At 27.6% G+C, this 57,671-nt stretch carries 56 protein-coding genes and 1 pseudogene (2 of these 57 cut by a window edge); 23 read left to right on the top strand and 34 right to left on the bottom strand.

Annotated elements, in window-relative coordinates; translation table 11 throughout:
- Positions 1–447 carry the 5' portion of a coproporphyrinogen III oxidase family protein gene (locus tag AVANS_RS04620; RefSeq protein ID WP_239818489.1) on the bottom strand. 804 nt of this gene lie to the left of the window's left edge, so the window shows 447 of its 1,251 coding nt (coding positions 1–447); the start codon lies at positions 445–447; its stop codon lies off the left edge, out of view.
- A gap of 163 nt (positions 448–610) precedes the next feature.
- Between AVANS_RS04620 and AVANS_RS04615 the strand changes: the two genes are divergently transcribed.
- The 11 genes from AVANS_RS04615 (at position 611) to AVANS_RS04560 (ending at position 12,554) form a co-directional block, all read left to right on the top strand.
- Positions 611–1,693 (top strand): ABC transporter substrate-binding protein, encoded by a 1,083-nt coding sequence (locus AVANS_RS04615; RefSeq protein ID WP_239818488.1) that lies wholly within the window; start codon positions 611–613, stop codon positions 1,691–1,693.
- Entirely contained in the window at positions 1,690–2,703 is a 1,014-nt protein-coding gene (locus AVANS_RS04610; protein ID WP_239818487.1) for an iron ABC transporter permease, read from the top strand. Before AVANS_RS04615 ends, AVANS_RS04610 begins: the two co-directional genes overlap by 4 nt.
- Positions 2,700–3,425 carry an ABC transporter ATP-binding protein gene (locus AVANS_RS04605; RefSeq protein ID WP_239818486.1) on the top strand — a complete coding sequence of 242 codons (726 nt, stop codon included), beginning with the start codon at positions 2,700–2,702 and terminating at the stop codon, positions 3,423–3,425. The genes AVANS_RS04610 and AVANS_RS04605 overlap by 4 nt, the downstream gene beginning before the upstream one ends.
- 146 nt (positions 3,426–3,571) lie before the next feature.
- Positions 3,572–4,831 (top strand): M20/M25/M40 family metallo-hydrolase, encoded by a 1,260-nt coding sequence (locus AVANS_RS04600; protein ID WP_239818485.1) that lies wholly within the window; start codon positions 3,572–3,574, stop codon positions 4,829–4,831.
- Between the two features lie 12 nt (positions 4,832–4,843).
- Positions 4,844–6,232 (top strand): class II fumarate hydratase, encoded by a 1,389-nt coding sequence (fumC, locus tag AVANS_RS04595; protein WP_239818484.1) that lies wholly within the window; start codon positions 4,844–4,846, stop codon positions 6,230–6,232.
- Positions 6,229–7,239: a tRNA (adenosine(37)-N6)-threonylcarbamoyltransferase complex transferase subunit TsaD gene (gene tsaD, locus AVANS_RS04590; RefSeq protein ID WP_239818483.1), complete on the top strand. Its 1,011-nt coding sequence runs from the start codon at positions 6,229–6,231 to the stop codon at positions 7,237–7,239. The genes fumC and tsaD overlap by 4 nt, the downstream gene beginning before the upstream one ends.
- A 6-nt stretch (positions 7,240–7,245) precedes the next feature.
- Positions 7,246–7,680 (top strand): DUF2147 domain-containing protein, encoded by a 435-nt coding sequence (locus AVANS_RS04585; protein WP_239818482.1) that lies wholly within the window; start codon positions 7,246–7,248, stop codon positions 7,678–7,680.
- A complete protein-coding gene (locus AVANS_RS04580; protein WP_239818481.1) occupies positions 7,680–8,411 on the top strand; it encodes a 3'(2'),5'-bisphosphate nucleotidase CysQ in 732 nt (243 codons plus the stop codon). The genes AVANS_RS04585 and AVANS_RS04580 overlap by 1 nt, the downstream gene beginning before the upstream one ends.
- Positions 8,412–8,414: 3 nt before the next feature.
- Positions 8,415–10,355, top strand: coding sequence for an HD domain-containing phosphohydrolase (locus tag AVANS_RS04575; RefSeq protein WP_239818480.1), 1,941 nt, complete (start codon positions 8,415–8,417; stop codon positions 10,353–10,355).
- 177 nt (positions 10,356–10,532) lie between these two features.
- Positions 10,533–11,819 carry a PAS domain-containing methyl-accepting chemotaxis protein gene (locus AVANS_RS09575; RefSeq protein WP_275583457.1) on the top strand — a complete coding sequence of 429 codons (1,287 nt, stop codon included), beginning with the start codon at positions 10,533–10,535 and terminating at the stop codon, positions 11,817–11,819.
- A gap of 126 nt (positions 11,820–11,945) precedes the next feature.
- Positions 11,946–12,554 carry a hypothetical protein gene (locus tag AVANS_RS04560; protein ID WP_239818479.1) on the top strand — a complete coding sequence of 203 codons (609 nt, stop codon included), beginning with the start codon at positions 11,946–11,948 and terminating at the stop codon, positions 12,552–12,554.
- A 361-nt stretch (positions 12,555–12,915) separates the two neighbouring features.
- Here AVANS_RS04560 and AVANS_RS04555 read toward each other — a convergent pair whose 3' ends face one another.
- From AVANS_RS04555 to AVANS_RS04520, 8 genes are all read right to left on the bottom strand, one after another.
- Entirely contained in the window at positions 12,916–14,865 is a 1,950-nt protein-coding gene (locus AVANS_RS04555) for a methyl-accepting chemotaxis protein (RefSeq protein WP_239818478.1), read from the bottom strand.
- A gap of 304 nt (positions 14,866–15,169) precedes the next feature.
- Positions 15,170–15,751: a response regulator transcription factor gene (locus AVANS_RS04550; protein WP_239818477.1), complete on the bottom strand. Its 582-nt coding sequence runs from the start codon at positions 15,749–15,751 to the stop codon at positions 15,170–15,172.
- A complete protein-coding gene (locus AVANS_RS04545; protein WP_239818476.1) occupies positions 15,751–17,043 on the bottom strand; it encodes an HlyD family type I secretion periplasmic adaptor subunit in 1,293 nt (430 codons plus the stop codon). Before AVANS_RS04545 ends, AVANS_RS04550 begins: the two co-directional genes overlap by 1 nt.
- Positions 17,040–19,175, bottom strand: coding sequence for a type I secretion system permease/ATPase (locus AVANS_RS04540; protein ID WP_239818475.1), 2,136 nt, complete (start codon positions 19,173–19,175; stop codon positions 17,040–17,042). Before AVANS_RS04540 ends, AVANS_RS04545 begins: the two co-directional genes overlap by 4 nt.
- Positions 19,172–21,064, bottom strand: coding sequence for a LapD/MoxY N-terminal periplasmic domain-containing protein (locus AVANS_RS04535; protein WP_239818474.1), 1,893 nt, complete (start codon positions 21,062–21,064; stop codon positions 19,172–19,174). Before AVANS_RS04535 ends, AVANS_RS04540 begins: the two co-directional genes overlap by 4 nt.
- Positions 21,061–21,726 (bottom strand): transglutaminase-like cysteine peptidase, encoded by a 666-nt coding sequence (locus AVANS_RS04530; protein WP_239818473.1) that lies wholly within the window; start codon positions 21,724–21,726, stop codon positions 21,061–21,063. Before AVANS_RS04530 ends, AVANS_RS04535 begins: the two co-directional genes overlap by 4 nt.
- Positions 21,727–21,731: 5 nt before the next feature.
- The gene (locus tag AVANS_RS04525) at positions 21,732–23,522 is read right to left on the bottom strand and encodes a TolC family protein (RefSeq protein WP_239818472.1); all 1,791 of its coding nucleotides are present in this window, start codon (positions 23,520–23,522) and stop codon (positions 21,732–21,734) included.
- Positions 23,523–23,644: 122 nt separating this feature from the next.
- Positions 23,645–24,940, bottom strand: a complete 1,296-nt coding sequence (locus AVANS_RS04520) for a triphosphoribosyl-dephospho-CoA synthase (RefSeq protein WP_239818471.1) — start codon at positions 24,938–24,940, stop codon at positions 23,645–23,647.
- 50 nt (positions 24,941–24,990) lie between these two features.
- Between AVANS_RS04520 and AVANS_RS04515 the strand changes: the two genes are divergently transcribed.
- The 6 genes from AVANS_RS04515 (at position 24,991) to citF (ending at position 31,108) form a co-directional block, all read left to right on the top strand.
- Positions 24,991–26,529 (top strand): sensor histidine kinase, encoded by a 1,539-nt coding sequence (locus AVANS_RS04515; protein WP_239818470.1) that lies wholly within the window; start codon positions 24,991–24,993, stop codon positions 26,527–26,529.
- A complete protein-coding gene (locus AVANS_RS04510) occupies positions 26,522–27,172 on the top strand; it encodes a response regulator (protein ID WP_239818469.1) in 651 nt (216 codons plus the stop codon). Before AVANS_RS04515 ends, AVANS_RS04510 begins: the two co-directional genes overlap by 8 nt.
- 100 nt (positions 27,173–27,272) lie before the next feature.
- On the top strand, positions 27,273–28,544 hold the full coding sequence (locus AVANS_RS04505) for a 2-hydroxycarboxylate transporter family protein (RefSeq protein ID WP_239818468.1): 1,272 nt from the start codon (positions 27,273–27,275) through the stop codon (positions 28,542–28,544).
- A 1-nt stretch (position 28,545) separates the two neighbouring features.
- On the top strand, positions 28,546–28,791 hold the full coding sequence (locus AVANS_RS04500) for a citrate lyase acyl carrier protein (protein ID WP_239818467.1): 246 nt from the start codon (positions 28,546–28,548) through the stop codon (positions 28,789–28,791).
- Positions 28,788–29,603: an aldolase/citrate lyase family protein gene (locus AVANS_RS04495; protein ID WP_239818466.1), complete on the top strand. Its 816-nt coding sequence runs from the start codon at positions 28,788–28,790 to the stop codon at positions 29,601–29,603. Before AVANS_RS04500 ends, AVANS_RS04495 begins: the two co-directional genes overlap by 4 nt.
- Positions 29,600–31,108 carry a citrate lyase subunit alpha gene (gene citF / locus AVANS_RS04490; RefSeq protein ID WP_239818465.1) on the top strand — a complete coding sequence of 503 codons (1,509 nt, stop codon included), beginning with the start codon at positions 29,600–29,602 and terminating at the stop codon, positions 31,106–31,108. The genes AVANS_RS04495 and citF overlap by 4 nt, the downstream gene beginning before the upstream one ends.
- An 81-nt stretch (positions 31,109–31,189) precedes the next feature.
- Here the strand turns inward: citF and AVANS_RS04485 are convergent, their stop codons facing one another.
- The 16 genes from AVANS_RS04485 to AVANS_RS04410 form a co-directional block, all read right to left on the bottom strand.
- Entirely contained in the window at positions 31,190–32,329 is a 1,140-nt protein-coding gene (locus tag AVANS_RS04485) for a hypothetical protein (protein WP_239818464.1), read from the bottom strand.
- 9 nt (positions 32,330–32,338) lie between these two features.
- On the bottom strand, positions 32,339–33,352 hold the full coding sequence (gene queA / locus AVANS_RS04480) for a tRNA preQ1(34) S-adenosylmethionine ribosyltransferase-isomerase QueA (protein ID WP_239818463.1): 1,014 nt from the start codon (positions 33,350–33,352) through the stop codon (positions 32,339–32,341).
- A complete protein-coding gene (gene tatC, locus AVANS_RS04475; RefSeq protein WP_239818462.1) occupies positions 33,345–34,109 on the bottom strand; it encodes a twin-arginine translocase subunit TatC in 765 nt (254 codons plus the stop codon). The genes queA and tatC overlap by 8 nt, the downstream gene beginning before the upstream one ends.
- Entirely contained in the window at positions 34,102–34,527 is a 426-nt protein-coding gene (gene tatB / locus AVANS_RS04470) for a Sec-independent protein translocase protein TatB (RefSeq protein ID WP_239818461.1), read from the bottom strand. Before tatB ends, tatC begins: the two co-directional genes overlap by 8 nt.
- 69 nt (positions 34,528–34,596) lie before the next feature.
- A complete protein-coding gene (locus AVANS_RS04465; protein ID WP_239818460.1) occupies positions 34,597–34,944 on the bottom strand; it encodes a hydrogenase/urease maturation nickel metallochaperone HypA in 348 nt (115 codons plus the stop codon).
- Positions 34,944–35,942 (bottom strand): hydrogenase expression/formation protein HypE, encoded by a 999-nt coding sequence (gene hypE, locus AVANS_RS04460; RefSeq protein WP_239818459.1) that lies wholly within the window; start codon positions 35,940–35,942, stop codon positions 34,944–34,946. The genes AVANS_RS04465 and hypE overlap by 1 nt, the downstream gene beginning before the upstream one ends.
- Complete coding sequence (locus AVANS_RS04455) at positions 35,935–37,125, bottom strand: cation:dicarboxylase symporter family transporter (protein ID WP_239818458.1); 1,191 nt, start codon at positions 37,123–37,125, stop codon at positions 35,935–35,937. The genes hypE and AVANS_RS04455 overlap by 8 nt, the downstream gene beginning before the upstream one ends.
- Complete coding sequence (locus AVANS_RS04450; RefSeq protein ID WP_239818457.1) at positions 37,122–38,315, bottom strand: PatB family C-S lyase; 1,194 nt, start codon at positions 38,313–38,315, stop codon at positions 37,122–37,124. The genes AVANS_RS04455 and AVANS_RS04450 overlap by 4 nt, the downstream gene beginning before the upstream one ends.
- A gap of 38 nt (positions 38,316–38,353) precedes the next feature.
- The gene (locus AVANS_RS04445) at positions 38,354–38,782 is read right to left on the bottom strand and encodes a hypothetical protein (RefSeq protein ID WP_239818456.1); all 429 of its coding nucleotides are present in this window, start codon (positions 38,780–38,782) and stop codon (positions 38,354–38,356) included.
- Complete coding sequence (locus AVANS_RS04440; protein ID WP_239818455.1) at positions 38,779–39,732, bottom strand: prepilin-type N-terminal cleavage/methylation domain-containing protein; 954 nt, start codon at positions 39,730–39,732, stop codon at positions 38,779–38,781. The genes AVANS_RS04445 and AVANS_RS04440 overlap by 4 nt, the downstream gene beginning before the upstream one ends.
- Positions 39,733–39,740: 8 nt before the next feature.
- On the bottom strand, positions 39,741–40,499 hold the full coding sequence (locus AVANS_RS04435) for a prepilin-type N-terminal cleavage/methylation domain-containing protein (protein ID WP_239818454.1): 759 nt from the start codon (positions 40,497–40,499) through the stop codon (positions 39,741–39,743).
- Positions 40,496–41,572, bottom strand: a complete 1,077-nt coding sequence (gene serC / locus AVANS_RS04430) for a 3-phosphoserine/phosphohydroxythreonine transaminase (RefSeq protein ID WP_239818453.1) — start codon at positions 41,570–41,572, stop codon at positions 40,496–40,498. The genes AVANS_RS04435 and serC overlap by 4 nt, the downstream gene beginning before the upstream one ends.
- 4 nt (positions 41,573–41,576) lie before the next feature.
- Positions 41,577–43,106 carry an exodeoxyribonuclease VII large subunit gene (gene xseA, locus AVANS_RS04425; protein ID WP_239818452.1) on the bottom strand — a complete coding sequence of 510 codons (1,530 nt, stop codon included), beginning with the start codon at positions 43,104–43,106 and terminating at the stop codon, positions 41,577–41,579.
- Entirely contained in the window at positions 43,093–43,794 is a 702-nt protein-coding gene (ubiE, locus tag AVANS_RS04420) for a bifunctional demethylmenaquinone methyltransferase/2-methoxy-6-polyprenyl-1,4-benzoquinol methylase UbiE (RefSeq protein ID WP_239818451.1), read from the bottom strand. The genes xseA and ubiE overlap by 14 nt, the downstream gene beginning before the upstream one ends.
- A gap of 2 nt (positions 43,795–43,796) precedes the next feature.
- Entirely contained in the window at positions 43,797–44,600 is an 804-nt protein-coding gene (locus AVANS_RS04415) for a hypothetical protein (protein WP_239818450.1), read from the bottom strand.
- 33 nt (positions 44,601–44,633) lie between these two features.
- Positions 44,634–45,044 (bottom strand): Fur family transcriptional regulator, encoded by a 411-nt coding sequence (locus tag AVANS_RS04410; protein ID WP_239818449.1) that lies wholly within the window; start codon positions 45,042–45,044, stop codon positions 44,634–44,636.
- Positions 45,045–45,207: 163 nt separating this feature from the next.
- Here AVANS_RS04410 and AVANS_RS04405 point away from each other — a divergent pair.
- The 4 genes and pseudogenes from AVANS_RS04405 to AVANS_RS04390 all read left to right on the top strand — a co-directional run.
- Positions 45,208–45,411: pseudogene (locus tag AVANS_RS04405) on the top strand (Rdx family protein); the annotation flags it as partial.
- Between the two features lie 9 nt (positions 45,412–45,420).
- Positions 45,421–45,801 (top strand): hypothetical protein, encoded by a 381-nt coding sequence (locus AVANS_RS04400; protein ID WP_239818447.1) that lies wholly within the window; start codon positions 45,421–45,423, stop codon positions 45,799–45,801.
- On the top strand, positions 45,798–46,025 hold the full coding sequence (locus AVANS_RS04395; RefSeq protein ID WP_239818446.1) for a hypothetical protein: 228 nt from the start codon (positions 45,798–45,800) through the stop codon (positions 46,023–46,025). The genes AVANS_RS04400 and AVANS_RS04395 overlap by 4 nt, the downstream gene beginning before the upstream one ends.
- 385 nt (positions 46,026–46,410) lie before the next feature.
- Positions 46,411–46,761 carry a hypothetical protein gene (locus AVANS_RS04390; RefSeq protein WP_239818445.1) on the top strand — a complete coding sequence of 117 codons (351 nt, stop codon included), beginning with the start codon at positions 46,411–46,413 and terminating at the stop codon, positions 46,759–46,761.
- 7 nt (positions 46,762–46,768) lie between these two features.
- Here the strand turns inward: AVANS_RS04390 and AVANS_RS04385 are convergent, their stop codons facing one another.
- Genes AVANS_RS04385 through AVANS_RS04345 form a run of 9 tightly spaced genes read right to left on the bottom strand, consistent with a single transcriptional unit; the run spans position 46,769 to position 55,091 of the window.
- Positions 46,769–48,457: a proline--tRNA ligase gene (locus tag AVANS_RS04385; protein ID WP_239818444.1), complete on the bottom strand. Its 1,689-nt coding sequence runs from the start codon at positions 48,455–48,457 to the stop codon at positions 46,769–46,771.
- Complete coding sequence (hemA, locus tag AVANS_RS04380; protein ID WP_239818443.1) at positions 48,457–49,680, bottom strand: glutamyl-tRNA reductase; 1,224 nt, start codon at positions 49,678–49,680, stop codon at positions 48,457–48,459. The genes AVANS_RS04385 and hemA overlap by 1 nt, the downstream gene beginning before the upstream one ends.
- Entirely contained in the window at positions 49,680–50,567 is an 888-nt protein-coding gene (locus tag AVANS_RS04375; RefSeq protein WP_239818442.1) for a polyprenyl synthetase family protein, read from the bottom strand. Before AVANS_RS04375 ends, hemA begins: the two co-directional genes overlap by 1 nt.
- A gap of 1 nt (position 50,568) precedes the next feature.
- Positions 50,569–51,012 carry a hypothetical protein gene (locus AVANS_RS04370; protein WP_239818441.1) on the bottom strand — a complete coding sequence of 148 codons (444 nt, stop codon included), beginning with the start codon at positions 51,010–51,012 and terminating at the stop codon, positions 50,569–50,571.
- Entirely contained in the window at positions 50,985–51,137 is a 153-nt protein-coding gene (locus tag AVANS_RS04365) for a hypothetical protein (protein ID WP_239818440.1), read from the bottom strand. Before AVANS_RS04365 ends, AVANS_RS04370 begins: the two co-directional genes overlap by 28 nt.
- Entirely contained in the window at positions 51,134–51,628 is a 495-nt protein-coding gene (locus AVANS_RS04360) for a thermonuclease family protein (protein ID WP_239818439.1), read from the bottom strand. Before AVANS_RS04360 ends, AVANS_RS04365 begins: the two co-directional genes overlap by 4 nt.
- Positions 51,628–52,644 carry a D-alanine--D-alanine ligase gene (locus AVANS_RS04355; RefSeq protein WP_239818438.1) on the bottom strand — a complete coding sequence of 339 codons (1,017 nt, stop codon included), beginning with the start codon at positions 52,642–52,644 and terminating at the stop codon, positions 51,628–51,630. The genes AVANS_RS04360 and AVANS_RS04355 overlap by 1 nt, the downstream gene beginning before the upstream one ends.
- 9 nt (positions 52,645–52,653) lie before the next feature.
- On the bottom strand, positions 52,654–53,208 hold the full coding sequence (gene ruvA / locus AVANS_RS04350) for a Holliday junction branch migration protein RuvA (RefSeq protein WP_239818437.1): 555 nt from the start codon (positions 53,206–53,208) through the stop codon (positions 52,654–52,656).
- Positions 53,205–55,091, bottom strand: coding sequence for a flagellar assembly protein A (locus AVANS_RS04345; RefSeq protein ID WP_239818436.1), 1,887 nt, complete (start codon positions 55,089–55,091; stop codon positions 53,205–53,207). Before AVANS_RS04345 ends, ruvA begins: the two co-directional genes overlap by 4 nt.
- Positions 55,092–55,153: 62 nt before the next feature.
- Between AVANS_RS04345 and murJ the strand changes: the two genes are divergently transcribed.
- Positions 55,154–56,569: a murein biosynthesis integral membrane protein MurJ gene (gene murJ / locus AVANS_RS04340; protein WP_239818435.1), complete on the top strand. Its 1,416-nt coding sequence runs from the start codon at positions 55,154–55,156 to the stop codon at positions 56,567–56,569.
- Positions 56,556–57,671, top strand: the 5' portion of a protein-coding gene (gene cysS / locus AVANS_RS04335; RefSeq protein ID WP_239818434.1) for a cysteine--tRNA ligase. 231 nt of this gene lie beyond the right edge of the window; the window shows 1,116 of its 1,347 coding nt (coding positions 1–1,116); it begins with the start codon at positions 56,556–56,558; its stop codon lies beyond the right edge, outside the window. Before murJ ends, cysS begins: the two co-directional genes overlap by 14 nt.

Genomic DNA, 57,671 nt, shown 5'->3' with positions numbered 1-57,671 from the left:
ACAACTAAGCCTATCAATAAGCCCTTTAAAATCTTTTAAAACTTCTGGTTTTATATGATTTGGATCGCTCTCACAAGAAATCTCTTCAATGCTAAATAAATCCTTGCATAAACTAAGAGTTTTTATAAGTTCATCTTCATTTATAAGTGTAGTTCCACCGCCTACATAAAGCGTATTGAAGTCATATCCTAAGTCTTTAAATTGTTGCAATTCAACTCTTAAAATTTTAAAATATTCCTTGCATAATTCTTCATCATAAGCAAACTTATGAAAACTACAATATGGACAAAATGTATGACAAAATGGCACATGAATATAAAGCATTACCTTTTTATTATCTTTTGCCTTATTTAACACAATTTCTTCTTTGAATTTGAATTTTGATTTTAGTTCTTTATTTAAAAAATTACAGGTATATTTTAAAGCTTGTTTTTGCAAAAAATTCATTAATAACCTTTATTAAATATTAAAAAATGTTTTTAGTTTATACAAATAAAATTAATTTCTAGAATTTGAAATAGGAATTACAATTTCTCTTAATTAAGTTTAAGAATTACTTAAAATTTTTAAGTTAATATAAATTATCAATTAAATTATTAAGGAGTTATTTATGCTTAAAAAAGTTTTATTTGTAATGTTTATTTTACTTAATGCTTATTCAATAGAAGTTACAGATATTTTAGGTCGCAAAGTCAATATTAAAGATAATGTTTCTAAAGTAGCTTTAACTTTTTATTTTGAAGAATATTTCAGCGCAACAGGTAAACAAGGTGTATCAAAAATAGCTGCTTGGTCTAAAAAATATTGGCATGGTAGAAGACAAGCTAGCTGGGATGCTTTTACTAAAGAATTCCCTACTCTTTTAGATATTCCTGACATTGGTTATGGTCCTAAAAAAACTATATCTTTTGAAAAAATAATATCTTTACAACCTGATTTGGTAATATTTGCAAAAATAGATTATGAATATGTAAAAAATAATTTAGAAAAATTAGAAAAAGCAAATATTCCTGCAGTTTTTATAGATTTTCATGATGAAAACTTAGATAATCACTTAAAAAGTATGCAAATTTTAGGTGCGATTTTTAACGAAAATGAAAGAGTAGAAAAAATAAATAATTTTTATAAATCTAAGTTTGATTTAGTAACAACTAGAATTAATAATGCAAAAGATTTAAAAAGACCTAAAGTATATGCAGAATTTAGTGAAAAAGCAGGTGCTATGCAAATAGGCGTAACTTGGGATAATAAAATGTGGGGAGCTTTTATTGAATTAGCTGGTGGAGAAAATATCGCAAAAGGCAAAATAAAAGGAACAAGCGCTCCATTAAACCCAGAACTAATAATATCAGCTAATCCTGATGTAATAATATTTGCAGGTAATTATTTTGAAAATAGTTTTAAAAATATCCCATTAGGTTATAACATAACAGAAGAACAAGCTAAGCTTAATCTAAAAGCTTATGAAGATAGACTTGGCTGGAGTAAAATAAATGCTGTTAAAAACAAAAATATGTATGCTTTATATCATGATTTAAGTAGGCATATATTTGATTTTGCAGGAATTTTATTCTTTGCTAAAGCAATTCATCCTGAATTATTTAGCGATATAGACCCTAAAAAAGAATTAGAGTTATTTTTCAATGAATTTTATCCTATACCACTAAGCGGAACTTGGATGGTTAAATTTTGAAAGTAGGTAGTTTTTATAAAGAATTAGTATTAAAAAGACTAATTTATTTAGCAATTGCTTTAGGGCTTTTATTAATTTGTTTAGTAGTAGATATAGGCTTAGGACCTGCTAAATATTCACCTAGTACTATAATAAATGCTATATTTTTTAATGAAAGCAATGAGAGTATAAAAGTTATTTTATTTGATATTAGAATTCCTCAAGCTCTAATGGCAATAATTGCTGGAGCAGTTTTAGGGCTTAGTGGAGCTATTATGCAAACAATACTAGCAAACCCCCTAGCCTCTCCTTATACTTTAGGTATAGGTTCGGCTGCTAGTTTTGGTGCTGCTTTAGGAATATTGCTTTTTGATGGGGCTTTTTTTGGGATTTCATCTCTTGCTTTTATTTTCTCAACCATTAGCATTCTAGCTATATATTTTTTAAGTAAAAGGATATTTTTAGGTGGTTCAACCATAGTTTTAATAGGTATTGTTATGGTTTTTATATACCAAAGTTTGCAAGCTTTTGTAATTTATCTTGCAAATGAAATTGAAGTATCTAGCATAGTGTTTTGGACCTTTGGCTCATTATCAAGAGCTACTTATTTAAATTGCTTAATTTTATTTATTGCTTTTAGTATTGTTTTAGTAGTAGTTTTAATGAAATCTTGGGAATTAAATGCCTTGTTATTAGGAGATGAAAAGGCTCAAAGCTTAGGAGTAAAAACTTTTAAAATAAAAATCTCAATGCTTGTATTAATATCTTTTCTTACTACCATTTGCGTATGTTTTGTAGGAACTATAGGTTTTGTTGGCTTAGTGGGCGCACATATTGCAAGATTAATAATAGGCTCAGAACAAAGATTTTTCCTAGTATTTTCTAGCCTTGTTGGAAGTTTGTTATTACTCATTTCTTCTTCTATTAGCAAAAGTGTAATTGATGGGGTAGTATTTCCGATAGGAATTATTACTTCTTTAATAGGAGCTATATTTTTCTTAAGTATTTTGCTAAAAAAGGGTATTAAATGATAGTTAGCAATTTAAGTTTTTCTTATAAAAACCAAAATATTTTAAATGATATTAATTTTAGCGTAAAAGATGGCGAAATTATAATGGTTTTAGGGGTTAATGGAGTTGGAAAAAGCACTTTAATGAAATGCTTAGCTGGTGTTTTAAGTCATAATGGCTTAATAGATTTAGAAGGAATAAAACCAACAAAAATCGGCTATATGACTCAAAATATTGTTTCAAATGATTGTTTGAGTGTTTTTGAATTTATTTTGCTAGGAAGAATAGGAGAATTAAGGTTTAAAGTAAGCGATAAGGACTTATTAAGAGTTGAGCATGTAATAAGTCATTTAAAAATTGAACATTTAGCAAAAAGAAATTTTAACGAACTCTCAGGCGGTCAGCAAAGATTAGTAATAGTTGCTCAAATGCTAGCAAAAGAGCCAAAATTAATGTTCCTTGATGAACCAACTGCTAATTTAGATATAGCAAGAGAAAAGGAAATTATGGAACTAATAAAGCAATATTGCAAATTCTATAATGTCGCAGCAATTATTAATATTCACAATATAAACCACGCTTTAAAATATGCCGATAAGATTTTATTGCTTAAAGAAGGTAAGAGTGCTTTTTTTGGAGAAGTTAATGAACTTAAATTAGATATTTTAGAAGAATGCTTTAAAGTGAAATTTGATACTTATTTTAATGCTAATAATGACAAAATAATTTTTGAAAAATACTAAGATTAAGAATTTGAAATTCCTATTTCAAATTCTTTAAAAATATTACTATTTTACACACTTTAAAATAAATTACTAATTTACACACTAAACTTACTCTTTATTAAACTTTAAAATCTAATGTTTTCGTAAAAAATTAAGGAGAAATAATGAGCGTTTTAGAACATTTCAAGCAAATTGCAGCAATTCCGCATTGTAGTTTTGATGCGGTGAAATTAAAAGATTTTTTAATTAATTACGCTAAATCAAAAGGCTTTGAAGTGCTAGTTGATAAAGCAGAAAATATTTTATGCAAAAAAGGAAATCCTAATATATGCTTACAAAGTCATTATGATATGGTTTGTGTAGGCGATGCACCTAATATAAATATCATAGAAAGCGATGGTTTTATAAAAGCAAATAATTCAACCTTAGGCGCTGATAATGGAATAGGAATTGCCATTATGATGGAAGCTATGAATGAGTTTAGCGACCTTGAATGCTTATTTACTGCCAATGAAGAAGTGGGGTTAATAGGAGCTAATAATTTAGAGCTAAAAATTAGCTCAAAGCATTTATTAAATCTTGATAGCGAGTGCGTAGATAGAGTTATCATAGGCTGTGCGGCAAGTTTAATGATGAATGTAAATATCAAATTAAGCTACAAAAATCCTAGCAAAAAATACCTATATGAAGCTCACACTAAAGGCTATAAAGGCGGACATAGCGGAATTGATATTATTAAAAACATTCCTAGTGCAATAAGTGATTTGGCTTTATTTTTATACAAAAATGATGCTGAATTAGTAAGCTTTAATGGAGGCGAAAGAACTAATAGTATAAGCGTAAATGCAAAGGCTATTTTTTATAGCGACGCTGAATTAAAATCAAGCGAAAATATAGAAATTACGAAGCTTGAAAGCAAAGGCGAAAAAGTAATAGAACAAGATATTTTAAGCCGTCTTGCAAGTTATAAGCACGGAGTTTGGTCTTATTCAAAAGATTTAAATATAGTAAAAACTAGCGTAAATCTAGCAATTATCAAGCAAAATAACGATGAATTAGAACTGCAAATGTTTGCAAGAAGTGATAATTCAGCAGATTTAGATGAAGTGTTTTATAAAACTAAAGCGCATTTTAACAATGACAATGTAAAACTTATTGCAAAAGATGAGCCTTGGGAACCTGTGCCAAATGATTTTACTTATGCAGTGCTTAATTCTTTACAAAAATATAATCCAAAAGCTAGTATGAGTAGTATTCATGCAGGACTTGAATGCGGAGTTTTAAAGACTAAACAAAGTGAATTATTATGCGCTTCAATTGGGCCAAATATATTAAATCCACATAGTATTTATGAAAGATGTGAAATAAGCACAATTGATGTTATCAAAAACGCAACATTTGATTTAATTAAAAATTACAAATAAAAGGAGAATAAAATGAGTTATCGTATTGAACACGACACAATGGGTGAGGTAAAGGTTCCTGCAGATAAATTGTGGGCAGCACAAACACAAAGAAGTTTGGAAAATTTTAAAATAGGCACAGAAAAAATGCCAGTAGAATTAATACAATCTTTTGCGTATCTTAAAAAATCTTTAGCTTTAGTAAATAACGACTTAGGTAAATTAGATAATGCTAAAAAAGATGCTATCGTTAAAGCTTGTGATGAAATAATTGCTGGTAAGCATAATGATGAGTTTCCATTAGCTATTTGGCAAACAGGCTCAGGTACTCAAACAAATATGAACCTAAACGAAGTTATAGCAAACCTTGCAACTAAACTAAATGGAATGGATTTTACAAAAGAAAAAATCGTTCATCCAAACGATCATGTAAATATGAGCCAAAGCTCAAACGATACATTCCCAACAGCAATGCATATTGTTGCAGTCTTAGAAACTGAAAAAACACTAATTCCTGCGCTAGAAATTCTAGAAAAAACACTAGATAAAAAAGCAAAAGAATTTGAAAATATAATTAAAATCGGAAGAACACATTTACAAGATGCAACCCCACTTACTTTAGGACAAGAATTTAGCGGATATGTATATATGTTGCAAAGCTCAAAAAGACATATCTTAAAAGCACTTGAAGATGTAAGAGAGCTAACAATTGGTGGAACAGCAGTTGGAACTGGAATTAACGCTCATCCAGAGCTTAGTGAAAAAGTATCAGCGAAATTAACCGAGCTTTTAGACACTAAGTTTATAAGCAGTCCAAATAAATTCCACGGACTTACAAGCCATGATGCTTTAGTATTTTTACATGGTGCATTTAAAGGTCTTGCAGCAAACCTTATGAAAATAGCAAACGATATTAGATGGCTTGCTAGTGGTCCTAGATGTGGTTTAGGTGAGCTTAACATTCCAGAAAATGAGCCAGGTAGTTCAATTATGCCAGGTAAAGTAAATCCTACTCAAAGCGAAGCTTTAACAATGGTTAGCGTTCAAGTTATGGGAAATGATGCAGCAATTGGCTTTGCAGCTTCTCAAGGTAATTTTGAGCTAAATGTATTTAAGCCTGTAATTATTTATAATTTCTTACAAAGCTTAAGATTATTAGCAGATGCGATGATTAGCTTTAATGATAATTGTGCGATTGGGATTACTCCAAATATTGATAAGATTACTTATAATCTAAACAATTCTTTAATGCTAGTAACTGCACTAAACCCACATATAGGCTATGAAAATGCTGCAAAAGTTGCAAAAAATGCTCACAAAAAAGGAATAAGCTTAAAAGAATCTTGCTTAGAATTAGGATTATTAAGTGCAGATGATTTTGATAAATTCGTTGTTCCTGCAAATATGATTAAGCCAAAATGAAAGAACTAATATTAGCAATTGAAAGTAGCTGCGATGATTCAAGCATCGCAGTTATTGATGTAAATACTTATGAATGTGTTTTTTATGAAAAAATCTCTCAAGATGAGCATTCAGATTTTGGTGGAGTTGTGCCTGAGCTTGCATCAAGACTACATACTGAAGCTTTGCCTAAAATACTAGCTAAAACTAAGCCATTTTTTAATGATTTAAAAGCAATTGCAGTTACAAATGAACCAGGTTTATCAGTATCGCTTCAAAGTGGTGTTGCTATGGCTAAGGCTTTAAGCGTAGCATTAAATCTACCTTTAATAGCTGTAAATCATTTAAAAGGACATATTTGTTCTTTATTTTTAGATAGCGAATTAGAAAATGATTTTTTGGTTTTATTAGTAAGTGGTGGCCATACTATGATAATTGAAATTTCAAAAGAATTTGAAATAGGAATTTTAGCAAGCACAAGTGATGATAGTTTTGGTGAAAGCTTTGATAAAGTTGCTAAAATGATGAATTTAGGTTATCCAGGTGGGGTTTTTATTGAAGAATTAGCTAAGCTTGAAAGTAATAATACTTATGAGTTTTCTTTACCAATTCCTAATAAAAATAGACTTGAATATTCGTTTTCTGGTATTAAAAACCAAGTAAGATTAGCTATACAAAATAGCATAGATAATAATACTTTAGAGCAAGATAAGGCAAATATAGCAGCAGCATTTCAAAGAATTGCGTGTAAGCATATAATTAATAAATTAAATATAGTTTTATCAAAAAGACATTATAAAGCTTTAGGAGTTGTTGGGGGTGCGAGTGCAAACTTACTACTAAGAAGTGAATTAGAAAAAATTGCTAAAAAACATAATTCAAAACTACTTTTAGCACCATTAAAGTATTGTTCTGATAATGCTTTAATGATAGCAAGAGCAGCCATTAATGCATATAAACATAAAGATTTCGTAAATATAAGTGATGATATAATAAATCCAAAATCAAAAAATTTTCAAAGGTTATAAGAAATAATGAAAAAATTATTATTAATTTTAAGTTTCATAGGAATATTATTCGCAAAAGATTATGGCTATTACATTAGCGTTGATGAAAAAGGAAAACAAACTGCAAGATGGCATATTTATGAAGAAAATAATGAATTATTTGGTAAAGTAGTAAAGCTATTTGAATATCCTGATAGTGAGATTTGCGATGCTTGTGAGAAAACTTATCCATTTTTTACCTATGCAAAAGATGCAAGTAAAATGAAAATTGTTGGAGCTCCACTTTTATATAAACTAAAAAAAGAAGGTGCTAATACATATAAAAGTGGTTATATAATTGACCCTGAGAGCGGGAAATTATATAGAGCTAATGCTACTTTTAAAGATGATAAATTAATTTTAAGGGGATATATAGGCTTTTCTTTAATAGGAAGAAGTCAAACTTGGATTAAGGAAAAATAATGCAAGATTTACTTACTCTTGCAAAAAAAGCTGCAAAATTAGCAGGAGAAGAACTGCTTAGCATAAAACATCCTTTAATAAAAACCAAACCAGATGGTAGTTTAGTAAGCTCAGCTGACTTAAAAGCAAATGAAATAATATGTGATATTTTAAAAGAAAGTAAAATTAGTATTTGTTCAGAAGAACAAATACTTGATTATGAAAAAAGAAAAAAAGCTCCATTTTGGCTAATAGACCCACTAGATGGAACCACTAATTATTTAAAAACTAGAAAGAATTTTTGCATTTGCATAAGTTTGATTGATGGTGCTAGACCAATTCTTGGCTTAATTTATGATGTTTGTAATAAAGATATTTATTATTCAGCTAAAGGTATGCCAGTGTATAAAAATCAAGAAATCTTAAATAAAATTAAAAAAGAATCTAATAAAGCTTTAGTATCTTTAAGAAAAGATCAAAACGAAAATAATGCAAAAATACCTTTTAGCTATGGCTACACAGCATTAAATATAGGTTCGGCTTTAAAATTTTGTGCTTTGCTTGAAGGCTTTGCTGATGTATATTTAAGATATGAAATGCTTAATTCTTGGGATTTAGCTGCTGGGGACTTTTTGATAAATCAAAGCGGTGGCCTTATGTTAGGTCTTGATAAACAAAAATTAAACTATAATAAACCAAATTTTACTTGCAAACCTTTCATAGCGTTTTCAAGTGTATATAATAAGGATTAAATAATGAATATTTTTAACACACATAGAATAGTTTTTGAAGGCTCATCTGTTAGTAAATATTTAAGCGATAATCTAACTTGTATTCAATTTAGTTTAAGTGGCGTTATTGATGCAGGTTTTTTACCTAAACCAACAAATGACAATTTTATAAAACATGTATTCATATCTCATACTCATTTAGACCACATTTGTGCTATTGCTTTATATGTTGATAATTATTTCCTAAAACTTCAAGATAGTATTTGTCTATACGCAAGTAAAGAAAGCATACAAAGCTTAAAAGATCACTTTTTTAATAATAAAATTTGGCCTGATTTTTCTAAAATCAAACTTGCTAATGGAAAATATGCAATCACTTATAAAGAAATAAATATAGGTGATAAAATATTAATAGATGATGTTTATATTGAACCTGTTATGAGCTATCATTCAGAGGGTAGCTATGGCTTTATTATGAGCTATGGAAATGATAGTATATATTTTACTTCAGATACTTATTATCATGAAGGAATAGTTGAATTAATTAACTCAAGAAAAGATATTAAGCAAGTTATTGCAGATGTTAGTTTTGATTCAAGTTATGAAAAACTAGCAAGAGATTCAAAACATTTAACACCTAAACTACTTAAAAAAATCCAAGATGAAACAAGAAAAGATGTAATTTTCCATGTTTATCACATTAAATATTGTTTTAAAGAAAGAATTGAAGAAGAATTAAAAGAACTAGATATTTTAAAAGAATATGGAATGATTATTAAAAACGGCTCGTTTATGCAGTTTAATACAAACTATAATAGCGATAAAGCCGTAATCAATGTATTAAAAAGACATAATCTAGACCAAGAACAAAAACTCGAAACCATTCTTGAATGCTTTTCACAAATTTCTAAGAATTCAGACTCAAGAGCGAACCTAAATACTTTAGGAACAATGGTTAAGCAAAACATTCAAGCAGATAGATGTAGTGTATGGTTTATAGATAATGAAAGAAAAGAATACTACACATTACATGCCGATGGCGTAAATGAAATAAGAGTTCCTTTTGGAAAAGGTATTGTTGGTCGTGTAATCGAAACAAAAGAAGCTATATTAGAAAATAATCCTAAGAGTAATCCATATTTTGATAGCACAAACGACGAAAGAACAAAATATAGCACTAAATCAATTCTAGCAATGCCTATTTTAAATAGCGAGCATGAAGTAATAGGAGTATTTCAAGCTTTAAATAAACTAACAAATATTAATAATAACTTTGATAGAGATGACTTAGATTATTTAAGAATTGCAGCTGATTATTCTGGCAAAATCTATGAAGGTATGAAGTTTCAAGAAGATATCCTAAACGCTCAAAAAGACTTAATCTACTCAATAGCTGAAATGGTAGAGAGTAAAAGCGAAGAAACAGGAAATCATGTAAAAAGGGTTGGAAAAATTAGTGAAGCAATAGCAAGACAAATGGGCTTAAGTGAAGAAGAAGTAACACTTATAAGCTATGGAGCACCTACTCATGATATAGGTAAGATAGGAATTCCTGATGCAATACTTAATAAGCCAGGAAGACTTGATGAACAAGAGTTTAGAACAATGCAAAAACATGCTCAAATTGGTTATGAAATGCTACATAGATTTAAGGGTAAAATCATGGAAGCAGCAGCAATCATAGCTCACGAACACCATGAAAAATTTGCGGGTGGTGGCTACCCTATGGGTAAAAAAGGTGAAGATATTCATATTTATGCAAGAATTGTTTCATTAGCTGATGTGTTTGATGCTCTAGCAAGTGATAGATGCTATAAAAAAGCTTGGCCTTTAGATGAAGTTTGCAAATACATTAGTGATAATTCAGGTTTTCAGTTTGACCCTAAGGTTGTTGAAGCATTTTTTGCTTGTAAAGAAGAAATATTCGCAATCAAAGAAAAATACAAAGATGTTTATAAAGGATAATTTAGGAATTTGTTTTATCAAATTCCTAAAAGATTATCATTAAATACTAATAATAAATTAAAAAATATTCAACAAAAACAAAATTTAAAAAACAATAAAAATTATTATTATTTTTTTATACAACTTTAAGTAAAAATACATATAATCGCCCATTTTTCTTAAAATAGGAGTAAAAATATGTTTTTTAAAAATAACAAGGATAATACCGAAAAATTATCGCTTGAGTTAAAAGATAAACAAGCTATATTAAAAGCTATTTATGGCGAAATGGCTATTATAGAATTTGATGTTAAAGGCAATATTGTTGATGCAAATGAGCATTTTTTAAAGGCTACAAAATATACTTTAGCAGAGATTAAAGGAAAGCATCATAGAATGTTTTGCGATAGCTCTTATGTTAATTCAAGTGCTTATCCTATGTTTTGGCAAGAATTATCAAGAAATATTCCACAAAGTGGATTATTCAAAAGATTTACAAAAGACAAAAACGCAATTTATTTAGAAGCAAACTATCTTCCAATAGCAGATGAAAATAATCAAGTTTATAAGGTTATAAAATTTGCAGCCGATGTTACAGAGCACGAAAACGAGCTTTTAGATTTAAAAAATACAATTAATGCCGCAAGCAAATCAATGGCTTTAATTGAGTTTGATCCAAATGGAGAAATCCTAGATGCAAACGAAAACTTTTTAAATACTATGCATTATAGAAAAAATGAAATTGTAGGCAAACACCATTCAATGTTTTGCGATGAAGAATATGTAAAAAGCAGTGCATATAGAAAATTCTGGGATGACTTAAAAAGTGGAATTTTTCAATCAGGACAATTCATTAGATATAGCAAGGATAAAACCCCTGTATATTTAGAAGCTAGTTATAATCCTGTTTATAATCAAGAAGGCAAGGTTTATAAAGTAATCAAGTTTGCAAGTGATGTTAGCAGACAAGTTATAAGAGATATGAATAAGAACAAAATCGTAAGCGAACTAGCACAAAAGAACGATGAAAGCACCGATGAAGGTAGCAAAGTAATAGCAAAAAGTGTTAAAAACGTTCAAGAAATAGCTGAGATTATGAATGAAAGTAGCGAGTTAGTTCATTCTTTAAATATTCAATCAGATGAGATTGTATCAGTTATTCAAACTATTAAAGATATTGCAGAGCAAACAAATCTATTAGCACTAAATGCTGCTATTGAGGCAGCTCGTGCGGGTGAGCATGGACGCGGCTTTGCAGTGGTTGCTGATGAGGTTAGAAAACTAGCTGAACGCACAGCAACATCAATTAATGAAATCACAATGACAATTAATTCTATTAGAAATGTAAGTGCAAGCGTGGTTGAGAGCATTAGCAAAAGCATAGCTCAAGTAAATGAAAGCGTAAATCTAGCAAATACAGCTAATGATTGCATGAATAAAATCAAAGAAAGCTCAAGAGAAGTTGCTAAAGCAATGGAACAATAATAATTTCAAAGAATTTGAAATAGGAATTAAAAACCTAATTCAAATTCTTTCTTCTAAATTATCTATAAATTTTATAACCCTTATCAAATATAATAAATAAAATATAAAAATACTAAAAGGCTTTAAATGCTTTCTTTTATTAAAGAATTAATAAAAAAATCTTTATTTGTTGGTTTGTGTGTGGCGTTTTCGGTTTTAGCCCTTGTTGGTATTCCAATACTCATTATGATTTTAAATGATTTTTATAGTAAATATTTTAATTCAACTTATGATAAATTTCTTAAAACTAAAGAAGAGCTTTACTCTCTTGAAAGGCAATTAGAAGTAGAAGGTTATACATCATTTTGGGATTTTAAAAATGAGTATACAAATTATAAATATGATTATTCTAAAAGCGGATATAAATGTAATTTAGAAAAAAAAGAAAAATATAAAAGAGCAATTGCAAATTATTTTAAATTAAGTAATGCAAAAATATATGAAGTGCAAAATCATAACAGCATTGATGAAGTTAAATCTCTTAAAACTCTAGATATTTTAGAATTAAAAGAAGTTAATGAATTTAACAATAATCTAGTATTTTTTTACGATGAATTTTTTGATAAAAATTCATTTCAATTTATAGATGGATATAAAATGCATGTAATTTCATATAACTCATATACTAAAGAAAAAGAAGAAAGAGAATATTATATAGATGGGTGTGGTTATGTAGTCCCAACATATAAATTATAAAATACAATTAAGGAGAGAAAATGGCTGAAATAAAATCAATACTTCCTATCTTGCTATTTAAACCACTCCGAGCAAAATTTAAAGTTTAAAAATAAAAGAATTTAAATTAGAAATTTAAAAACAATATTTAGACTTTATAAAGTTAAAAAGCTAATTCCTATTTCGTAATTCTTTTTTCAATTTAATAAAAACATTAAAGAATTAGGAATAGGAATTTAAATTAAGAATTACGAACTAAGAATTAAGATTAAGAATTTGCTTTGATAGTTTAAAAAGTAATTGTGATTTAAATCTAAGTAGTTTATATAGTAAAAGAAACTTCACTTAAGAAGTTTCTTTTAGCTTTTTAATGTAGTGTTTATTAAAACTTATTCTTCATTACAGATTCAACTGCACTGCTTGCCATAGAATCTACTTCATCTGATATCTTATTAGTATTATCAGCTACAACAACATTAGCACGTGTTAATTCATCTATACTGCTTATTGCTTCATTTATTTGAGTAATAGCTTGAGTTTGTTCTTTAATGCTTTCGCTCATATCATTTATTCCTTGAGTTAATACATTAACACTTGCTTCTATTTCTGTTAAAGATTTTTGAGTGCTTTCAGCTAGTTTTCTTACTTCATCAGCAACTACTGCAAAGCCACGTCCGTGCTCTCCTGCTCTTGCAGCTTCTATTGCAGCATTTAGTGCAAGAAGATTAATTTGCTCTGCAATGTCTCTTATCATAGTGATTACATTTTTAATGTCTTCTCCATTTTTAATCACTTCGTTTGATTTTTGATTTACTGCATGCATAGATGCACTCATTTCTTCTACTGCTGCTGCACTTTCTTGTAAGCTTGCTGCTTGCTTTCTTGCACCTTCGTTTATATCAATAACACTTGTTTTTAGTATTTTTGATTTTTCTTGTAGGTTTCTTGCAGTTTCTAGGTTTGTTTTTAACATATCTCTTATTTGCTTACCTAGCATGTTAGTAGCAAGTTCAACCTTACCTCTAGCATTCTTTATTTCGTTTCTAAAGTCATTCTGACTATATTCATCAAAGATTTTTTCAATTGAGTTAGTATTAGCTCCTACTTTATCTTCTAAAGTATCAAGCATTTTATTTAATACATTTTTTAGTTCAATTAATTGTGGGTTTGCAGGATTTAGAGTAATTCTTGCTTTTAAATCACCGCTTTCAATTGCAGCTGCTGTTTGAACGCTTTGTTCTACTGCTTGAGTATCTTTATCTAAAGAAGAGATTGTTCTTTCTATATTATCATTAATAGCTCTTGCCATTGCTCCGAATTCGTCTTTAGAGTTTAGGTTTATTTTACTTGCGTGTTTGGTTTCGTGATTAATAAATGCAAAAACTTCAATTAAAGATTTTTGAATAATTTCAATAGGCTTTAATGAGCTTTTTATTAAGAAATATAAAACACCTATAACAACTAAAATAAATAAACTAAATTCAAAAATAGAATTAAGAACACTCTTGTGAATTGTCTCATCTATATTTGCCTTTGGCATAACCGCACAAATATCATAACCTGTTAAATTATCAACAACACAATAAGCTAAGAAATCTTCATTGTTTTTACTGAAAACAAAATTACCACTTTTGTTGCTTTTGTAAAAATCATGTAGTTTTGTAACGAATTCTTTTTTCCACTCAGGGTTACCTAAATCATCTTTATTAGAACTTGAAATAATTTCATCGTTTTTATCAAGAATAATTGTGCTAGAATTTTTCAAAGAATTTGTTCTAGTGATTTCATCGCTAAAATCATCAACTAAAATATTTCCACCAACAACAGCTGCTATTTCATTGTTTATAAATACTGGAGCAAAAATAGTTGTAGCTTGCTTACCACTTGAAACATCTTTATAAATTGATGATAAGCTTGCCTTTCTTATTTCGTTAGCTTCTTTAAACCATGCTCTAGTTCTTCCGTCAAAATTAGGAATTAATCTAAAGCTTAAATCTGTTTCAGCTTTATACACATTACCATTTGCAAGACCTATGAAAAGTCCTTGAAAATCTAATATTTTATTATCATCTTCTATTATTTCTTTTATAAATTCAGGGCTTAAGTTTTTTGCTTTTTCAAATTTATTTGCTATCTTTTTTATGTTATTTAATTTTGTTTCTATATAAGTGTTTATGTATAAACTTTTCACACTTATGTCATTACCATTTAATTCATCGTAGTTTTTATTAATAATACCTTTAACACGATTAATTTCATAAGTAGTTAAGATAACTGATGCTATTACAAGCACAACTGCTAAATAAATAGAAATTTTTTGCGATAATTTCATTTCTTGTCCTTACAAATTGAATTTTATTATTGATTATACCCCCCCCCAATTTAACAAAAGTTAAAGTTTAGTAAAAATTATTATTAAATATAAAATATTTTAAAATCAAAATACTTTACAAATAAAACAATATAATAAAAACTATTACATTATTTTTAATAATAAAACTAAAATTCTTTCATTATTTCCTAAATGTTATTTAAAACCGAAAAGTGTAGATAAAATTATTTAATAAATAATAATAATTATTAATAAAATCAGAAAAAATAAGTATTTTGTGAATAATTCCCACAAAAAGTGAGAATTATTCAATATTTTTAACAGCCATAATAAATTGAATTCTATTTTTTACGCCTAGTTTTTGATATATACTTGAAGTTATTGTTTTTATTGTTCTTTCGCTAAGTTGTAAAATCTCTGCTATTTGAAGATTTGATAAGCCATCTTTTATGTAATTGGCAACAATCTTTTCTCTATCATTTAATATATCAAATAAATTACTATCATCATTTTTATAGCTTTGATTGATAAGTTTCACCATATTATCAATAATATCAGGCAAAATCCAAACCCCGCCATTATTAATACAATTAATAGCATCGCTAAAGTGGATTTTTTGCATTCTTGCGTTTGCATATCCTTTTGCATTAGCATTTAAGAAATATTGTGCTTCCATAAAATTAGGGTTCTTTGAAATTGCAAGACATTTAATACCTTGCTCTGATAAAGCCTTAATATTATCTACATTATCACTTATTACAACTGCTTCTTTATATTTTACAGCTATTACTTCTAAGTAACTTGTAGAATAAATCCTAAAGTCACTTAAAATATCTTCTAAATATGTTCTTATTTCTTTATCTTCTAAGTTAATTATTACTTGCATTATCTTTCCCTTAAAGCATTTTGTTTTGTTTTAAAAATCGGTTTTAATAAATAATCTAATATTGTCTTTTTACCCGTAACAATATCAGCATTTACTATCATACCCACTTTAATATTTAAAGGTTTTTCATCTGTTCCTAAGTGGTTTTTATCAGTTACTACCCTAACTAAATAAAAGCTCTCGCCCTTATCGTTTGTCTCTGTATCTGCACTAATTTGCATAACCTTACCTTCAAGTCCGCCATAAATACTAAAATCATAAGCACTAACTTTTATAATCGCTCTTAAACCTTCTCTTAAGAATGCCACATCAGCAGGTTTTACCTTAACTTCTGCGATTAATTTATCATCAAGTGGAACAATTTCTGCGATATTTTCACCTGGTTTAATTACCCCTGAAACCGTGTGAATATTTAGCTTTGATACAATTCCATTTACTGGGCTTTTTACTAAGGTTCTATCCACTCTATCATCAAGACCTATTTGACTTTTATTAATTCTTGCGATTTCTGCGTTTGTTTCGTTTAATTCTTTTTTAGAATCATTTGTAAAATTAAGCTTTATTTCATTTAATGCAGCTTCAAGCTTAGGTAATGATAATCTAGCTTGAGAAAGCTCTCCTCTAATATCGTTTAATTGTCTGCTTATTTGAAGATATTCAACCTCACTTACGCTACCTTTTTTATAAAGATTATAAGTAAGGTTATTTTGCTTTGAAACTAGATTATAGCTTGTATTTAAATGATTTATTTTTGATTTTAATTCCTTAATCTCGCTTTGCTTTTGTGAGATTTTTTCTTTTAGTTGCTCCATATTTGTATCATACAAACTATGCTCGTTTTTTAAAGTAAGTGGAAAGATTTTTTTAAGCTCATCTTCATCTAAAATTCCTGAATCAAATTCTTTATCATTTGCTTGAGCGTAAAGCCTAATTTTTTTAGCTAATAATTCGCTAATTTTTACTTCACTCTCACCTAAAGAACTCTCAAAGCTTTTATTGTCAATCTTAAGTAAAATTTGTCCTTTTTTAACAACATCACCTTCTCTTACTAGTAGCTCTTGAACTATACCACCTTCTAGGTTTTGCACTATTTGATTTTGTCCGCTAGGAACAACCTTTCCTTGTCCTCTAGTAATCTCATCAACTTCTGCAACACTCATCCAAGCAATAAGACCTATTACACAAGCAATAATTATATAAAGCATTGTTTTTGTTTTTTGAGAACTTTTTGATAATACTGCTTGAGATAAGCTATTCATATAATCTAAATCATCTTTAGTATAGTTTTTCATCTACTAGCTCCTAATTTTGCTAACACTTCTTCTTTACTACCATCTAAAATCACTTTAGAATTATCAATTACAATAATTCTATCAACAAGGCTTAATAATGATTGCTTATGGGTAATTACTATTAAAGTCTTATCTTTGCAAGCTTCTTTTAAATTACTTATAACTTTTGCTTCTGTTTGAGTATCTATTTGATTTGTAGGCTCGTCTAGTAACATAATAGGAGTATTTGTAATAAATGCTCTTGCTATCGCAATTGCTTGTCTTTGCCCTCCACTAATACCTTCTCCACGCTCATAAACAGGCATATCAAATCCAAGCGGATGAGAATTTACAAATTCGCTAACACAAGAAATATTAGCAGCCTTGATGATTTCTTCATCACTTGCATAAGGTGCTTTATAAACAATATTATCTCTTAAAGTGCCTTTAAATAGCATAATATCTTGAGAAACATAGCCTATATGCTCTCTTAAATCCACAGGGTCAATTTGCTCTATATCAATACCATCTACATGAATACTTCCCTTACTAGGCTCATAAAGTCCCATGATTAGCTTTTCAATGGTTGTTTTTCCACTACCATTTTTTCCTATAATTGCTACTTTTTCTCCTGCATTAATCTTAAAGCTAATATCGTTTAGAGATTGCTTTTTAGCTTCTGGATAAGAAAATGAAACATTTTTAAACTCAATTGCTCCTAAGAAATTATTTCTTCTTACAAATTTCTTGCCATTTTCACGCTCTACTGGCATATGCATAATATCATCAAGACTTTTATAAGCTGTTTTTGTTTGTTCATAATTTGATATAAGCGAAGCAACCTGTCCCATAGGAGAAATTGCACGAGAGCTTAAAATTACACTTGCAATTAGCCCACCCATACTAAGCTCCATATCTTTAATCATATAAACACCCATTACAACTATTGCTATTGTGTTAAATTGAACCAAAAAGCCTGTAACCATAGGAATAGAACTTGATAAAATTTTATGTTTTATACTTTTATTTGCTATTTCGCCTGTTGCTTCTTCGTAAATCCATTGACTTGATGATGCTGCACCTAAGGTTTTTATAGTTTCTAGTGTATTTAAACTCTCTATTAAAACTCCGTTTTTAAATGCACTTGCTTGATATGTGCTTTCAATTGAGTTTTGAAGTGGCTTTCTAATACTAAAAGTATAAATTAAAATTAAAATCATAACAACAATAGGAACAATAACTAAATGCCCTGCTAGAAAATAAATAGTCGCTAAAAAGATTATACAAAATGGTAAATCCACAATAGCAGCTATGCTAGCATTTGCAAAAAAGCTTTTTAAGGTATCAAATTCTTTTAAGTTTTGCGCAAAAGAACCAACGCTCGCAGGTCTTGCACTAAGCTTAATATCTAGCACTCTTTCATAAATTAAAGAGCTCATAATAATATCGCTTTTTTTAGATGCTGTTTCTAAAAAATAAGCACGCACAAGCTTAATAATCATATCTATAACATATACTACAAATACACCTAATGCTAGAACCCAAAGTGTCTCGATAGCATTATTTGGAACAACTCTATCATAAACATTCATTGTAAAAAGCGGACCTGCTAAAACAAAAATATTTATAATTAGTGATGCTAATAAAACATCAATATAAATTGATTTTGACTTTTTAAGAGTATCCCAAAACCAATGCTCGTTAGGATTGTTTTTAAGATTATTTATTTCGTTTTTTATTACAAATTCTTTCTTTAAATAAAAAGCATATCCTAAATATTCTTCTTCAATTTCTTTTCTACTTACTAAAGTAGCAGCCCCTTCAAATTCTGGGAAAATTATGCTTAATTTATCATCATCTTGAAAGCTTTGTAAAATACAAGCTCTTTGATTTTTAAGCACTAGAATGCAAGGCAAAACTAATTGTGGTATGTCTTTTAGCTCTTTTTTTACTAAAGTACTTGCAAAGCCTGCTCTTTTTGCTGCTCTACTAAATAAAGATTTTTTACTATTTTTTGAAAATAATTCTATACCGCCTAAATTAGTATCATATGGCAAACCTGCTGTAAGTGCTTCAGCACTATAAGGGTTATTGTATAGTTTTGTAAGAATTACTAGACAATCTAATAATTCATCTGTTTTTGCGTTAATCATTTTTCTTCCTTAACCTTACTTGTGTAATTTCCTTGAACTAAGTTAATATTTAACTCCTTAATTTTTTTATAAGTTTCTTCATTTTCTATACCTATTGCAATAATTTTTACTCCTTTTGAATTAAGAATAATTTCTAAAGCATTCTTCGCTCCACTAGCATTCACATCTTCTAATAAATCTAGTAATGTTCTAGCCTGAACTTTAATATAAGCAATATTTAGCTCATTTAAAATACTTAAGTTTTCTTTATTTAAAGTAAAGTGATCAAGCCCTAATGTAATATCATAAATCTTACAAAATCTTGAAAATGCGATTAAATCTCTAATATTTAATTCTTTACTCATTGCAAGTTCTAAGAAAACTTTATTATTTTTCTTAGCTTTAAAGATTTTTTCTAATTTAGAATAATTTTCTTCTTTAATTAAATCATTTGAAATATTAATTGAAATTCCTGTTTCAAATTCTTCGCCTAAAGCCTTGCTTAATACATAAATATCTAGCTCTTTTGATAAATTAAGCTCATTTACAATAGGCATAAAATAAGAAGCATTTTTTAATTCATTTTTATATTTTAATCTTAAATATAATTCTTTGTGATATACATTATTATCATTATCCAAAACTTCTTGAGAAGCAAAGCAAAAATCATTGTTATTCATAGCATTATAAATAAAGGCTTTGAATTGCTCTTTACCTAAGATAATATTATCAGTATTATTAGCCTTATTTAATGAATAATTTGTTTTATCTTTTAAAAGTAATAAGTCAAGCTCTGATAAAACCTCATTTAACTTTTTGCCTTCATAAGAAGTTAAAGCACTGCTTATTATAAAGCTATTATCTTGAATGTTAAATTCTTTAAATAATTCTTTAATTTTTTCAAGGATAAGCTTACAATTTTCTTCAAAAGCTAAAGAATTTTCACCTAATATAATAAAATCATTTTCATTTATAGCAAACACGCATTCGCCATCGTAAGCTTTATCATTTTGTCTTAAAATATCTGATAATTTTTCTAAAAACTCAATAGATTTATTAAATCCTAAAATCTTTTTAAGATTATAAGTTTCTTTAATGCTTAATAAAAAGCAATATCCATTTGAGTATTCTTCCCTACTCTTAATAGATTCAAATTTATTTATAAAATACCTTCTATTAAATAGCTTAGTTCTTTCATCTTTATATAACAAATCATTGTATTTATCTAGCGTTTCACTCTCTTTTTCAAAAATATCTTTTACTTTTCCTACCATTGAGTTCATTGCCATTACCATTTTTCTAACTTCTTGTGTAAAAGGTAATTTGTGTTGGATAATAAACTCATGCTCAAGTATTGCTTCGGCTTGTTTTCTTACTTTATTTAATGGTGCTAAGATTGCTTTTAATGAAAAATAAATCAAAATCATTGAAACAACGCAAATAATAAGTAAATTAACAAAAAGCCCTTTTAAAGTATTATAAAGTTGTTCGTATGCAAAAGCTGGGCTAATTTGCACATATAAAGTTCCTATTTTGCTCCATTGTCTAATCTCAAAACTTTCAATAGGAGTATTGATATTTACAAGTTTTACAAATAAATCACTAACTCCAAAAAATACTTTTTCTTGATTTTTTTCATATACAACATTATCTTTAGCATCTACGAATTTTATCTCTTGATAATATCCACTATCAAAAATACTATTAATCATAAGCTCAACGCTGTCTTTATTAATCTCTTCTTGGGTTGCTATTGCAAGACCTAAAGAAGTTGCTGTGTGCTTTGCATTTGCACTTAATTGCTCATTTATAAAATCGCTTGTTGTTTGATAATTTTTAACACCAACAATAGCAATAATAACTAAAATAAAAATTATAGAACCTAGTAAAATTTGCTTAAATAAAGTCATAAATCACCCTTTTTCAAATTATCCAAATAATTTGACCAATCTTTTGTGTATTTTGAAGATTTAGCCGATAGCTTACCGCTTGATGCTTGTTGTGCCAAAAATAAGTCCTTAGCATTAAACGATAACACAGGCTTTAAATCAACTCTTTTATTTGCCCTTTTAATTGAATTTGTATTACTATCTAAAATAAACGGAATATCATCAGGCTTATCGTAATATGCTAAAACCATATGAGAAATCCACTTACCATTTAGATTTGCATAAACGTATGTAAAAAATAACTTTTCTTCGCTTACACCTAAATCTAATAAAGTAAGATATTTTGCAATTACGAAATCTTCACAATCTCCAAAGCCTTTTCCTAATGACTCGAATCTATTAGCCCAATAATCAGTCTTACCCCAAGTAATCATATCATCTTGCCATTTAATAATATTAGGGTTGTTAAAAAACTCATTAACTTTTACTAATTTATTTGCTTCATCGGTATTTTTTATATCTTGCATTAACTTATCTAGCTTTTCAAGTCTTGCAACGGCTAAATCTCCATAAGCCTTTTGCATTCTTGTATAAGTTTGTGATTTTATAAAAGAAGAGCTAAATAAAGTAATACTTATAAAAAGAGTGAATAAAATCACTCTTTTAAAAAAAATCTTACCCATTCAAATTATTTAATATCAGAAATTGCGCAAGCTTTGTTAATGTATTGTCTAGCATAACCATCAACAAAACCTTCAGAAATTACGCCCATATTATTAAGCATTTTGTATTGAGTTAATAATATATTGCTCTTTGTGCTTATTAATTCTTTTGCAGCACTAAAGTATTCGCTTTGAGCATCAAGAACATTGATTAAATCTCTTTTTCCGATTTTAAATTCATCTTCATAGGTTAAAAGTGTTGATTTTGCATAATCTACATAATCATTTAAATAATTTAATTTATCTTTACTAATTTGATATGAGTTAAATGCGTAAGCATTGCTTTCGTGTAATTCTCTTAAAGTTGAATTATAATCCATTTGACCAGCTAATGCACTTAATTTGCTTTTTTCTACATTTAATTTATCTTGACCTTTGTTAAATAGATTGTATGAAAATCTTAAATAAGCACCTGCTGAAGTATCTTTTGTATCTTGTTTTAAATCTTTAAATATCTTATCTTTTGCATAATCAGCTCTTAATTCAAGGTCTAGTTTAGGTAAATAATTTCCTTTTTTTACTTTTGTATTATATTCAAGTGCGTTGATGTTTTCTGCTTGAATTCTAATACTTGGATTACATTTCTTACTGATTTCATCTAAGCTCTCAAGTGAGTTTGGAAGTGCATAAGTAAATTCTGGCATTACAAGAGTGTTAATATCTACATTCTTACCAAATAATCTTGTAAATCTTGAATGTGCGTCTTTATAATCGTTTTCTGCTGATAAAAGATTATTTTTAGCAAGTGCTAAACGGCTTCCTGCTTGTCTTTCTTCGCTAGCTCTTGCAAAACCCGAGCTTGTTCTATCCTTAATTAAAGCATAAATATCTTCATGAGCTTTAACATTCTTTTGTGCGATTTCTAATAATAATTTTGTTTTAATCATATCTAAATAAGCTTTTGAGCTATCATAAACTATTTCATTTGAGTTTTGAATTACTTTATATGCAGTTGAGTTTGTGATATGATTTTGCTCCGCTTTGCCATTCATATCCTTGCCACCATTGAATAAATTCTCTGTTAAAACAATAGAAGCGTCGTGAGTTGTTCCTGTTCCTTTTTGATTTGCATTTGTATGAACTTTATGGTTTTTACTTACATAACCACCATTTGCATATAAATTAAGCATTGGGTAATACTCAGCACTAGCAATATCTAAATCTTTTAATGATTTTAAATATTCTTGTTTATAAGAATTAATTTGTGGATTAGTTTCTAATACACTTGCAATCATTTTATTTATAGTAATTGAATTTGCATTTTCTACTTTATTAAATGCTGGAATATCTAAACTATTTTCATTTTCAGCATCTAAGCTATCTAATGCATTTGATACTGATGAGCTTTTTACTTCTACAACTTCTTCTTTTGTAGTATTAGTAAATAATTCATCATTGCTTGTATCTTTAGAGAATTTTGGTTCATTTGGCTTTCTAGTTGTAAAATAAGCGTCTTTATAAATAGAATTAGCTCTTAAATAATTTCTAATTTCTGTAACTCTTGCTTTTGACATATCAGCAGTTTCAACAACTACTGTGTGGTATTTGCTATTATTTGGACTTTGTGGGTCGCTTGCTCTTGCTTTTACTACAAGCTCGTTAGCATATTTGCTGTTTTCTACAACTTTTTCAATTTTAGCTTTAATTTTATTTAAGCTATCATAATCGCTTTTTTTAAAACTAGAAATGAAAATATTATATTCAGCAGCATGCAGACAACTAGCCGCAATAATAGATGTGATTAAAGTTTTTTTCATTTAATTCTTCCTTGTATTTTAAATTAGATTAAAACAATAACTTTAATTAAAAAATTTTAATATGTAAATAATATTTATTGTTTTTATACAAAAAAATCAAAAATTAACTTATATTTAAGCAATTATTTAGAATTTATTTTATATATAAAATCAAGAAAAAACACTAATGATAAAACATCAGCACTTCCACCAAAACTTAAATTATTTTTAACATAAATATAATTAAGTCTTTTGATTAAGTTTATATAATTTTTACTTTTTTTTGTGCTTAATTTTTTGCAAGTATTTTTAACTCTTTTATATTTTTGCAAATCATACTCACATCTTTTAAGTAAACTTGTATCATCAATGATTGAACTAATATAAAAAAGAGTTCTAAGCTCTTTAAAATCACTTTGTTTATTAAAAAACTCATAAGCTTTAAATGTATTTAAAAAGCCTTGCTCAACCTCATCTCTAATACCTTTTATCCCATAAAGATGAAAACATTTTCCGCCTATGCTATTTAGATTTTTATTTAGCTCATTTTTGCATAAATTTTCGCATATTTGCTTAGTGGTTTTAGAAATATTTATAGGATTTAAATCGTTTTCATTTTTTGCACATACATAAATCATAATCGCAAATAAAAACAAAGCACCTTTATGAGTATTTATATTATTAGTGGCTTTAAACATTGCATTTTCTGCAAGTTGCCCTAATCTTTTTAACCTTTTAAACTCATTTCTTTTAGATAGCATTGCCAGTGTATAAAAAGAATCAAAATACCACTTAAGCTCACTAGCACTATCAATAAAGCTTAAAAAGTTCATATCGCTGTGAGAATTTGAATTCGGAATTTCAACAAGTCCTAGCTTAGGAGCAAGGCTTACTTCATAAAGCAATGCTCTTAATGCTTTGCTTGAAAATTCATTCTTGCAAGGATAATTTAATGCTTTATAAACATAAAAATCATCAAACAAATCATCAATTTTTTGATAAATTTCATCTTTTGTATGAATATTATTTCTTTGACAAACTATAGCTAATTCATCACATAAAAAGCACTTTCTACCACTTGCTCTAGCCCTGATAACTTCATTTTTAAAATATACATCAAAATCAAATAATCTTGAAAAACTATGCTTATTTTCAAGCCTAATACAATGCTCTTTTAATATATAAGCATCATCGCTAATTGCAAACAAACAAAATAAATCATCTAAATAAACTTTATAATTAATAGGGTTTAAAGTCTTAACTAATTCGCTAATGCCATATAAAAATAAAGCCTTAACTTCATCAATATTTTTTACTTTATATAAATAAGGAATGTTTAAACTAAAGCATATAACAGGGCTTTTAAATTCATTTTCGTAAGCTAATCTTTCTTTATATCTTTTTTCTTTTTGCTCTAAAACTAAATTAAATAAATCCAAATTAAATCCTTTTTTATATACTTTATCAAAAATCTTATTTAGGATTATAGATGAAACTATTTACAAAAATTACTTTAACATTTTTTTTAATTTCTTTTATAGTTTTAAGCATTACTTCTACATTTTTATTTTTTCAAAGCAAAAAATTAATTGAAAATGAAATAAGCCATAAAATAGAAGCTATTTCTAAAACCTTAGCAAACAATATAAATCTAAACGATGCTAATCTAAACGAAAATATAAACAAACTAAGCAAAGACTTAAACCTAGATTTTATAGTAATCATTGATAGCTCTTATAAAAGATTAACCCATCCAAATAAAAATCTTTTAGGAACTTTAGTTGAAGGTGGAGATGCTAATAGAGCAATTAGTAAAGCAGAAAGCTATATATCAATAGCAAAGGGCTCATTAAAGCGTTCAATTAGAAGCTTTAGTCCTATAATAAAAGATGAAAAAGTTGTAGGTGCTGTAATCGTTGGTGTTTTTGTTGATTATCTAAATCAAATTATCTTTGAAGAAAATAAATACAATATCGCCTTAGTAATTGCACTAATAATTATAATTTTATTATCAGCAAAATTATTAAATAAAAATATCAAAAATGTTTTATTTGGTTTAGAGCCAAAGCAAATCGCAAATCTTTTAGCAAGACAAAACGCAATTTTAAAAACCTTAAACGATGGCATAATAGCCGTTGATGACAAAAACACAATAACTCTAATAAACGATAAAGCAAAAGAGATTTTTAAACTAGCCTTAGTAGATGATGATTTAATAGGTAAAAACGCTAATATAATTCCGCATTCAAATATGAATGAAGTCTTAAGCACTAAAAAAGCTGAAATCAATCAAGAGCAAAAGCTAAATGATATAACCATTCTAACGACTAGAATTCCATTCTTTATAGATAATAACTTTGCAGGCGTAGTTGCGTCTTTTAAAGATTTAAGAGAGGTTAAAAAACTAGCTAGTGAATTATTAGATACTAAAAAATATGTAGATGCACTAAGAGCAAATCATCATGAGTTCTCAAACAAATTACACATAATAAACGCTTTGATAGAAAATAATAAATTTAATGAAGCAAAGAATTTTTGCGATGAACTAATAAACAAAAATCAAGATAATTTAAACAGACTTACATACAACATAAAAGATAAAGTAATATTAGCCTTTTTTGAAAGTAAATTTGCATTCTTACAAGAGCTAAAAATAAATGTAATTCTTAATAAAAAATCATCACTTAGCAATCTTGATGATATAAATATGCAAAACGATATTATAAGCATACTTTCAAATCTAATAAATAATTCAATAGATGCTTTAAATAATATAAAAAATAAAAAGATAGAAATATTTATAAAAAACAATAAAAACTACCTTAAAATTCAATGCAAAGACAATGGCTGTGGTATAAAAGATAAAGCAAATTTATTTACCAAAGGCTATTCTACAAAAGGAGAATTAAGAGGGTATGGGCTTTATTTATGTGCTAAAATTGCAGCTAATTATGACGGCTTAATAAGTGTTAGTAATTTAAAACAAGGTAGTTCATTTAGTGTAACTTTAAGGATTAATAATGATTAAGACAATAATAGTTGAAGATGATTTAATGGTTCAAGATATTAACAAAAACATACTTTTATCGGTTGAAGGTTTTTGTTTAAAGGCTAGTTTTTGTGAAGTAAGTAGTGCGATAAGCTATTTATTAAATAATGAAATTGATTTAATCTTGCTTGATTTAACTCTACCTAATACCGATGGTATTGAGCTAATTAGAAAAATAAAAAGTGAATTTAGCAAGATTGATATTATTGTAATTTCTGCTAGAAATGATAGCCTAAGCTTACAAAAAAGCTTAAATCTAGGTGTAATTGATTATATTCTAAAACCTTTTAAGCAAAATAGACTTGAAAGCTCTCTAAATCAATATAAATTAAGAAAAGAATTATTATTAAGTGAAATAAATCAAGAAAATATTGACAAAGCTCTTTATAAACAAATTGATGATTTACCAAAAGGAATTGATAAAAACTCGCTAGCTTTAATAAAAGAAAATATAAAAAATTTTAGCACTTGGTTTAATGTAAATGAACTAGAAAACTTAGTAGGAATTTCTAAAATATCTCTTAGAAAATATTTAAATTATTTAGAACAAACAAATTACCTAAGCTCAAAATTAGAATATAAAGCCAAAGGAAGACCTCAGATTTATTATAAAATCAATTAATGCTTATTTTAATTATTTAAATACTTATTAAAATTACTTAAATTTACAAAATAAAAATTGTTCTTAAAATGAAATTACAAATCATTTTAAGGAGATTTTTATGAAAGAAAAACAAATCGGCGGTGTAAATTTATACGCATTTTGTGTATTTGCACTTATTGTATTTTTAACTTGCTATTTTGGCAAACTTCCTAAGGATATGGTAGGCGGACTTGCTGTTACTATGATTTTAGGAATATTACTTGGCGAAATAGGTATGAAAGTTCCTGTTTTAAAAGATATCGGCGGACCTGCGATATTAAGTATTTTCGTTCCGTCTTGCATGGTTTATTATGGCTTATTAAATCAAAACTCAATAGATGCTATAACATTTTTCATTAAGCAATCTAACTTCTTATATCTTTATATAAGTGTTTTAGTAGTTGGAAGTATTCTTAGTATGAAAAGAGCAATTTTAATTGCAGGGTTTTTAAAAATGTTTATTCCTTTATTTATAGGAACATTTTTAGCTATTGTAGTTGCTTATTTAATAGGCTCAATTACTAGCATTGGCGGAGCTCATGCAGTATTTTATATAGCAATTCCTATTTTAAGTGGTGGTGTTGGTGAAGGAATTATTCCACTAAGTGCTGCTTATTCAGAGATTTTAGGAAATGCTGATTCAACTAATATAATAGCACTTCTTGCACCTGCTGCAATGCTAGGAAACTTATTTGCAATCGCTTATGCAGGATATTTAAAAAATCTAGCTTTAAAAAAGCCACATTTAAGTGGAAACGGACTTTTAGTAAAAACTAAAGAAGAAAATATCAATTCATTAAATGATGATACCTTGCCTTTTGATATTAAATTAATGGGCGCTGGTTTGCTTGTTGCAGTATGCTATTTCTTAATAGGAAAATTATTAAATATGATAATTCCAATTCCAGCTCCAATCATTATGATTATTATGGCTGCTATTACAAAAGTTTTAAACATAATGCCAAAAAGCTTAGAGTATGGTGCAAATTTTATCTATCAATTTGTAAGCAAAAACCTAACTTGGGCTCTTTTAGTAGGTGTTGGAGTTATTTGGACACCTTGGAAAGATGTAATCGCTGCAATTAATATTGCTTTTATCGTAATTTGCTTTAGCGTAGTTACTACAATGGCTCTTACAGGATATTTATGTGCAAGATTTTTAAATATGTTTGAGATTGAATGCTCTTGCGTTATGGTTTGTCACTCAGGACTTGGTGGCACAGGAGATGTTGCAATTCTAGGCTCATGCAATAGAATGGAACTTATGCCATTTGCACAGATTTCAACTAGAATTGGTGGAGCTTGCACGGTTATAGCTGCTACATTTTTATTTGCACAATTTGGAGTTTAAGATGATTAGCGTTGGAACTATTGAATCAAATGATTGCCTAATAAATATAAAAAAGCATAATAAATTTGAACTCATTTTTATAAATGAAGAAGAAAATCCTTATGCAAATCATATTAAAAACCTAATTAAAAATTATTGCAAAGAACATTCTATTTCAAAGGTTTTTATTGAGATTAATGATAAAGGTGCTTTAGATTTTTGTATCTTAGCAAGACTAAAAACTGCAATAGAAAGGCTAGGAAAATGAGAAGAACATTATTATTTATTCCAGGAAATAATGCAGGTAATATTCAAAATGCAGGATTATTCGGAGCTGACGCTATTATATTTGACTTAGAAGACGCAGTAAGTCCTATGCAAAAAGATAGTGCTTTAAATCTAGTTTGCAATGCTTTAAATATGCTAAATTATGAATGCGAAAAAATCGTTAGAATTAATTTAGAGAATGCAAAAAATGATATTTTAGCACTATCAAAAACTAAAATTAATAGCATTTTAATTCCAAAAGCAGAAAATGTAAAAGAGATTAAAGAACTTATAAAATACACAAGGAATTTAAATTCGGAAATTGAAATTTTACTTTTAATAGAAACCCCACTTGGTTTATTAAATGCTAAAGAATTAGCGTTTTTAGATGGAGTTAGTGCGCTTTGTTTTGGAGCAGAAGATTATACAAGCGAAATTGGTGCAAGAAGAAGCGAGAGTGGAGTTGAGATTGATTATGCTAGAAATTACTTATTAAATGTATGTAAGGCTGCAAAAATTGATGCAATAGATACACCTTACACTGATACAAATAATGAAGCTGGATTAATAGCTGATACAACTTATATTAAAAATCTAGGCTTTGATGGTAAATTAGTAATTAGCCCAAGGCATATTGATATTATTCATAATTGCTTTAAACCTAGCCAAAAAGAAATAATTTGGGCTAATCAAGTATTAGATGCTATTAAAGAAGCTGAGAGTAAAAAAAGTGGAGTAATTTCACTAAATGGCAAAATGATTGATGCACCTATTGTAAATCGTGCTAAAAAGATATTAAAGGAGATTTTATGAATATTGATTACATAAAAGATTATGGAGAAGTTATTCCTTTTAGCGGAGCATTTAATTTAAAGCCTAAAGAAAGATTAGTAAAAAAGCAAATAAAATTATCAACTCCAAATGATAATAAAGTCTATACAAATGTAAAAGAATTAATCAAAAAAACAGGCTTAAAAAGTGGAGATACAATATCATTTCATCATCATCTAAGAAATGGCGATAAGGTTGTAGGAATTATTCTAAAAGCTTGCGAAGAATTAGGCATAAAAGACTTAAAATTAGCAATTAGTGCGATATTTCCAACTCATGATTTTATAGTGGATTTCGCTAAAAAAGGAATAATTACTCAAATAGATACAAACTATTGCACAGGAAAAGTTGCAAATGCAATTTCTAATGGCTTGTTTAAAAAAGTTGCTATTTTTAGAACCCATGGTGGTCGTGCTAGAGCAATTTATGCAGGGGATTTAGAAATTGATGTAGCATTTATTGCAGCAAGTGCGACAGATAACGCAGGAAATATAAATGGAACAATGGGTAAAAATGCCTTTGGCTCAATCGGTTATGCTATGCCTGATGCTGATTGTGCTAAGGTTAGCGTTGCAGTAAGTGATACAATTTATCCTTATCCGCTAAGTAATCCTAGCATTACTCAAGATAAAATTGATTATGTTTTAATAGTTGATGAAATAGGCGATCCAAATGGTATTAAATCAGGCACAACAGATATTACAAAAGATCCAATTCAACTAAAAATTGCTAAAACAACAGCTAATTTAATAGATGAGAGCGGACTTTTAAAAGATGGCTTTTCATTTCAAACAGGAGCTGGTGGAATAAGCCTTGCAAGCGCTCATTATGTAAAAGAAATTATGAAAGAAAAGAATATTAAAGGCTCATTTATTATGGGTGGAATAACTGCTTATTTAGTTAATTTATATAATGAAGGTTATTTTAGTAATATTTTTGATGTTCAAGGATTTGATTTGGAGGCTTTAAAATCATTACAAACTAATCCTAATCATTACGAAGTTAGCTCAAGTTTATATGCAAATATTCACACAAGTTCTCCTATCGTAAATAGACTTGATTGCGTTGTTTTAGGAGCTACTGAAGTTGATACTAGATTTAATACCAATGTAATGACAAGCTCAAACGGGATGATTATGGGTGGAAGTGGTGGTCATAGCGACGCTGCTGCAGGTGCAAAACTAGCAATAATTACTACTAATTTAATTAGAACTAGAAAAGCTATCGTAAAAGAAAAAATAAACTCAATTACAACTCCAGGCGAAAGCATTAACGCACTTGTTTGCGAATACGGAATTGCACTAAATGACAAAACTTTAGCAAAAACTCTAAAGAACTCAAGGTTAAAAATCCTTGATATAAAAGACTTAGCTAGTATTGCAAATGATATTTGTGGAATTTGCGAGTATAAAAAATCAAATAAAAGAATAGTAGCTGTTGTTGAATATCGCGATGGCAGTGTAATTGATGTAATAAGACAAATCTAAAAAAAATAAAAGAATTTGAAATAGGAATTTCAAATCAACTAAACTAGGAATTAAATCATAATTCCTAGTTCAAATTCTAAATTAGCTTAATAGTTTTTCGTGTTGGGTTTTTATTATATTTATAACTGAACGAATATTATCAATAGTATATGGTAAAGGTAGAAAATCTACTTCTTGAATAATCTTTTCAATAGTTGGAGTGATTTTGTGATTGTTTAGAATAATTACTAATCTAAAGCAATATTCTTCTTGAGCTTTTACTAATCTATGTAAATCATAGTCATTAAATTGATTAATTAAATTTGCATCAATAAATACAGCTCTAAAAGTGCAATTTACTCCATCTTCAATTTTTTCTAAAAGTCCATTACTTGTTTGGTTTTGAATACAATTAATCTCAAAACTTTCTAAATTAGCTGTAAGAGTTCTTGAAATATCAGTATTTGGATGAATTATTAATACATTTAATTTATCTTTTGGAGTAACATCAGCTAAACTACCCAAGCCATCATTTACTACAACAGGAATGCTAAGGCAAATTGCATAATTAATTCTTTCGCTAGTATCTTTAAAAGCATAGTTTGAGCCATCAATCTTTCTCATATAAGCATTTAGCTTGTGTAATTGCTCTACAATTGAAAGCTTTTTAGGATTTGTAAAGCTTTTGAATAATTCAGCTTTTTTATCATCTACTATTCCACAAACGCCTATATCTACTGATAAAAATGTTCTATTAGTAATATTATTATTAACGCTAATATTTATAAAAATCGTTTTGTTTTCTACATTTTGATTAATCAAATCAGCAGCAGCCCAAACAGCATTTATAATATTTGTATAATCTCCATAAAAATATCTATTTGGCGGAACTTTTTCATTATGTTCGTTTATATAAAACATATCTTGTTGAACTAAAAATGTATTATTTCTAACACTTGCTTCATAGTTTAAGGTTTTGAAAAAATACAAAAACACTTCTTGTAAATCAAAATATAAAGAAGATTTTTCAAAGCTTTCACTTTCTAAGTCTAAATCATCTTTTACATCAAACATTTTGATTTTGTGAATTCTTAATTTCATTTTTAACTTATAAATATATACAAGTAATAAAACGATTAAACCACCTAAAACTACGAATAATAAAATCGTATCTCTATCAGAAAAATCTATCGAATCTGCAAAAAGAGAACTTGCAAATAAACTTAATAATAATTTCTTCATTATTTTTCCTTAAATAATTAGCATTGCATCGCCGTATGAATAAAATTTATAATTGTTTTTAATAGCTTCATCATAAAGCTTTAAAGTGTTTTGCCTACCTATAAAGCTTGCTACAAGCATAATCAAAGTTGATTTTGGTAAGTGAAAATTAGTAAGCAAATAATTTTGCCTAATAGGTTTATTAAATGGATTTAAAAATAAATCACACTCTCCACTCTTAAGCTTTGTTCTTGCATAATATTCTATGGTTCTAGTAGCCGTAGTGCCAACTCCTAAAATAGGTATTTTGCTATCAATTAAGCTTATAGCTTCATCGCTTAATGAAAAATACTCGCTATGCATTTTATGCTCATTTATATTTTCACTCTCAACACTAGCAAATGTTCCTGCACCAACATGCAAAGTAATATAAGCACTTTTTTTGTCTTTTAAACTCTCAATAACTCTTGGAGTAAAGTGCAAAGAAGCCGTTGGAGCTGCAACTGCACCTATATTTTTTGCAAATAGGCTTTGATAAGTTATCTCATCTTCACTATTATCCATTCTTTTAAGATATGGTGGAAGTGGGATATGCCCTATTTTTTCGCTTATTGTTAAGACTTCTTGAGTGTTTAATTCTTCATTGTTTTTATAAAACTTAACAATTCTTGTGCCATCTTCATTTAGACTTAAAACCTTAGCCATTAAATCATCTTCAAAAATTAAAAAATCATTTTCTTTAACTCTTGCTCTAATTTGAACTAAAAACTCATTATTAGCCAAGATTTTATTTATAAATAATTCGCATTTTGCTCCACTTAGTTTATTACCATAAAATCTAGCCTTAAAAACCTTAGTATCATTAAAAATCAAAGCACATTCAGGCAAAAATTTCGCTAAATCATAAAACACACTATGAGTTATTTTGCCACTTGATCTCTCATATACCAATAATCTTGCACTATCAACTGGATTTGCTGGATATTTAGCGATTAATTCGCTAGGCAATTCATAATCATAAGAACTTAGTAAATTATCAAGCATTTTTATCTTCTAATAACTCTTGTTCTTCATCATCGCCATCTATATCAGGATCAGCAGGATTTACAACTTTAGCAATATAAATAGAAATCGCATAAAGTCCAATAAGCGGTATAGCCATTAAAAATTGAGAAAACACATCAGGCGGAGTCATTATCGCTGCAAAAATAAAGATAATTAAAATCGCAACTCTAAAATTTCTTATCAAAGTTTTATCAGTTACAAGACCTATTTTTGCTAAGAAAAATATAGCAACAGGTAGCTCATAACCTAAACCAAAAGCAATTACAAGCTTTGTAAAAATACTTACATATTCGGCAACCGAAGGCATAGCTTTATACTCTCCGCCACCAAAATTAATCAAAAAATCAAATGCAATAGGAACAACCAAATAATAACAAAAAGCTGCACCTATTAAAAACATTATTGTTGCACTCAATACAAAAGGCACTACAAATCTTTTTTCATTCTCATAAAGTCCAGGTTCTACAAATCTCCACGCTTGCCATAAAATAACAGGTAAAGATGCCAAAAGCGCTGCAAATAACGAAACTTGCATTGCTGTGAAGAAATTTTCTTGAGGTTTATAAAAAATAATTTCAGAGCCTTTAGGCAATACATTCATAAGTGGAACACAAATAAAATGAAGTATAGGTTTCCAAAACGCAAAACACACAAAAAATGCTAAAATTAAAGCAACAACACTTATAAATAATCTTTTTCTAAGTTCTACTAAATGTGGTTTTAATTCTTCAAACATTTTCACTCTTTTCTTTTAAAAATTGTTCTCTTTTGCTAAGTTTTTCTTCTTTTTCATCGCTAGAATTTGAATTAGGAATTTCATTTGTAGCATTTACGCTATCAATTGTGCTATTTACAGCCTTTTGTGCGTCTTTTTCAAAATCGCTTAAAGTATTTTTAATCTCATCAAATTCTTCAAAACTAAGCTTTTTTCTAATGCTATCGTTTGCTTTTGTGATTTCTTCTTTGTATTTTCTAGCTTCATCTTTAAGCTCACTTATATTGATTTCATTTTCTATACTAGATTTTGCTTCATTGATTTGTTTTTTAACTGCTTTTAAAATCTTTGCGATTTCTACGATAGTTCCTGGTAATTTTTCAGGTCCTAAAACTAAAACTGCAACTATTAAAATAATTACTATTTCCATCAAACTCATATCAAAACTCTTTTTAAATTTTTTGCTTTAATTTAGCTAATTTTTTTAAATCATCATTAAAATTAAAGCTTATTCTAATTCAAGCTGTTCTAAAAGCAGCTCTTCACCACTAATTACTTTTACATTTTTACTATTGCAATAAATACAAGAAAACTCGTTTTTATCTTGAATAAATTGCTTATTACAATCATTACATAAAAGCTCTAATTCTTTTAAAACTATTTCTAATTTAGCATTAAAATAGCTTGAATCTTCATCACTAGTAAATGCTTTAAAAGCTTCTTTAAAATAATGCTCTTCAACACCACTAAGCCTACCTAAACTAACTTTTACTCTAGTAATTTTTCTAGCGTTATTTGCTACTTTGATTCTTTCACACTCATCTAAGAGATTATTTACAATAGCCATTTCATGCATTAGCAAATCCTTGGCAATAATTCGCCTTTTGGCATTTGTAAAAGTCTGCTACCACCATAATTTGTATTTAAAATCACACTTGGATTGCTTGATTTTTTTGTATAGCCTATAATATTTGCGAATTCATTGTATTTTCTTAATTCTTTTAAGACTTCATTAGCGTCTTTTTTATCACAAATACAAACAAAAGTTCCCTCATTAGCAAGTTCTAAAGCTTCAAAACCTAGCAATTCACAAAGCCCTAAAACTCCATCACTTACTTTAATATCGCTTTCATTTATAATAAAATCTAGCTTAGAAGCTCTTGATAATTCATTTAACACACTTGCAAGACCACCACGAGTTGCATCTCTTAAGCATTTTATATCGTATTTTAAAATGTCTTTTACTTCATTATATAAGCACTTTGCATCACTGCTTATATCATAAGAAAACCCTTCTCTTTCAGCCATTACACAAGCTCCGTGCCTACCTACATCAGCACTTATTATAATTACATCATCTTCTTTTATGCTTTTTGTTCCTATGTTATTATTTTTAGTAAAGCCTAAAGCATCACCTATGCAAGTTGTATTTATATAAATTTTATCGGCTTTTCCTTTAGGAACTACCTTTAAATCCCCACACTTAATTCCTATTTCAAATTCTTTTGCAGTTTTTGATAAATCATTTAAGATTATTTTTAATTCATCTAAATTAAAGCCTTCTTCTAAAATAAGACCTAAAGTAAGATATTTTGGCTTAGCTCCCATCATTAAAACATCATTAATAGAGCCACAAGCTGCAATTTTGCCTATATTTGCACCTTTTATAAATAAAGGATCAAGCACAAATGAATCAGTAGAAAACGCTATTTTGCTAAAACCATCACAAACAGCCGCATCTTCGCTAAGCCCTTGAGAATTATCCGAATTAATATTTTTTAAAACGAAATCATTTAAAAAATCATTCATTTCAATTCCGCCACCGCCATAACTTAATAATACTTGCTTATTCATCTTTTTTACCTACATATTTATTTACAACCATAGTTGCACTAACATCGCTTGCAGCATTTAGCAAGGTTGCAGGTGCGTCAGCTATCGTTCCTATTAAAATAACAATAGGAAGAGCTTCAATAGGAAGATTAAAAGCACCAACCACAAGCATTTCGCTAATATAACCACCAGTTGGAATTGGCCCAACAACTGAACCTATTAAAATAGCAACAATTATTGCTTTAATCATATTAGAAGCCGTAAATAAATCTATATTGAAAATAGCACAAACAACAGCCATTTTTAAAATCGCTAAAACAACTGAGCCAGGCTTATGAAGTGACGCCGCTAAAGAAGTTACAAGAGTATTTACATTAGGATTTACACCTATATTTGAAGCTGCTTTTATATTACTAGGAATTACTGCAACGCTTGAGCATGTGCCTAAAGCTACAATAACGCTTGTTAAAATATTTTTAAAAAACAATTTAACTCCATTAATACCATCTGCAAAATATGCAAAAATCGCATTATGAATTATAAAATAAACAGGAGTTATTAAGAAAAATGCAATTATAGCTTTAGCTAAATCATCTGTGATTTGCTTTCCTGTTGTGCCAAATAAAACAGCAAAAAAACAAGCCAAACCAATAGGAGCAAACATCATTATAAAATTAACCATTTTATTAACAACTATATTTAACTCGCTAAAAAAATTAATCACATTTTTGCATTCTTCTTTGCATTTTAATAGTGCAACACCAAAAAATAAAGCAAATACGATTAAAGGAATTAGATTTTTTCTAGTAAATAACTCATAAAAATTACCTACGCTAAACATAGATAAAACATCAGCACTTGTTTTAACATCATCAATTCTAGATAAAGCCACATTAGTTTTAAAATCAAACAATGAAAAGAATGCTAAACCAAAAATACCTGAAATAATCCCACTTACTAAAAATACTAAAATCATCACTAAAATAGTCTTACCAAATACCGAACTACTTTTAGCATTTGCAATAGAGCTTACTAAAGAAACGAAGATTAAAGGCACAACTATACAAAATAATAAATTTAAAAACAAATTCGCAAGGCTTTCAAACATTAAAGCCTTTTCTTGCATAAAATACCCTACAACTGAACCAATAAAAATTGCTAAAATCAAAAACAAAGATTGTCTATAACTTTTAAAAACGCTCATCTATAATCCTTGATTTTTAATTGATTTTTAACTCTTTTTACAAATTCTTCTATATGAATAGGAGCTGTTGCTAGATTTACTCTCATAAAACCTTTATAGTCTTTACCGAACCAATCACCATAATCAATCGCTATCATGCAATCATCTTGAATAAATTCTTTCATTCTATTTTCATTTATAACTTTACTAAAATTTAAAAATAGCAAATATGTGCCTTCAAATGGGCTTATAATGATATTTTTTGTTATTTCATCTTTTGCGAACTCATCTTTTATATATAAATAATTTTTATAAATAATTTCTTTTACATTTTCAAGCCAATATCTTGCTTTTTTGTAAGCAATTTCGGTTGCTAATTGACCTATTATATTTGTTTCAATTTGATTAAATCTCTTAGCAAATTCATCATAAACTGCTAATAATTTTTCATTAGGAATGATAATGTGAGAATTAAGCAAACAAGCAAGATTAAATGTCTTTGAAGCTGCATTTAAGATGATTAAATTATCAAAATATTCTTCGTAATTAAGTGCTGAAATAAAGCTTTTTTTATAAGTAAAGTCTTGATGAATTTCATCACTAATTATTAAAACATTATGTTTTTTAAAAATATCAAAGCATTTTTTAAGCTCATCTGCATTCCAAATCCTACTAATAGGATTATGTGGAGAACAAAATATAACCATTTTTACATCATTTGTAACAATGTCTTTTTCAAGCTTGTCATAATCAATACAAAACTCGCCATTATCTTCATTATAAACTAGCTCATTTTCTACTAATTTTCTATGATTATCTTTAACAGCTCTTGCGAATGGATAATACACAGGAGATAGTATTAAAATACTATCATTTTCTTTGCTAAAGCAATTTATTAAATGATATATACTATTTACAACGCCTAGATTAAATCTAATCCATTCTTTTTTAAGCTCTACATTATGATATTGTTTCATCCAAGAAATAAAGCTCTCATAATAGCTATTAGGAGTAAGAGAATAGCCGAATATTCCGTGATTTACTCTTTCATTAATTGCACTTAGTATTTCTTTAGCTGTCTTAAACTCCATATCAGCAACCCACATTGCAAGTAAGTCTCTATTATCATTAAATCTTACTGCTAGATTATCCCATTTAGATGAGTTTGTGTTTTTTCTGTTTATAAAATGTTCTTGTATAAAGTCTTGCATTTTTTAACCTTTTTTTGTGTGGAATTTGAAATAGGAAATTAATTTCCTATTGTGTAATCTCTAACTAATTTAATCTTTGCTATTTTTGATAATTCTACCCCTGTTTCAACACTAATTCTTGCCAAAACAGTGTTTTTATCAAATTTTAAAGCACCATTTGGATTAACTTTAAAATATTCTATTGTAATTATATATTTTCTATCAGTATCGCTAGGATAATAATATGTCCTAGTTTGCGTACCACCTGCATATATACCACCATTTTTAGTAGGATCGCCTGAATTAAACCAATCAGCCAAAGCCCTAGCTCTAGCTCCGTCCATTAAAAACTCAACCTGTTCTTTTAAATAAGCTCTTGAAGCAAATGACAATGTGCTTTTTGAAGAAGTTAATGTCAAAACCCCAACAACGCTTACTAAGATAATAAAAATAATAGCAGTAATTAAACTAAAAGCAGGTTTTTTCATAATATAACTCCCGTTTTACATACTGAAATTGTTGTTTTTTTGTTAATAAAACTACCTGGTAAATCTTTTGCTTCTAAGCATAATCTAAGCGTTGTAACTCCGTTATTACTGCTTATAGAAAAATCGCTTACATGATTAACTAAAGTAACTTTAGCTATGTCTTTTGTATTTGTTACAAAATTTGGTTTTTTATCTTTATAATCATAACTATAATATTTAAGTTTATTTTCTGTGCCATCATAAATAACACCTTCAATCTTATCAACCAATACATAAACATTACTCATAGTGAAATTTTTCTCATCTAATCTTAATTTAATTCTAGTTGCCTTACTTGTAGTTCCAGCAGTAGAAGTTATAGAATATACTTCAAAGTCATATAAATCTTTTTCCATAAATGAAGTTGAAGTTGCAATATTATCTCCTAAGAAATATATGCCAAGTATTGTTCCTTCGCTATAATTATCTATTATTTTTTGATTTATTTTTTTTTGCGAAAAACATTGAAAATAGTTAGGATTTGCTAAATTATCGTAACAATCTGATTTATTATTTACAGCCTTTTCAATAACATATCTTGTCTCATTTAATCCATCCCACTTGCCTTGTTTTTTATCAGTTATTGCTATTCTAGCCCATTCAAAAATCTTAAAATCACTATCTTTTAAAGAAGTCTTACTCATGTTAAATACAAATTTACAATCAGTAATAGAATTAGCACATTCTGAGTTCTCTTGTTTTTTTAATCTATAACTATTTTTAATAGCATTATTTAAATGTGTTGTTAAAAAGTCCATTGTAACTTGTGATTTTAATTCAAGCTCATTTAATATCCTTACTCTTTGTTCGTTGTCGTAAGAAAATTTAATAATCTCAATTCCAAGTCCTGCAACAATTCCTAATATAACAATTACTACTATTAATTCAATTATTGTAAAAGCTTTTTTCATAAATTTCCTTATAAATTAAGATAACTTTTTAATTTATCTTCATTTGTAATTTGCCATGCTGAATCTTTTGTCATCATAGAATACTGACTATAAATACTATCAAGTCTTCCAAAGGTATTATAAAATGTATCAAAAGATAAAAATATTTCATTCTTATCATCATATATTTGTAATGGATACATTAAGGCTATTTCTTTATCACAGCCATCAATGGTTGCAAAAAAACTATCAGTTTTTGTCTTTGGCTTATAAGGTACTACAGATATTTTTCCAATGGTCTTAAAAATATAACTACTATCAACCTTAGAGCCTTTTGCTGGGTCTGCAAACTTATATGAAAAACTTTGACTTAAAGCATTTGTAAAAGTTGTATTATTATAATTACCACGAATACCATTTATTAAAATATCAATTCCTAGACTACCTTTGCTACTAAAACCCCTTCCATATCTTGGATTTATATTAATTAAACTCAATTCGCTTAATTCATATTGCGGTATAAATTTTGATATAACACCACCACAATTTGCAATAAATTGAGATAATAAACTATTTTGTTTATAATCATCATAAGATACATTTTGCTTACTAAAAGGCAAGTTTCTAATAAGCCCATAAAATTCTTTTACTTCATAAAAATATTCTTGTTTATAACTAATCTCATCACTTTCTAAACTCGCATTTACTATTTTTGGAATTGCAGCAATGCAAATTCCAATAACAACCATAGCAAATATAAGTTCAATTAATGAAAAGCCTTTTTTCATCCACGAACCCTTTCGTATTCTTTCATATATTCACCTAGAATTTTTACTTTTTCTAAACTAGCACTATTATAAATACTAGCTCTTAAACCGCCTAGTTTTTTATGCCCTTTTAAGCCTAGCATATTGTGCTCTTTAGCAGCTTTGCTCCAAAATTCTAAGTCTAATTCATCATTTCCTGTTGTAAAGCAAACATTCATAATCGACCTATCTTCATTATTCACATAAGCTTTATAAAAACTACTATTATCAATAATATCATAAAGATATTTAGCTTTTATTTCGTTTTCTTTATTTATCACATCAAGGCCACCCTTTGCCTTAATCCATTTCATAATTTTTGCATATACATAAATAGCAAATGTAGGAGGAGTGTTAAATAATGAATTGTTATCAGCGTAAGTGTTGTAATTAAACATCTTAGGCATTGATTTGTTTTTGCTTCTTTCTAACAAATCTTTTCTAATAATCAAACAAGCAAATCCTGCTATACCAGCATTTTTTTGAACTCCACCATATAAAACGCCTATATTTGAAAAGTCTAATTTCCTTGAAAAAAAGTCCGAACTAGCATCAATAATCAAAGGAGAATTTGAAATAGGAAGTTGCTTGTATTGAGTTCCATGAACCGTGTTATTTGAGCATATATAAGTATAAGAACTATCGCTATTTAAACTAACTTTTGGAATATAATTATATTTACTATCTTTTGAGCTTGCTACAATTTTTGCATTTACCCCTGCTAAGATAGCTTCTTCACAAGCTTTTTGCGTCCAAACATCAGTATCAATGTATTCACATGGCTTATTATCAAGGCTAAAATTCATAGCTAATAAGCTAAATTGCATAGTAGCTCCACCTTGAACGAAAATTACTTCATAATCATCATTTATTCCATAAAGCTCTTTTGCATCTTTTATAGCGTCATTATGCATTTGCTCATAGTAGCTTGAGCGATGACTTATTTCCATGATTGAAAAGCCGTTGTTTTTATAGCTTAATAATTCTTCTTGAATTTCTTTTAATACTTCTAATGGTAATTCTGATGGACCTGCACTAAAATTATATTGTCTCATTTTTTTACTCCTTTATAATCTTTGCTAATTTTTCACTATCAAATGATTTTAAAACTATTTCATCGCCTACTTTTAAAGATTTTAAACTAACTGCTTTATTATTTTTCATAATTCTTGCATATTCTTTTATGCTCTCTAAAAACGCTTGATGAGTGCTTAAAATCTGATGATAATTGTTTATTTTTACATATTTTTCTTTAAATTTAGGTTTAAAGCTATTATTTAATAAAGTTTTTTTATTTAAAATATTTTCACTTGCTATTTTTAGCTTAAAATTGATTTTGTTTTTTATATTAGAAAATTCTTGTAATTTAGCATTTTTTTGCGTTAAATTCTTGCTAAAATCTGCTTTTATTGCTTTGTCATAATTGCTTAATTTAAACTGCATATTAGCAATATCGCTTTTAATCTTTCCTATGTTTATTTTATTTTTATAATCTTCGCATATTTTTTGCTTTTTTTCTAAAGATTTGTTTAGATTATTTTTTAGATTATTTTCATAGTTTTTTATGCTATTTTCATTATTTTTTAAAATATTTTTTATATTTTTTTCTAGTAAAATCTTTTTATTTAATAAGTTATTTTTATATGAATTAAACTTAAAGCTAACTTCTTTTTTTGAAAATTTACTTGAAAGATATAAATAATCTTGCTGTTTTTTATTCATTTGTCTTTTTACTTGTAAAGTAAAATGATTTTGCAAATTATCAAGATCAAGCAATCTATCAAATTTATTATAAACAAGGCTTTGCATTGCAGCAGTTGGGGTTGCATAGTATTTACTAGCTGCTAAATCACTTAAGTGGGTGTCAATTTCGTGTCCTAAGCCTGTAATGATAGGTATATTTGATTTTACAATTTCTCTTACTAAAGCTTCATCGTTAAAGCAAAATAGATCTTCTTTGCTACCACCACCACGAGCGATTAAAATTACATCGTGATTGTTTAAATTAGCTTTTTTTATACATTCAATTATTTTTTTACTAGCATTTTCGCCTTGCATTAAGCTATCATAAAAAACTAATTTTGTTAAATAGCTTTGATTATTTTCATATACTCTTAAAATATCTTTAGCTGCTGCTGAATTAATAGCTGTAATTATTGCGATATTGTTTATATGTTTTGGGATTTGTTTTTTGTAAATACTTGAAAATAAGCCTTCTTTTTCAAGCTTTTTATAAAGCTCATTAAATGCTGCTTGTAATTTACCTAAACCATCGGCTAATTCATAATCCGTGCAATTTAATTGATATTTGCCATTAGTTGGATATATGCTTAATTTTCCTATGGCAATAATTTTATTTCCTACTAATAAATTTGCCTTGCCTTTATTGTAGTTTGCAAACATAGTGCAATCAAGGCTTGATAATTCATCTTTAATAGTAAAATACCAATGCCCTGAAGTATGGTTTGTAATCTTGCTTACTTCTCCTTGTATTGCTACATTAAAAAAAGTATTTTCTAAGCTATTTTTCGCAAGATTATTGATTTCGCTTACAGAAAAATAAGTTTTTTCTACCTTATTTGCTAGCATCTTTACTCACAATAAACAATGAGCTAACACCAAAACTATAAGTTTTAAATAGTTTTAAAGAAAATTTATGTTCTTTTAACTTTTCTTTAAATTCATCATTTGAATAAAAATCATCAATAGAATTTGGCAAATATTCATAAGCTGCTTTGTTTTTACTAAGCATTCCACCTATTATAGGTAGGATTTTCTTAAGATAAAAATCACGGAAAAAGCCTATGATGCCACCTTTTTCTCTTTTGAAAAATTCTAAAACCAAAAGAACTCCATTAGGTTTTAAAACTCTTCTAAATTCTTCTAATGCTTCGTCTTTTTCTACAACATTTCTAAAGCCATAACTAATAGTAATCAAATCAACGCTCTCATCAGCTAAAGGCAGCTTATTTGCATATCCTAATTCAAATTCCACATCTAAAAAACGCTTTTTAGCAACTTCTAGCATACCTTTACTTGGGTCTATTCCTATTACTTTTGAGTTTGGAATTTGCTTTAATAAAGCACACATATCGCCTGTTCCACAAGCAATATCAGCTATATTTAGATTTGAGTTTAAATTAATATGTTCTTTTACTTTAGAAATTGCATCAAATCTCCATTTAGCATCAATTCCAAAACTTAAAACCTTATTAGCTTTATCATAGCTTGGAGCTATTTCATTAAACATTTCTACAATTTTTTCTTGTTTTTGCATAATTATCCTAAATAATAAGTTCTAGCTATTTTACTAATTTTTCTAGCTGTTTTTTTAACGGCTTTGTTTTTTAATAGTTTTTCAGATAAATCTAGCTTTTTATGACTTTTAAAAAAGCTTAAAAAATCAAGTAATAAAATTAATTTATCGGTGTTTTCTTCGTATCTTAATACTTTAATCGCTTCTTTTCTTAAAACCTTAGAAAATATCTTAGTAAAATTTACTTTCGCACATTCATTCGTGTAAAAATTAGCCTCATCTAAGATAACGCAAGATAAATTATCATAAAATTCATTAGCGTTTTTAATGGTATCTACTATATTTTCTTGATAAATAAAACTAAATAAATCTAATAATTTTTTTATTTCATCGCTTTTTGAGTTTATGCTTAAATAAAACATATATATTCTTAAAGCAAGACCTATGCTAATGCTTAAATCCTTTGCTTTTAGTCCGTAGGTTAAAAATATTTTTAATCTTTCATATTCGCTAAATTTAAGTCCATCTCGACTACTTTCATCAAGCATAGTGCAAACATAAAAATTATTAAAACTCTCAATTAGTTTTGAAGATGCTACCACTCTTTTATATTTTAAGCTTTTGCTTTTTACATCATCTAATTTTAATGAGCTAGTTTGATATTCTATATCTAATCTTCCTAAACTAGCTTTTAAAAAATATAATTCATTATCAATAATATCAAGCTTATATAAGCTATCATCATATAAGCAAAAACTATCTTTAAGCTTTTTGAACTCTAAATTACCTTCTAGTGTAAAAAAGAGAAAGTGTTTTAAAATGCTCACCTAAACTCCTTTTTTCACTAATTTTAACTTATATTATTTGCAATTTGAACAAGTGCTTAAAAATGCAGTAATTTTTATATTATCAATACTATGCTCTAACTTTTCTTGTAAGCTTTCTTGATACTTATCAAGCCCAGCTTTAACCTTATCTAAATCAAATACGCTTTTGCAATTATTACAAACTAAATGAATATGTTCGTATTCATAAATGTCGTATTTTGATTTATCATTAGGGATTGCTATTTCAACAACCAAACCTTCATCAATCATTGTGCTTAAATTTTTATACACAGTAGCTAGTGAAATCGCTGGATATTCTAGCTTTATTTGTTCGTATAATTCATCTATGCTAGGATGTTCGTGTTTTGACAACACTCTTAATATGCTTATTCTTTGCGGTGTTGCTTTTAATTTTCTTTCTTTTAAAATTTCTAAAAACTTCATATTTACCTTTACTAAATAACATTTTTTATTAATTAGTAAAGAATACAATAAATAATTTAATATTTATGATTATTAATTAATTTATTTTAAATTTGTAATAATTATGTAAGGAGAGAAAATGAAAGCGAAAATCATTTATTGCAACGCTTGAAAATACGAACCACAAGCTGCAAGGATTGCAGATGAACTAATAGGCGGGTTTAAAGGTATTGAAGTGGAATTTGAAATAGGAAGTAAAGGCGATTTTATAGTAATTATAAATGATGAAAAAATATATTCAAAAAATGAATTAATAGGATGTGATAACAAAAGATTTCCACATGCAAATGAAATAAGCTCTTTAATTAAGGCATATAATTTAGCTTAAAGGATTTAAATGAAACATTATGAGCTTTATAAATGCAGATTTATAGTGCTTTTTATAATTTTTGTTTTGTCGTTTAGTAGTATTAATTTATTTTATTTTTTTACTATGAGAACTTTAGTATATGGATTTTGTTTGATTTGCTCTTTTGCTTATATGATAAATACTATACTACTTTTTAAAGCAAACGATAAGCTAAAGAACGATTTTTATAAGCTTTGTTTTTATTTATTATCAGGTGCTAGTGCTTTTTGTTTGTTTAATATAATCAAAATTACTGCTAATTTTTTATTTAATATTGACATGCAAATATTTATATTATTTGCAAAAGAGCTTGTATTTTTAGCATTTTTGATATATTTTGCAATTTATTCTTATAAGAAAATTATATGAAACTTTATCTTATTAAATGTGGCTATGTTTTAAGTGGAGTTTTGATATTTTTATGTATTAGTAATGTTTATATTTATTATAGTAAAGACATTAAAACTACTTATTTTTTTAGCTTTTTTATACTGATTTTTATACTAATCTTTAAACGCTGTGAAACAATACTAAAAACACTTGACGAAACGCCTAAAACAAATCATAAGAAAATAAAAAAGAATTTGAAATAGGAATTTGCTTTAAAGTTTATTTTTAGCACTTACAAGAATATTTTTAAGAAGTTTAGAAGTTAGCTTTTTAATTAATGTTTTTTCTTCTATAAAGTCTAAATATTTTTTAGTAATTCCTATTTCAAATTCTTTAAAAGTTTAAGCAAAATCTATTGATAATCATTATAAACTCGGAACTCAACCAAACTCAACCAAACTCAATTGCCAAACCACACAAACACTCCGAGCAAGAGTTAGAAAAGAAGAAATATAAAAGTATTTAAAGCTTATATTTAAGTATTTAAAAACTAAAAGAATTTGAATTAGGAATTTCAAACTTTAGCGGATTAATCAAAAATAGCTAAAATTCTAATTTTAAATTAAGCTTTGATTTTAAGGAAGATTTATGAAAATTTTATCATCAATACTCATTGCGTTTATTTATTTATCCTTGCTTTATATTTGTGTTATTATGTTTTCAGCTCATGGAATGCATAATATATCATTAAACGATATATTTAAAATAAGCGTATTTATAGCACCTATAATTATGATAATGTGCCTTATCATTCATTTGGTTATTAAGAAAATTAATGTAGTTTTTGGCTATTCATTAATAGCAATTAGCATATATGCTATAAGTTATTTAAATAATGTAGCAAAGCAAACTTTAGTTTTAGCTTGCTTATATTATTTATTAGTATTTTACTTATTACGATTATTTAATGATTTTAGAAGTAAATTAGGCAAAAAATAATGCCTAATTATATAGTTTTTAAATGAGCTTTAATATCGTTTATATTAATCTCACATTTTTCTAAGTTTGCTCTAGTTCTAAATTCTACTAAATTCTCGCTTAATTTCTTACCGATCACAACAGCTGATGGAATGCCAATAAGCTCATAATCACTCATCTTCACACCAAAACGCTCGTTTCTGTCATCAAGTAAAACTTTAATATTATTCGCTAAGCAATACTCATATAATTCATTAGCGAATTTTACTTGCTCTTCATTTTTTATATCAGAAATTACAATTTCTAAATCATAAGGCGCTATGTTTTTACTAAAGATTAGTCCGTTTTCATCATTACTACACTCTGCAATAACTGCTAAAAGCCTACTAATTCCTATGCCATAGCAACCCATTATAAATGGCTTTGCCTTTCCATTATTATCAAGATAAGTCGCATTCATAGCAGCTGAATATTTATCCCCAAGCTTGAAAATATGGCCTACTTCAATACCTTTTGTAAGTTTTAAAGGCTTTTTACACACATGGCATTCATCGTTTTCTTTAACTAAACTTAAATCATAATAACGCTCATCTAAAAAACTAGTAACCTTAAATCCTACATAATGATAATCAAGCTCATTAGCTCCGCAAATTAAATTACTCTCATCTTTTAATTCACTATCTATAAAAAATCTAATAGGACAATCTTTAAGACCTATAAAACCTGGAACTAAATTAGCCTTAATTAATTCTTCTTCACTTGCATCTACTAAATCAAGTGCATTAGCAGCATTTAAAGCCTTAGTTTCGTTTAATTCATCGCAACCTCTTATAAAATATGCGATTAATTCTTCTTTATCAACATAAATTGCTTTTTTTACAATAGCTTTTATGAAATTATGCTCTTTGCATTTAAAAAAATTCGCTAATTCTTCAATGGTTTTTACATTTGGTGTATGAAATTTAGCAAAATCAGCTTCAATTTCTTTACTAAAAGTTCTTTTTGCTCTTTTTGCTGTTTCAATATTTGCACAATATCCACATTCACAAAGCGCTAAATCATCTTCTCCACTAGGACTAATCACCATAAATTCCCTTGAACCACTTCCGCCGATTGCTCCACTATCAGCTTCTACTATTGCGTAATTTAATCCTAATTCATCAAAAATTTTACAATACGCTTCTTGCATATTTAAAAACTCATCTTCAAGCGATTCGTAAGAATCATGAAAACTATAAGCATCTTTCATAATAAACTCACGAGCTCTAAAAAGTCCAAATCTAGGTCTTGCTTCATCTCTAAATTTTGTTTGAATTTGAAATAGATTTATAGGTAATTGCTTATAACTTGTAATTTTTCCACGAACAAGCGCAACTATTGCTTCTTCTGCTGTTGGGCTTAGGATAAAATCATTTTCTTTTCTATCTTTAAATCTTAATAATTCTTTACCAAATTTAGCACTTCTACCACTCTCATCCCAGTAACTTAAAGGACAAACAAAGCTAAGATTTAGATAATTTGCTCCTGCGTTTTTCATATGCTTTATTACCACATTTTTTATATTTTCTAGCACTTCAAGTCCTAATGGTAAATAACTATAAAGACCTGAGCCAAGTTGTTCAATATATGCGGCTCTACTAAGTAAGATATGGCTTTTTAAAACGGCATCTCTTGGTGCTTCTTTGCTTGTTGGTGCGTATAATTTTGAAAATTTCATTAGTTTTCCTTTACATCAAATATATAATTTAGGCTTTCGGTTTCTAAACCTACTTCATCAATATTTTTAAGTCTTATCGTAATATCGTGCAAGTAAGACTTCATAACTTGCTTTGCAAATTTTAAGGCTTCTTCATTATTGCTATTTTTTAAATAGCCCTTTTTTATCGCTATATTTAATTCTTTATTGATTATATCTTGCGCTCTAAATCTCATAGCTTTTATAATAGGAGTTACTTGAATTACATTTAAATCCTTGTAAAATTCATTCACCATTTTTGCTACTACGCTAAATGCAATTTTTGCTTCTTCATCTTTAAATTGCATATTTTTCTTAACTATTTCATTTAGGCTATCAACGCTATAAACTTCTATTAAATTAGAATTATCAAGCTCAATATCTCTTGGCACTGCAATATCAAAGAAATATCTTTTAAAATCAACTTCTTTTATTAAATCCTTAGTAATTATCGGCTCATTTGCGCTTGTAGCACAAAAGAAAACTTCATTGGAATTTAAAATAGGAATTAAATCTTCATAATCTAAGCAATTAAGTCCTAATTCATTAGCTAATTTTAAAGCATTTTCTTTAGTTCTTGAAATTATTGAAATATTTCCTTTTGTATGATTTAAAAGATGTTTTGCAGCAAGTTCTATCATCAAGCCACTTCCGATTAATACGATTTTTTTATCTTTTAAATCCATTAATTCTCTAGCTTTTGCAACTGCAACCGAGCTAACTGATACTGAGTTTTTTGAAATCTTTGTTTTGTTTCTTACCATTGCAGCACATTTAAATGCGTAATTAATAGCCACTTCAAGATTAGGATTATTTTCAGTACTTTGCATTGCTTGTTTTAACTGACCTGTAATTTGGGTTTCTCCTATTACAAGACTATCAAGAGAACTTGCTACACTAAATAAATGATGAATAAATCCACTATCTTCATAAATATCAGGCGAATTTTTAATAAGTTGCTCATCAATTTTACAAATTAAGCAAAGGCATTTGATTATATACTCATAAACACCTACCCCACTTTCAACATAGCACATTATCTCAATTCTATTACAGGTGCTTAAAATTACGCATTCATCTATAAATTCATTAGCTAAAATTAATCTATAAAGCTCATTTTTTTTAAATTCATCGCTTAATGCTAGCCTTTCTCTTACTTCTATGCTCGTATTTTTATGAGTAAAGCTAACGCTAAAATAATGCATCAAAACTCCCTAAAAATCATTTTTTTAACAATGTCTTTTAATTCATCATTGCTAGCATAATTTAATGCTTTTTCGCCGTAATCTTTAGCTACTTCTATACTTTTGTTTATTAAGTCGTATTTTAAGAATTTTTCTTTTATCCAGTCTTGCTCATCTTTATTTAAGCTTTTGCAAAAATAAGATCTAAGCCTTGCTTTATCATCGCCTTGTAAAACCCTATCAAGTAAAATATATGGCAAGGTAACTTTGCCTTCTTTATAATCGTTTAGATTTGGCTTACCTAAAGTTGCTTCATCTTGAGTAATGTCTAAAATATCATCAACAATTTGAAAAGCAATTCCTAGATTTTTACCAAATTCTTTATAATCATTTGCATTAGAATAATCAGCCAAAAGTGCTGCAGCATAAGCACTTGCTTCTATTAATGAAGAAGTTTTTTTGTAAATCATTTCATAATACTTACTTTCATCTTCATTAAAACTCTCACCTAATTCAACATCAAGCAATTCCCCACTACTAAGCAATGCAACAGCACGACCAACACAAGCTGCTATTTCGCTTTTAAATGAGCATAAATTATAAAAGGCAATTGAATATAAAATATCACCTAACATAATTGCAGTTTTATCGCCATATATAGCATTTATGCTTGGAGCATTTCTTCTCGTAAGTGCTTCATCAATTACATCATCGTGCATTAGTGAAGCTAGATGAATACATTCAATCACAGCACATAATTTATAAGCATCTTCGCTAACTCCTGCTATTTTTAAAATAAGTTTTGAGCGAAGCCTTTTACCATGATTTACCTTGGCTAAATATTCGTAAATACTAGGATGTTTTAACTCTTTTATAAACTCATTTATATAAAAATCAATTCTTTCCATACTACTTTCCTTTTAAATTTTTATTAAACTCAATATCTACTCTTCCATCATTATCAATTACCAAAACTTTTATTTTAGCTTTATTATCTTTAAAATCCTTAAATTCTAAAAAAAGTGTAACCTTATCAATGCTAGGATTTTTATAATCAGGCAAAATCTGTTCTTTTACATAATTTAACTTTCTTCTAAGCGATAAAACATATTGTTTTTTATAGTTTTTATAATCTTTATAATTAGTTAGCAAAATCAAATTTGTATTATCAAAATGCGTCCATCTAAAAGCATATTTTTGCCATTTCTCTTCACCTTTTGGACTTATGAAAAACCATTCTAATTCATCTTTTTTTAAATTATATTCTTTTTCATAAGCAAAATTAGGAACTCCAGCAAATAAATTTATGCTAAAGAAAATAAATATTAAAAATCTATAATATTGTTTGGACATTCTTTGTGATACACTCCTGCTGCGTCATAAAATTCATTACAATCTTCATAATAATGAAGTCTAATCCCATCTTTACTTGCACAAGAACTAAAAACAATAGCTAATAATATAATAAATCTTTTCATGCTACTAACCATTTAAATAGTTTTATAAGCTCTTCGCTTTCGCTTCTTTTATGCTTATGTTTTTTACGCCACTCATAAGGATTTTGTGCGTTTTTATCTATCCATAAGCCTTTTAATTCTTGCTTAGCTTTTAATTCATCGCTTTTATACATATTTGTATAATAAGAATAAGCCCAAGCACAACCTTCTTGAACCATATAACGATTTATATCAACATCATCAAGATACACAATAGCTATATGTCTTTTATATTTATCTTTGCCTTTAAATTTCAAATCCACATTTCTACCAATAACTCTTGATGATAATACTTTAGTGCAATATGCACCAAAATTTTGACTAGTTTCTGGTGCATCAATTCCGTATAATCTTATTTTTAATTTTTTCTTACCATTTCTTACTTGAATAGTATCTCCGTCCATTACTTTTGATACAAAATACTCTCCTGCAAACAAATTAAGACTTAGTAAAAAAATTAAAATAAATCTCATTATTTAGCTCTTACGATTTTGTTTAAAAATGCAAAATTTTCTTTAATTTTTGGCTCTTTTTCTACTGCTTTTGCTAGTTTTTCTAAGCAAGTTTTAAAATCATCAAATAAATAATTTGCATAAGAACCTGGATTTGGATTTATTTCATTTAAATAAACTTCATTATCTTTTATAAAAAAATCACATCTAATCAAAGCACCTTTAAACAAAGGCATATAAAGATTAGCAAATGCAGATTTAAGCTTATTTACTATTTCTTCATTTAATACTACTTCTTCAATTTTTTCTTGTTTAAAGCTTAAATATTTTTGATCAAAATCTAAATGCCCATCTTTTTTAGGCTCTTCTATTTTTGAATAAATTATTTTTTCGCCATCAAAAAATCCAGCTAAATTTACTTCTTTTATATTTTCAATAAAAGGCTCTGCTAAAACCTTTTCATCAAATTCGCTTGAGCTATCATATGCATATGCAAAATCTTCTTTATTTTTTACAATGTTTATTCCTATACTACTTCCAAGCCTTGCTGGTTTTAAAATAACAGGAAATTCTACTTCATCATTTTTACTTTTTAATAATTTATAAGGTATTGTCTTAACTCCAACCTCATCTGCATAAATCTTAGTTAAATGCTTATCAAAACTAAGCACGCTCGCTGCAGTTCTAGGTCCTATATATGAAATATTATAAAAATCAAATAATGATGCGATTTTGCCGTCTTCTCCATCTTTTCCATGAACTATGTTTATAGCTACATCAAAATTAATTTTTTCAAAACCTAGCATTTTTTTAACAAAAAATCCGCCTTTTTGTAAAATTAAAGGTTTTAAGCTTTTATAACTTCCTTTTGCAAAATAATTTGCATTCATATTGTTTTTATCTATTAAATAAAATTCATTTTCAAAACTAACATAAATAAAAATTACATCATCTAATAATTTTGCCACGGTTACAGCACTTACTATACTTATTTCATGCTCGTATGAATTACCACCAAAAATCATTGCATATTTCATTATTTTTCCTTAACTTAATTTTTTAAGAGCTAGTTTTATTACTTCACTAACACTATTTGCATTAATATCTTTTAAAGCCTTAATCACTGCATCTTGTTTAAACCCAAGCGCAAGTAATGCTTCGCTTGCTTCGTAATAATAATTGTTTTCTGCACTAATGCCAAGTTTAATTATTTTATCTTTTAATTCTAATATTAATCTACTAGCTGTTTTTGCTCCGATTCCTGGAGCTTTACATAAAGCTTTTGCATTTTCATTAATAATTGCACTTTGTAAGCTAGCAACATCCATTGAAGATAAAAGTGCCATAGCACTTGCTGCACCTATTCCATTTACCTTAATTAAAACTTCAAATAATATTTGTTCGCTTTCTTCTAAAAAGCCATATAATTTATGTGAATCTTCTTTAATAATCTGAGTTATTAATAAAGCTACCTTATCTTGTTTATTAATCTTTGCAGCTGTTAATAAACTAAGATTTACTCCATAACCTACTCCATAAGTTTTTAATGTTATATAAGTTGGAGTTTTTTTAATAACTTCGCCTTCTAAATATACTATCAATTCTCTTGCCTTTCATCTACAAATTCATTTTCAAATTCTCCGATTTGAGCCTTGTTAAGCATTACGATTTTAGCACTTTCTTCATCGCCTTTCATAATACGCTCAAGCTTTAAGCAATAAATCTCTTCATTAGCTTTAGTGTTATACGCTAGCTCTATATCAGGATATAATAATTTAAACTTAATTTCATTTAAATTAGCCCATTTACTAAGGTTTATAACCTTTGCTTCATAGACTTTATTTTGCAATATTTTTAAATTATCTTCTAAATCTCTTTGTTTATCTTTTAAGTCCTTTAGCTTAATTACTAAATCATTATATTCTGTAACAATATTTTGATAATCTCTTATTTTTTGTAAAAAAGCAGTAGGTGGAGTAATTTGACTTTGCTTCATTTCTGCTAATCTTTGTCTAATTTGCATTATGCTATCTTTATTAGCATCAATTATTGATTTTTTACTTTCAATTAATTTTGGTATAGCTAATAAATCTTTATTAGTATCAGCTAAACTTGCTAAAGTTTTTTCAAGATTTTTGACAATTATAGGAGATTTACTAGCGCTTACTAAAAACTTATTATTTTCTCCTAAACATTCTTTAACTAAAGCAATTTCACTAACTTCTATATTTGTATTGGTTGTAAGAGTATCAACTATAACTTTATTTGCTATTATTTTGCCACCTAAAGCGTGTTTTACTTTTACGATTTTACCAACTATTGTTCCATTCTCTAATCTATTTACTAAAATCTCATCGCCTTCGCAATATCCTCTGTGCACTTCTATATTGATTTTTTTTGCATAAACTTTACTTTTTGAGTGAGTTTGTCCGCCTATATTTGCTTCTTTTGCTCTTACTACTGAATTTTGTGCGATATTTCCTTTTACATTTAAAGTGCTAACTTCTATGCTTAAATTTGCTCCTATAGCATCTTTTAAATAATCTTGCTCATCTATATTTAAAGTAATGTCTTTATTAATTCCTGCATCAATTGAGCCTGTTGTTTTAAAATCAACTGCTTGAACGCTTACACTATCTTTTATATCATATAATTTATCTCTATAAGAAAATGTAATATAACCATTAATATTTGCATAATACTTTATGCTTAATTCATCATTAACAGCTCTAATATTCTCACTTACTCTAAAATCTGGCTCATTATTTAAATTAACATTACTTGCATCAATAGCATTACCCTTTAAATCTCTTCCATTAATTGCTTTTATAGGTTTAATAAATTCCATGATTAATTCATCTTTGCTTATTGCGTTTATAAAACCACGCTGAGAATAATCAAGCTTTTTTGCATTTTCATCTTGCTTTTTATCTTGATAATATAATTTAGTAGTTGAATTAATCGCGTTAACAGGGTCAATCCCCCTTGCTAATACAATATTTGCCTCCATTAATTGTTTGCTCTCAAATGCTCTTAACATTTTTATAAGTTGTTCTTGAAAAGAAAACTCCCTAATACCTAATAAAATTCCAGCCTTAATTAGTCTTTTATTTATTAAATCTCTAATATTTTCAATTACTTCTGAAATTTCTATATTTTCATCATAATTAATAGCACTAAAATTAGCTACAACTTTAGTAATATTTTTGTTAGTTCCTATTTTAAATTCTATTAAAGGATAAATCTTTTCTATGATTTCTATTTCATAAACCTGCTCTATCTTCATATCATCATTAAAAAACTTATCATCATTAAATACTTCTAATTCATGTTCTAAAAGTGTTTGACTCATTCCATCTTTTGTAACGATAGTTTCATAATGAATTACTTTAAAATCTAAATTGTTTATATCTAAATTAAATTGATTAGCATAATTTGTTAATTCATCATAAGGTTTTGTAGTCTTAATTCTGTATTTTTCCAAATTGTAAGCCTTTAATTTTTTTTCGTTAATATACCTAAAAAAAAATTAAAAAAGTAAAATAAATGAAACAAGAATTAATAAAAAAATATTTTTTTAACATTTTCGGTATTTTAATTTCTAGAATTAGTGGTTTTGGAAGAGATTTTTTATTAGCTAGATTTTTAGGGGCAAGTATTTATTCGGATATATTTTTTGTAATGATTAAACTTCCTAGCGTTTTTAGAACCCTTTTTACCGAAGGAACTTTTAATCAAAGCTTTTTACCAAACCTAGCAAAAACAAAGCGAAAAGGCGAATTTTGTGTAAAAATCTTAACAATTTTTATAAGTATTTTAAGCCTTATTTGTTTAGTGGTTTATATTTTTTCTTCCTTTTTTACAAAATTAATTGCTTATGGTTTTAGCGATGATTTGCAGGTTTTAGCAGCTCCTTTGGTTGGGCTTAATATTTGGTATTTGCTTATTATTTTTTGTGCTTCTTTTCTTGCATCTTTGCTTAATTATAAAGGTAGATTTTTTATAACTAGCATTAGTGCGTCTATATTTAATTTTGCTTGTATGTTTGCAATGCTAATTTTTAAAGACTTAGAAAAAATTGAGCTTTTAAGAATGATTACTTATTTTATTTTAGTAAGTGCATTTATTCAAATATTTATTTTAACACTTGCTTTAAAAGATAATTTAATCTTTCGTTCAATGATAATTTTTACAAGGAATTTAAAACAGGAATTTAAAAGCAAAATCTCTTTAAAAGATTTCTTTAAAAACTTTGGCTCATCACTAATAGGCTCATCAAGTTCTCAGCTAAATTCTATTATAGAACTAGCCCTTGCAAGCTCATTAGCAAGTGCAAGTATTTCATATCTTAATTATTCAACTAGGCTTTATCAATTACCACTTGCTTTAATTGCCATTGCTTTTACTCAAGTATTTTTTCCTAGCCTAATAGCTTATATAAAACAAGGAAAAATAAAAAACGCTATTTCAAATATTCAAAAAATCTTTGAATTAATGTCGTTTTTATTAATTCTAGCAGCACTTACAGGATATATTTTAAGTGAAGAAATAATCAAGCTTTTATTTGAAAGAGGAGCCTTTACTCACGAAAATACCATTGAATGTGCTAAGGTTTTAAGGCTTTATATACTTTGCATTGTTCCACTTGGGCTTTCAAGATTATTTTTAGCTTGGATAAATGCAAATTATTTACACTCAAAAGCTGCAAAAATTTCAATAATTTCTTGCTTTATAAGTATTATTAGCTCGCTTAGTTTAATAAAATATTTTGGGATTTTGGCTTTTTGTATTAGTGCAAATATTTGTGCTTGGTTTATTTTACTTGCTTATTTAAAAGTGTTTTCTTATTCACGCTTTTTGGGTATTCTAAGACCTTTTATTTGGCTTGGAATTATTGTTTTTAGCATAATTTTTGCTTATGTTTTAATATATATAAAAGGATTTTTAAATGCAATTTTTTAATTCAAAAACAAGAAAAAAAGAAGAATTTATTAGTAACGATGAATGCGTAAATATCTATGTATGTGGTCCAACTGTTTATGATGATGCACATCTTGGACATGCAAGATCAAGCATTTCTTTTGATTTATTAAAAAGAGTAATTAGGGCAAATGGCAAAGCTGTAAAATTAGCTAAAAACTATACAGATATAGATGATAAATTAATCAAAAAAATGAACGAAAGCGGCAAAAGTTTAGCTGAAATTAGCGAGTTTTATATAAAAAGTTATGAAAACGATATGAAAGCTTTAAATGTTTTAAAGCCTGATATTAGCCCAAGAGCAACCGAATATGTTAATCAAATGATTAGCTTTATTGAAAAATTACTTGAATTAAAATACGCATATAAATTAGATGATGGTATTTATTTAAATACAAGCCTTGATAATCTTTATCTAAGTATTTCAAACAAACCTCAAGATGAAACTATTTCAAGACTTGAAAATGAAGCTGCTAAACTAAATGCAAGTGATTTTGTATTATGGAAATTTGATGATAAATATTATAATGCTAGTTTTGGCACAGGTCGTCCTGGCTGGCATACTGAGTGCGTTTGCATGATTTTAGATATTTTTCCTAAACTTCATATTCATTGTGGTGGAGCTGATTTATTATTTCCACATCACGAAAACGAAGCTTGTCAATGCCGCTTAGCAACTAAAAATGAATTAGCTGATTTTTGGCTACATAATGGCTTTGTAAATATCAATAACGAAAAAATGAGTAAAAGTCTAAATAATAGCTTTTTTGTAAAAGACGCTTTAAAAGAATTTAATGGAGAAACTTTAAGATTTTATTTATTAAGCACTCATTATAGACAAGATTTTAATTACACGATAGATGATTTAAAAGCCTCTAAAAAACGCCTTGATAAAATATATAGACTTAAAAAAAGGCTAAGCTTAGATGAGATTAATATAGATTTAATAGCACCTAAAAGTGAGTTAAAAGATAAATTAATCAATGCTTTAAGCGATGATTTAAACACATCAAAAGCTCTTGCGATTATAGATGAATGGATAAATTGCGTAAATGTAATTAAGCCTAATGATACTATAAAAGAT

The organism is Campylobacter sp. RM5004 (assembly GCF_022369455.1).
Classification (GTDB): Bacteria; Campylobacterota; Campylobacteria; order Campylobacterales; family Campylobacteraceae; genus Campylobacter_E.
The sequence above is the reverse complement of the archived record's forward strand: the minus strand, read 5'-3'. Positions and strand labels throughout refer to the sequence as shown.

Coding starts and splice junctions, on each gene's coding strand:
- hemA (WP_239818443.1), bottom strand. CDS start 49,680: ATGCATTATTTTAGCGTTAGCTTTACTCATAAAAATACGAGCATAGAA.
- AVANS_RS04365 (WP_239818440.1), bottom strand. CDS start 51,137: ATGAAAAGATTTATTATATTATTAGCTATTGTTTTTAGTTCTTGTGCA.
- AVANS_RS04395 (WP_239818446.1), top strand. CDS start 45,798: ATGAAACTTTATCTTATTAAATGTGGCTATGTTTTAAGTGGAGTTTTG.
- murJ (WP_239818435.1), top strand. CDS start 55,154: ATGAAACAAGAATTAATAAAAAAATATTTTTTTAACATTTTCGGTATT.
- AVANS_RS04525 (WP_239818472.1), bottom strand. CDS start 23,522: ATGAAAAAAACTTTAATCACATCTATTATTGCGGCTAGTTGTCTGCAT.
- AVANS_RS09575 (WP_275583457.1), top strand. CDS start 10,533: ATGTTTTTTAAAAATAACAAGGATAATACCGAAAAATTATCGCTTGAG.
- AVANS_RS04550 (WP_239818477.1), bottom strand. CDS start 15,751: ATGCAAGTAATAATTAACTTAGAAGATAAAGAAATAAGAACATATTTA.
- AVANS_RS04515 (WP_239818470.1), top strand. CDS start 24,991: ATGAAACTATTTACAAAAATTACTTTAACATTTTTTTTAATTTCTTTT.
- AVANS_RS04410 (WP_239818449.1), bottom strand. CDS start 45,044: ATGAAGTTTTTAGAAATTTTAAAAGAAAGAAAATTAAAAGCAACACCG.
- AVANS_RS04375 (WP_239818442.1), bottom strand. CDS start 50,567: ATGGAAAGAATTGATTTTTATATAAATGAGTTTATAAAAGAGTTAAAA.
- AVANS_RS04435 (WP_239818454.1), bottom strand. CDS start 40,499: ATGAAAAAAGGCTTTTCATTAATTGAACTTATATTTGCTATGGTTGTT.
- tsaD (WP_239818483.1), top strand. CDS start 6,229: ATGAAAGAACTAATATTAGCAATTGAAAGTAGCTGCGATGATTCAAGC.
- AVANS_RS04585 (WP_239818482.1), top strand. CDS start 7,246: ATGAAAAAATTATTATTAATTTTAAGTTTCATAGGAATATTATTCGCA.
- AVANS_RS04355 (WP_239818438.1), bottom strand. CDS start 52,644: ATGAAATATGCAATGATTTTTGGTGGTAATTCATACGAGCATGAAATA.
- AVANS_RS04605 (WP_239818486.1), top strand. CDS start 2,700: ATGATAGTTAGCAATTTAAGTTTTTCTTATAAAAACCAAAATATTTTA.
- AVANS_RS04540 (WP_239818475.1), bottom strand. CDS start 19,175: ATGATTAACGCAAAAACAGATGAATTATTAGATTGTCTAGTAATTCTT.
- AVANS_RS04390 (WP_239818445.1), top strand. CDS start 46,411: ATGAAAATTTTATCATCAATACTCATTGCGTTTATTTATTTATCCTTG.
- AVANS_RS04385 (WP_239818444.1), bottom strand. CDS start 48,457: ATGAAATTTTCAAAATTATACGCACCAACAAGCAAAGAAGCACCAAGA.
- AVANS_RS04500 (WP_239818467.1), top strand. CDS start 28,546: ATGATTAGCGTTGGAACTATTGAATCAAATGATTGCCTAATAAATATA.
- AVANS_RS04445 (WP_239818456.1), bottom strand. CDS start 38,782: ATGAAAAAACCTGCTTTTAGTTTAATTACTGCTATTATTTTTATTATC.
- AVANS_RS04575 (WP_239818480.1), top strand. CDS start 8,415: ATGAATATTTTTAACACACATAGAATAGTTTTTGAAGGCTCATCTGTT.
- AVANS_RS04485 (WP_239818464.1), bottom strand. CDS start 32,329: ATGAAGAAATTATTATTAAGTTTATTTGCAAGTTCTCTTTTTGCAGAT.
- AVANS_RS04510 (WP_239818469.1), top strand. CDS start 26,522: ATGATTAAGACAATAATAGTTGAAGATGATTTAATGGTTCAAGATATT.
- AVANS_RS04450 (WP_239818457.1), bottom strand. CDS start 38,315: ATGCAAGACTTTATACAAGAACATTTTATAAACAGAAAAAACACAAAC.
- serC (WP_239818453.1), bottom strand. CDS start 41,572: ATGAGACAATATAATTTTAGTGCAGGTCCATCAGAATTACCATTAGAA.
- AVANS_RS04440 (WP_239818455.1), bottom strand. CDS start 39,732: ATGAAAAAAGCTTTTACAATAATTGAATTAATAGTAGTAATTGTTATA.
- AVANS_RS04555 (WP_239818478.1), bottom strand. CDS start 14,865: ATGAAATTATCGCAAAAAATTTCTATTTATTTAGCAGTTGTGCTTGTA.
- AVANS_RS04600 (WP_239818485.1), top strand. CDS start 3,572: ATGAGCGTTTTAGAACATTTCAAGCAAATTGCAGCAATTCCGCATTGT.
- AVANS_RS04455 (WP_239818458.1), bottom strand. CDS start 37,125: ATGAGCGTTTTTAAAAGTTATAGACAATCTTTGTTTTTGATTTTAGCA.
- AVANS_RS04495 (WP_239818466.1), top strand. CDS start 28,788: ATGAGAAGAACATTATTATTTATTCCAGGAAATAATGCAGGTAATATT.
- queA (WP_239818463.1), bottom strand. CDS start 33,352: ATGCTTGATAATTTACTAAGTTCTTATGATTATGAATTGCCTAGCGAA.
- AVANS_RS04545 (WP_239818476.1), bottom strand. CDS start 17,043: ATGAAAAACTATACTAAAGATGATTTAGATTATATGAATAGCTTATCT.
- hypE (WP_239818459.1), bottom strand. CDS start 35,942: ATGAATAAGCAAGTATTATTAAGTTATGGCGGTGGCGGAATTGAAATG.
- AVANS_RS04370 (WP_239818441.1), bottom strand. CDS start 51,012: ATGTCCAAACAATATTATAGATTTTTAATATTTATTTTCTTTAGCATA.
- AVANS_RS04505 (WP_239818468.1), top strand. CDS start 27,273: ATGAAAGAAAAACAAATCGGCGGTGTAAATTTATACGCATTTTGTGTA.
- AVANS_RS04615 (WP_239818488.1), top strand. CDS start 611: ATGCTTAAAAAAGTTTTATTTGTAATGTTTATTTTACTTAATGCTTAT.
- fumC (WP_239818484.1), top strand. CDS start 4,844: ATGAGTTATCGTATTGAACACGACACAATGGGTGAGGTAAAGGTTCCT.
- AVANS_RS04530 (WP_239818473.1), bottom strand. CDS start 21,726: ATGGGTAAGATTTTTTTTAAAAGAGTGATTTTATTCACTCTTTTTATA.
- tatB (WP_239818461.1), bottom strand. CDS start 34,527: ATGAGTTTGATGGAAATAGTAATTATTTTAATAGTTGCAGTTTTAGTT.
- AVANS_RS04535 (WP_239818474.1), bottom strand. CDS start 21,064: ATGACTTTATTTAAGCAAATTTTACTAGGTTCTATAATTTTTATTTTA.
- AVANS_RS04360 (WP_239818439.1), bottom strand. CDS start 51,628: ATGAGATTTATTTTAATTTTTTTACTAAGTCTTAATTTGTTTGCAGGA.
- citF (WP_239818465.1), top strand. CDS start 29,600: ATGAATATTGATTACATAAAAGATTATGGAGAAGTTATTCCTTTTAGC.
- xseA (WP_239818452.1), bottom strand. CDS start 43,106: ATGCTAGCAAATAAGGTAGAAAAAACTTATTTTTCTGTAAGCGAAATC.
- tatC (WP_239818462.1), bottom strand. CDS start 34,109: ATGTTTGAAGAATTAAAACCACATTTAGTAGAACTTAGAAAAAGATTA.
- ubiE (WP_239818451.1), bottom strand. CDS start 43,794: ATGCAAAAACAAGAAAAAATTGTAGAAATGTTTAATGAAATAGCTCCA.
- AVANS_RS04400 (WP_239818447.1), top strand. CDS start 45,421: ATGAAACATTATGAGCTTTATAAATGCAGATTTATAGTGCTTTTTATA.
- AVANS_RS04465 (WP_239818460.1), bottom strand. CDS start 34,944: ATGCATGAAATGGCTATTGTAAATAATCTCTTAGATGAGTGTGAAAGA.
- AVANS_RS04580 (WP_239818481.1), top strand. CDS start 7,680: ATGCAAGATTTACTTACTCTTGCAAAAAAAGCTGCAAAATTAGCAGGA.
- AVANS_RS04560 (WP_239818479.1), top strand. CDS start 11,946: ATGCTTTCTTTTATTAAAGAATTAATAAAAAAATCTTTATTTGTTGGT.